Genomic DNA, 57,671 nt, shown 5'->3' with positions numbered 1-57,671 from the left:
ACGGTGGCGAGGATCAGCGTGCCGTGCAGGGCCACGGAGGCGCCGAGCCCCCGCTCCTCCCGGCCGCGCACCCTGCGGGTCCGGCGGACGACGGCGGGGGGCGGGACGGTGTCCTCGGGCGCGGTGGCGGTCTCGTGCGTTGCTGCGGTCATGACGATGGCTCCTTACGCCTGCTCGGACTTCAGGGTGCTGCGGCGGTAGAAGGTCGAGAAGGCGAGCAGGAGGGCGAGGATGATGATCCCGTAGGTCGCCGCTCCCGCGTAGTCCGAGACCCCGTTGAACGCCTTGTGGAAGGCGAAGGTGACGAGGATGTCCGTGTCGCCGGTGGTGTTGTTGCCCAGCAGCAGATAGATGACGTTGAACATGTTGAACGTCCAGATGCAGCCCAGCAGGATCACGGTGTTCGACACCGGGCGCAGTCCGGGCAGGGTGACGTTGACGAAGCGCTGCCAGGGCGAGGCGCCGTCCATCTCGGCCGCCTCGTACAGCTCCTTGGGGATCGACTGGAGCCCGCCCAGCACGGCGACCATGTTGAAGGGGATGCCGATCCAGACGTTGACCATGATGACGGCGATCTTCTGGGACAGCGGGGAGCCGAGCCAGTTCTGCGCGGGCAGGCCGAACGCCTGGATGATCTCGTTGAACACCCCGTACTGGGAGTTGAGCATCAGCCGCCAGGCGAAGACGCCGATGAACGACGGGACGGCCCACGGCAGGATCAGCATCGCGCGGTAGAAACCCCGCAGGCGCATCTTGCGGTTGAGCAGCACCGCGAGTCCCATGCCGAGACCGACTTGCAGGACGACGCAGGACACCGTCCACACGACCGTCCACGCCAGCCGCGGGTAGAAGTCGCCGTCCGCCCCCGACAGCACGTGCCAGTAGTTGTCGAGGCCCACGAAGTCGTACGTGGCGGGGCGGTGGAAGGCGCCGATGGTGGTGGCGACGTTGGACTCGTTCGCGTCGGTCAGCGACTGGTAGAAGCCGTACCCGAGCGGATACAGCACCAGCAGGGCGATGACGATGGCCACCGGGGCCACCATGGCCCAGGCGTACCAGTACCTCTCCCACGCGCGTCTGAGTGCCGTACCCCGTGCGCGGTGTGGTTTCCGGTGGTCGCGGGCTGTCTCGTCGGTCGTTCCGGTGCTCGGTGCGGTCGTCATACTCATCGGCTCTTTCGCGGGCGAAGTCGGGTGGTACCGCAGCCCCGGGGGAGCCCCGGTCGGGGCGGCAGCGGGGAAGTGGATTCCCCCGGGGCTGCGTGTCCTTCGGTTGCCGTCGGGCGGTGTGCGCCGCGGTTCAGCCGACGGAGAAGCCCTTCAGGAGCTTCTGGAACTCCTTGGCGGTGGTGTCGAGGCCGCCCTGGACCGACTCGTCGCCCTGGAGGATCTTCACGTAGTTCTGCGCCAGGGGCGTGAAGAGCGAACCGGCCTGCGGCAGGGCCACGCGGGCGCGCGCCGTCTTCTCCAGGAGCGGCTGGAAGCCGGCGATCTTGGCGTCCCCGGTGACCTCACCGGTGTAGGCCGACTTGCGGGTCGGCAGGGTGCCGGTTCCCTTGGCGATCTCGATCTGACTCGGTGTCGACGTCATGAACTGCGTGAACAGGTAGCTGGCGTCCAGATTGCCCGACCCCTGGTACACGGTGAGGTTGTGACCGCCGGTCGGGGCCTGGGCCTTGCCGCCGGCGCCGGCCGGGACGGGCGCGAAGCCGAGGTTCTTCTCGTCGTCCTTGAACGCCGTGCCGCTCAGGTCGTCGCCGACCGACCAGGGACCCTGGATCAGCATGGCGACCTTGCCGTTCTTGAAGGCGGCCTGCATGTTCTGGTAGGCGTTCGCGAAGTCGACCTTCATCGAAGCCTCGTCGTTGATCTTCTTCGCGGTGGTCAGGGCCTTGACGGCGGCCCCGTCGTTGATGGTGATCTTCTTCGCCGCGGGGTCGGCCAGGTCCGCGCCGTTGCTGTAGAGCAGCGGGAGCAGGAAGTAGGAGTCGGGGTTCAGGTAGGTGCCGTAGGCCCCCGTCTTCTCCTTGATGGTCTTGGCGTCGGCGATGAACTCGTCCCAGGTGCCCGGGGGTTCCGCGATGCCGGCCTGCTTCAGGAGCTTCTTGTTGTACAGCAGGCCCAGGGTGTCGGTGACCGACGGGACGCCGTAGGTCTTGCCCTTGTACTTGGCCGTGTTCAGCGGGACGGAGCTGAAGTCGTCGGTGTTCTTCAGCGCCGGGGTGCCGTCGAGGGGGGCGATGTAACCCAGCTCGGCGTACTCGGCCATCAGACCGACGTCGGTGCGGACGACGTCGGGGGCGCCCTTGCCGCTCTTGGCGGCCGACTTGAACTTCTGCTCGATGTCGGTGAAGGGGACGTTCTGGTAGTCCACCTTGATCTTCGGGTACTTGTTCTCGAACTGCTTGATGAGAGCCTTGTACGTCGGGGCCTCGGTCGCGGCGTCCGAGGTGTCCCAGTACGTGATCGTCCCGGAGATGTCCTCGGGGTTCTTCGGCTTGCCGGATGAGTCGCCACCCGAGCCACCGCAGGCGGAAGCGGTGAGGGCGACCACGGTGACCGCGGCGGCGATCGATATGCGACGTCGCATAGCAACTCCTTGATCTGGGTGCCCGGAACGTCCCTGGAGCGGGGCCGGGGTGCCGTGTGTCTCAACCAACGGCCGCCGGGCGCGAGTTGAACATACAAGGTTGCAATCTCTTGCGAAAGACGTTGCAGGCAGATTCCTTCACGGTTCCCGGGGCGTGACAACTTTGTTACACGCGGCCGCAGTTGCGCGAACCTTCCGCACAACGGGCACGTTCCCGCAGCTCAGTTGGTATGGCGACGCCTTCCGGACACCCCCTGCGCACCCGGGTGACCGGCGGCACGCCATCCGGCCGGAGGAGCCCCGCCGGCAACGTGTCCCTGGGCACGACGGGGCGGCTCGACCCTGCCTGATGAACCATCGACAGCAGTCGTGAAGAGTTTTGCTGATTGTTTCAAGTCTCTTGCTGTAACAGGTCGCTCGTGGTTACGGTCGCGCCCACCCTGTCCCTCGGCACACAAGGAGTCCGTGCTCGTGACACACAACCGGCCGGCGCCCGAGAAGCGCCCGCCCCACCAGGTCGTACGGGGAAGACGAGGCAAGCGGAGGGAGCGCGTGGCGGCGGTCACGGGCGCCCTGCTCGTCGCCGTCCTCCTCCAGCCGCTCGCCGCACTCCCCCGGGCCGCCGCCCACGCTCCCGTCGGAACAGCCTCCGGCACCCTCGACCTCACCACCTCCGAGGCGGTGTGGATCGACCGGGACACCGTCGCCTGGAACGGCGTCGCGGGTGCCGCCTCCACCCGGCTGCTGTACTCCCCGGACGGCTCCCTCACGGTCCGCGACGGAAGCCTGGCCGGTGACGACGAGCACGGGATCAGGCTCGCCAGGACGGCCCTGACCGACGCGCAGAAGGCGAGGTTCCCGCACCTGAAGGACTACGCCGCCTGGTCGGTGGACCCGCGGGACCGGGACCGGGTGCGCGAGGCGCTGAGGGGTCAGCTCGTCGCCTCGCAGCGGGCGGCGAACGGCGCCGTCGTGGCCGCGACCGGTGTGCAGACCGCCGGCGTGCTGGACGACCTCTACCCCGGCGCCACGCGGGCACGGCTCGGCCCGGTCTTCGCCCACGGCCGCCCCACCCTGTCGGTGTGGGCCCCGACGGCGCGCAGCGTGTCGCTGGAACTCGGCGGATCGCTGCGGCGCATGCACCGCGACGACTCCACCGGCGTGTGGTCCGTGACCGGACCGGCGTCCTGGAAGGGCAGGCCCTACCGGTACGTGGTCGAGGTGTGGGCGCCCAGCGTCCGCAAGATGGTCACCAACAAGGTCACCGACCCGTACTCGGTGGCGCTCACCGCGGACTCCGGGCGGAGTCTGGCCGTGGACCTGGACGACCGGTCCCTGGCCCCGGCCGGCTGGTCCGGCCTGCGCAAACCCAAGGCCGTGCCGCTGCGGGACGCGCAGATCCAGGAGCTGCACGTCCGGGACTTCTCCGTCGCCGACACGAGCGTGCCGGCGCGGGACCGGGGCACCTATCTGGCGTTCACCGACAAGGACGGCGACGGGTCCCGGCACCTGAGGAAGCTGGCGCGGGCGGGCACGTCGTTCGTGCACCTGCTGCCCGCCTTCGATGTCGCGGGGATTCCCGAGCGCAGGGCGGACCAGGCGGTCCCGGACTGTGATCCGGCCTCGTTCCCGGCGGATTCCGAGCGGCAGCAGGAGTGCGTGGGCAAGACGGCCGCGAAGGACGCCTACAACTGGGGCTACGACCCCTACCACTACACCGTTCCGGAGGGTTCGTACGCCTCCGATCCGGACGGCACGGCCCGGACGGTGGAGTTCCGCCGGATGGTGCAGGCGCTGAACGGCGACGGGCTGCGGGTGGTGATGGACGTGGTCTACAACCACACGGCGGCCGCCGGTCAGGCGGACACGTCGGTGCTGGACCGGATCGTGCCGGGCTACTACCAGCGGCTGCTGGCGGACGGGTCGGTGGCGAACAGCACCTGCTGTGCCAATACCGCGACCGAGAACGCGATGATGGGCAAGCTGGTGGTGGACTCCGTGGTCACCTGGGCGAAGCAGTACAAGGTCGACGGGTTCCGGTTCGACCTGATGGGCCACCATCCCAAGGCCAACATCCTGGCCGTCCGCAAGGCCCTGGACGCGCTGACCCTGGAGCGGGACGGCGTGGACGGCAAGCGGATCGTCCTGTACGGGGAGGGCTGGAACTTCGGCGAGGTCGCCGACGACGCCCGGTTCGTCCAGGCCACGCAGAAGAACATGGCCGGCACCGGCATCGCCACGTTCTCCGACCGGGCCCGGGACGCGGTGCGCGGCGGCAGTCCCTTCGACGCCGACCCCGGCGTCCAGGGCTTCGCCTCCGGCCTGTACACCGACCCCAACGCCTCCGCCGCCAACGGCACGAAGGAGGAGCAGAGGGCCCGGCTGCTGCACTACCAGGACCTGATCAAGGTGGGGCTGAGCGGCAGCCTCGCACGGTTCCGTTTCACGGACAGCGGCGGCAGGGAGACCACCGGCGCGCAGGTCGACTACAACGGCTCGCCCGCCGGCTACGCCGACGCCCCCGGTGACGCCCTCGCCTATGCCGACGCGCACGACAACGAGTCGCTGTTCGACGCGCTGGCCTACAAGCTCCCCGCGGCCACCCCCGCCGCCGGCCGGGCCCGGATGCAGGTGCTGGCCATGGCCACGGCCGTGCTCTCCCAGGGCCCGGCGCTGTCCCAGGCGGGAAGCGATCTGCTGCGGTCCAAGTCCCTGGACCGCAACTCCTTCGACAGCGGCGACTGGTTCAACGCCGTGCACTGGAACTGCGCCGACGGCAACGGCTTCGGCCGCGGCCTGCCCCCGGCGGCCGACAACCGGTCCAAATGGGACTACGCCCGGCCCCTGCTCACCACGGTCGGGGTCGGCTGCCCGGACATCACCGCGGCTTCCGCCGCCTACCGGGACCTGCTGAGGATCCGCACCACCGAGAAGGCGTTCTCCCTGGCCACCGCCTCCGAGGTCCAGCGGCGCCTGTCCTTCCCGCTGTCCGGCAAGGACGAGACACCGGGCGTGATCACCATGCGCCTCGGCGACCTCGTCGTCGTCTTCAACGCCACCCCCGAGCGGCAGGAACAGCGCGTCACCGCCCTCGCCGGCACCCGCTACCGCCTCCACCCCGTCCAGGCCGCCGGCCGCGACGACACCGTCAAGACCTCCTCCTACGACGCCGGTTCGGGCACGTTCACCGTGCCGGCCCGCACCGTCGCGGTCTTCACCGGCTGAGCCGGCCGTTCCCCGCGCACACGACGGGTGCCCCTCGCTCCGCGAGGGGCACCCGTCTGTCGTGGTGTGCCGGTGTCAGGGAAGGCGGACGCCGGTGGCGGCGAGCAGTGCGCCGTTGGGGGCCCGCTGGGTGGCGATGAGCTGGGCGCGCAGGGCGGCCGGGACACGGTCGCGGTCGCGGGGGTCGACCGTGAACGCCGGGTCGTCCGCCAGCTCGGGGTGTGCCGACTTCTGCGCGTCCGTGAGCTTCGACGGGAGCAGCCGCAGCCAGTGTCCCTCGTCGGACAGCGCGCCGTCCTTGACGGTGATGCCCCCGTCGGGGGCGTACACGAGCTGCTGGCTGGTGGAGTCGGTGGTCTTCACCTTCCACACGAGCGTGTCCGTGCCGATCCACCGGGCCTTGGCCGTGCCGAGGTCCAGGTCGGGTGCGCTGCCCACCGTCGGCAGCAGGTAGTCGCTGTCTCCGCCGATCAGCCAGGTCTCCTTGCCGTAGGTGGCGAAGTCCAGCGAGCGGTCGGCGGTGATGTCCTTCTCGTCGCCCTTGTGGACGATGTAGCTGAGCGAGGTCGCGCCGTCGGCGAGCGGCACCTCGAAGGTCACGCCGAAGGCGTCCCTGCCGGTCGGCGTCAGCGGCGCCGACCAGTCGGTGGGGTGCCGGGCGCCGGTCCAGGTGTGCAGGCCCCAGCCGTCGTAGTCGCCGTCGGCCCGGTGGTAGTGGATCACGGCCTTGGCCGGGTCGGGTGCCGGGTAGGCGCCGGGCGGTGCCGTGTCCGACTGGCCGTCGTCGCCCTGCCGGATCCACACCTCGCCCGTCTTGTCCAGGTCGATGGTGCGTCGCGGGCCGTCCGCGGTGCCGTCCCCGGTGACCGTGTACGTCAGGCTCCGGGCGCCGTCCTCCGGCTTGACCCAGGCGAAGGCGCCGTAGGCGTCCCGCCCGGTGAACTCGGCCGATCGGCCCGCGGATTCGAGGTGCCGGCCGGTGTAGTCGCCGTCCGGGCGCTGGTAGTGCACGACGGCGTAGGGACGGTTCAGGGCGCTCGGCGGCCTGGGCGCCGCCGCCTGGCCGGCCGTGCTCGTGGCGAGGTCGCTCGCGGTGCGGCCCGCGAGGTCGACGGCCACGGCCTTGTAGCGCAGGCGCGTGCCCTGTGCGACGGTGTCGGACAGGTGCTGGGTGACCTTGTACGGGGCGTGGTCGGCGGTGCCGAGCGTCCGCCACGGGCCGTCGCCGACCTGGGCGGCGAAGACGACGCGGTCGAGTCCGCCGCCGCTGACGTCGGCGGAGATGTCGACGTCTCCGGTGGCGCCCGCCGCGGGTGCGGTGAGTTCCAGGGCCGGCCGGGTGGCCGGCGTGCCGGGCCGCTGCGCCGCCTTCAGCACCACGGACGACAGCGGCGGGACGGTGATGGTCGCGCGGGTGTCGGCGCCGCTGGTCACCGTGCCGCCGGTGCCGTACAGCCCGTGGTAGGTCATCCGGGCGTAGCCCGTGGGGACGCGCACGGTCCGTGCCTGGGTGGCGTTGTTGAAGGCCACCAGGTAGTCGCGTCCCTCGCGGACGTCGGTGCGGGTGAAGGCGTAGACGGAACCCTGTGCGTAGCGTTCGGTCTGGACGCCGTCGCGCAGGGCGGGGTGGCGCTTGGTCAGCCGGGACAGGGCGGCTATCGCCCGGTACAGGGGGTGGGAGGTGTCGTACGCGTCCGAGGCGGCCGTGCGCCCGGTGCCGATCTCGTCGTCGTCCAGGTAGTCCGGCACCTTCGAGGCGAACATCGTCTGCCGGGCGTCCTTGTCGCCGCCGGCCCCGGTGAAGCCCTGCTCGTCACCGGAGTAGACGACCGGGTTGCCCCGGGAGAGGAACATCAGCTCGTGGGCGAAGCGGTCGCGGCCGAGGAGTTCGGCGTCGTCGGCCTTCGGGTTGTCCTTGAGCAGGAAGCCGCCGATGCGCCCCATGTCGTGGTTGCCGAGGAAGGTGACCTGCTCGTAGGCGTTCGCCTTGTCGGTGGTGTAGCGGTAGTCCTGCGCGAAGACGTCGGCGAGCCGGTCGGCCGCCCGCCCCTGCGAGGCGTACTGGCGGATGGCGTCCTGGAGCGGGAAGTCGAGTGTCGCGTCGAGGCGGCCCCGGCGCACATACGGCGAGGTGACGGCCGGGTCGGAGGACAGTGTCTCGCCGAAGACGAAGAAGTCCTTCCGGCCCTTCTTGGCCGCGTAGGCGTCCAGTGCCGTCGCCCACTGGGTCCAGAAGGCCATGTCGACGTTGCGGACGGTGTCGACGCGGAAGCCGTCGACCCGGAACTCGTCGACCCACTTCTCGTAGATCTCCTCCATGCCGCGCACGACCTCGGGGCGCTCGGTCCACAGGTCGTCCAGACCGGTGTGGTCGCCGTAGAGGGTGCTCTCGCCGGCGAAGGTGGAGTCACCCCGGTTGTGGTACATGGTGGGGTCGTTGAGCCAGGCGGGGACCTTGGCGTTGCGTTCGGACGGGGCGACCTGTGGTGTGTAGGGGAAGCTCCGGGCGTCGACCTCGCGCATGCCCTCGCTGTCGTCGAAGGGACGGCCCTCGGTGTCCAGGTAGGGGTAGGCGCCCTTGCCCCGGTACGCGAACGTCTTCTCGGCGTTGGTGACGGTGTCGGCCGTGTGGTTGGTGATGACGTCGAAGAAGACCTTCATCCCCTTGGCGTGGGCCTTGCGGATGAGTTCCGCGAGGTCGGCGTTGGTGCCGAAGTGCGGGTCGACCCGGGTGAAGTCGGTGATCCAGTAACCGTGGTAGCCGGCGCTCTCTCCGTTGCCCTGCACGGGCTTGTTCTTGAAGATCGGGGCCAGCCAGATCGCGGTGGTGCCGAGTCCCTTGACGTAGTCCAGTCTGCTGATCAGCCCCTTCAGGTCACCGCCCTGGTAGAAGCCCTTGTCGGTGGGGTCGTAGCCGGTGCTGGTGCGGTCGCCGGCCAGTCCGCCCCGGTCGTTGCGTGCGGAGCCGTTGGCGAACCGGTCGGGGAGGAGGAAGTAGAACTGCTCGCGGGTCAGGTCGTGGCGGGCCGTCACCGCGGCCAGCCGGGCGTCGGAGGGCGGGGCGGGCGGTCGGTCCGAGGCGACGGCCGGCTGGGCGGCGTGCAGGGCCGTCGCGAGCAGTGCGGCGGTGACGGCCACGGTGGCGGCGCGGGTGACGGCGGCCGGGAGTCTCCGGCCGCGCGGGCGTGCCGGTGGTCCGCCCGGGTTGCCGCGGGCGGTGGATGCTGGGGTCACGGTGCGGCTCTTTCCTTTCGTACGGTGTGCTGGGGAGGTCAGCCGGGTGGCAGGTGCACGGTCGTCGCGCCGAGCAGGGCCCCGTCCTGTCCTCGCTGGGTGGCGATCAGCTGGCGGCTCGCCCGGGCCTCGGCGATCCGGCCGCGGTCCCGGGGGTCGACGGTGAAGGCCTGCTGGTCCGCGAACCCGGGATGGGCGGACCGCTGCGCGTCGGTCAGCCGCGCGGGCAGCAGGCGCAGCCAGTGCCCCTCGTCCGACAGGGCACCGTTCACCAGGCGGATGCCGCCGTCGGGTGCGTACACGAGTTGCTGGCTGGCGACTCCGGCGCCGGTCCCCCGCCATACGACGGTGGTGTCGTCCAGCCAGGTCGCGGCCGACGTGCCGAGGTCGAGGCCGAAGGCGCCGCCGAGGGTGGGGGTGAGGTAGGTGCCGTCCCCGGCCACGCGCCACACCTCGTGGCCGTAGAGGGAGAAGTCGAGGGTCTCGTCGGAGGCGACGTCCTTGTCCTCCTTCTTGTGCAGGAGGTAGCTGAGCGAGTCCGCGTGTTCGGTCAGCGGGACCTCGAAGACCAGGCCGAAGGAGTCCCGGCCCACCGGCCGGATGGGGTCGTTCCACTCCGGCGGTCGGGCCGCGCCCGTCCAGGCGTGCAGGCCCCAGCCGTCGTAGTCGCCGTCGGGCCGGTGGTAGTGGACGACCGCCTTCGCCGGGTCCTGGGCCGGGTACGCGTCCGCGGGTCTGGTGCCCGTCACCGCGGCGCTGCCCTGCTCGGTCCACACCTCGGGGGTGGCGGCGAAGTCCAGGGTGCGCGGGGGACCGTCGGGGACGCCGTTCCTCTCCACGGTGAAGGAGATGTCGGTGGTGCCCTCGGCCGGGGCCAGCCAGGCGAACGCTCCGTAGGCGTCCCGGCCGGTGAAGGCGGCGGTCCGGCCGTCGGCCGTGCGCAGCACCAGGCCGTCGTAGTCGCCGTCGGGCCGCCGGTGGTGGACGACGGCCCAGTGGCGCGCCGCCGCGGGTGCGGGCACCGTCGCCGCCCGGCCCGCGGTCGTGCTCGCGAGGCCGCCGGCGCTGCGGCCGGTCCGGTCGACGACGACCGCCTTGTACCGCAGCGGCGTTCCCTCGGGGACGTCAGGGGCGATGGTCTGGGTGACCTTGTACGGCGCGTGGTCGGCGGTGCCGAGCGTCCGCCACGGGCCGTCGCCGGTCTGGGCGGCGAAGACGACCCGCCGGTATCCGCCGCCCGTGACGTCGGCGGAGATCTCCACGGTCCCGTGGGCGCCCGCGTCCGGGGCGGTGAGCCGGAGCGCCGGTCCGGCCGTCGAGGGGCGCGGTGCTCCGGCCGCCCGGTACACGACGGACGACAGGGCCGGGACGGTCACGGTGACCTTCCCGTCGGCGTCGGCGCGGGCGCTGCCGGTGGCGCCGTACAGGGCCCGGTACGAAAGGTCCGGCGAGCCGGTCGGCAGGGTGACGGTGCGGTCCTCGGTGGCGTTGTTGAAGGCCACCAGGTAGTCGCGTCCCTCGCGGACGTCGGTACGGGTGAAGGCGTAGACGGAACCCTGTGCGTAGCGTTCGGTCTGGACGCCGTCGCGCAGGGCGGGGTGGCGCTTGGTCAGCCGGGACAGGGCGGCTATCGCCCGGTACAGGGGGTGGGAGGTGTCGTACGCGTCCGAGGCGGCCGTGCGCCCGGTGCCGATCTCGTCGTCGTCCAGGTAGTCCGGCACCTTCGAGGCGAACATCGTCTGCCGGGCGTCCACGTCTGCGCCCGAGCCGGTGAAGCCCTGTTCGTCACCGGAGTAGACGACCGGGTTGCCCCGGGAGAGGAACATCAGCTCGTGGGCCAGGCGGTCGCGGCCGAGGAGTTCGGCGTCGTCCGCGCCGGGGTGGTCCTGGGCGATGAAGGCGCCGATGCGCCCCATGTCGTGGCTGCCGAGGAAGGTGACCTGGCTGTAGGCGTTGGTCTTGTCGGTGGTGTAGCGGTAGTCCTGCGCGAAGACGTGGGCGAGGTCGTCCGCGGGGCCGCCGCGCGAGGCGAAGTTGCGGGCGGCGGCCTGGAACGGGAAGTCGAGCGTGGCGTCGAGCCGGCCCTGGGTGACGTAGGGGGCGGTGATGGACGCGTCGGCGGAGAACGCCTCGGCGAAGAGGAAGAAGTCCCGGCGGCCGTGCCGGGCCGCGTGGCGGTCGAGGGCGGTGGCCCACTGGGTCCAGAAGGCCATGTCGACGTTCTTGGCGGTGTCGACCCGGAAGCCGTCCACGCCGAAGTCGTCGACCCACTTCTCGTAGATCTCCTCCATGCCCCGCACGACCTCCGGCCGTTCGGTCCACAGGTCGTCCATGCCCATGAAGTCGCCGTCCAGGGCGCTCTCCCCGGCGAAGGTGGAGTTGCCGCGGTTGTGGTACATGGACGGGTCGTTCAGCCAGTCGGGCACCTTGCGGTCCTGCGGATCGGCGGAGACGCGCGGGGTGTACGGCGCGCCGTCGGCGTCCGCCGGGCGCATGCCGGTGCTGTCGTCGAAGGGGCGGCCCTCGGTGTCGAGGTAGGGGTAGGCGCCCTTGCTGCGGTATCCGTAGCGTTTCTCGGCGTAGTCGATGGTGTCCGCGGTGTGGTTGGTGATGACGTCGAAGAAGACCTTCATCCCCTTGGCGTGGGCCTTGTCGATCAGCTCGGAGAGGTCGGCCTCGGTGCCGAAGTGCGGGTCGACCCGGGTGAAGTCGGTGATGGCGTAGCCGTGGTAGTTGGCGGTCGCCCTGCCGTCGCGCACCGTCACGGGCTTGTTCTTGAACACCGGTGCGAGCCAGATGGCGGTGGTGCCGAGGCCCTTGATGTAGTCGAGGTGGTCGATGGCGCCCCGGAGGTCGCCGCCCTGGAAGAAGTCCTTGTCGGTGGGGTCGTAGCCGGTGGTGGTGCGGTCGCCGGTCAGCCCGCCCCGGTCGTTGCGCGTGGAGCCGTTGGCGAACCGGTCGGGCAGCAGCAGGTAGAACTGCTCGCGGCTCACCGCCGGGCGGGCCGGCTGGTGCGCGAGCCACGCGTCCGTCGGCGGCCGGGGCGCGGTCCGTGCGCGAGCCGGCGGCGGGGGCGGTCCGGCGGCTGTCGCCGGGGGCGTCAGCGGTGGCAGTGCGGCTGTGCACAGCGCGAGGGCCAGGACGGTGGCGTGGTGTCTGGGTCTGCCGACCACGTGACGCATCTCCTCGGGGTGTCGGTCGCGGGCAAGGACGGGGCGCCGCCGTGCGGCGGTGCGCGGGACCGCCCGGCCCCGGTCGCGCGGGGCCGGGCGGTCGTCGCCGGTGGGCGCCGTTCGTCTGCGGTGAGCGGCGCCCGCTCGTCTCGGGGGCGGTGCGGTCAGGTGCGCCAGGTGTCGTTCAGCGTGACCACGCCGCTGGACGGCACGGTGGCCGTCCGGTTGGCGCCGCTCTCCCAGGTGACGTTGCCGCCGGCGTCCTTGCGGAGGTACTTGTACTCGAACGCGGTGCCCGCGGGCAGGGACTGGTCGAGCTTCCAGACGGGGTAGCTCGCCGGGTCCAGCTTGAGGGCGTTGGAGGGATTCCAGTTGCCGAGGGCGGAGGTGCCGCCGACGACGTAGATGTTCTGCCCCCACTGGGTGGTGGCGTTGACGCGGAACGAGGCTCCGGTGGTGGGGTCGGGATCGGGGTCGACGGTGGTGTCGCAGTTCTTCGCCCCGACGTGCAGGGCGAGGGCGGAGTTGGCGCCCAGGGTGGCCGTGAAGCGGCCGGACGAGTCGACGCTCACCCCCTTGCCGCTCTGCACGTCGCAGTAGCTTCCGGCGGGCAGGGAGGTCTGGAAGGTGCGGGTGAGGGCGGAGCCCTCGTGATTGATGGCGACGTAGGCCTTGTCGCCGCGGCCGAAGGCGATCTGGTTGTTGCCGTTGTCCCACCAGTCGGTCACGGCGGTGCCGGCGGCCGTGTTGCGGAACTTGACCATGCTCGCTATCTCGCGCCAGGCGTGCTGGCACTTCCAGCCGTCGGTGTAACAGGCGTTGACCTGGCCGTTGTTGGGTCCGCCGGCGTCCTTGTCGCTGAACTCGTAGCCGGAGTGCACGTCGGGCGAGCCGTACGGCCAGGCCAGCATGAAGACGTGGGCGAGGGTGTAGTTGGCGCCGTCCTTGTAGGTGAGGCTGCCGCCGTTGCGTTCGGTGTCGTGGTTGGTGACGAAGACGGACGCCTTGCCGCTGGAGACGTAGCCCCAGGCCTCGCCGAAGTTCTTCAGCTCGGCGAGCTTCTCGTTGTTGAAGACCCGCTTGAGGTCGTAGGCGTAGCGGAACTCCTGGACGTCGCCCGTGTTGTAGAACTCGGGCGGCTGGACCGCCTCCCCGGGCGCGCCGATCGTCTCCTGGTTCCAGTACACGCCGGGGTTGGACAGGCGGGACTTGATGTTGGCGAGGTCGTCCTCGGGGATGTGCTTGGCGGCGTCGATGCGGAAGCCGTCGACGCCGAGGGAGAGCAGGTCGTTCAGGTAGCCCGCGATGGTCTTGCGGACGTACTCCTCGCCGGTGTCGAGGTCGGGCAGGCCGCCCATCTCGCAGTGCTGGACGTTCCAGCGGTCGGCGTAGTTGCTGATGCTCGTGGTGCAGTCGTCCATGTCGGCCGCGGAGTAGGTGCCGGGGTAGTCGTACTTGCTGAAGGTCGACCCGGCGGAGCCCGTGCCGGAGGCGTTCGCCATGTGGTTGATCACCGTGTCGGCGACCACCTTGACGCCCGCCGTGTGACAGGTGTCCACCATGTTCTTGAAGTCCGAGCGGTTGCCCAGCTTCGTACCGATCTTGTAGCTGACGGGCTGGTAGGCCGTCCACCAGGAGGTGCCCTGGATGTGCTCGTTCGGCGGGGAGACCTGGACGTAGCCGTACCCGTCGGGGCCAAGCCGGTCCGTGCACGCCTTGGCGACGGACTTGAAGTTCCATTCGAACATCACCGCGGTGACGTCCTTGCCGCCGGGCGCGCTCGCCTGCGCCGGCGTCGGTGCCGTGACGGCCACAGCGGCTCCCGCCAGGGCGGCGAGTACAGCGGCCACGGTCTTTCTGGCCATGGTTGCTCCAGTGGTGAAGTGGGGTGGTACCGGAGTCAGCCTTGGTTGACAACGCGCCATGCCAGGTAAGGCCGTTCGATGGTTCTTTCTGCAAGAAATTGCGGTCGAGACCGTACGGCGCCGCTTACCGCAGGTCAACCCCTTGCGCAGAAATGACAGTTGAGCAGGAAATAGTTGAAGGAGCTAGGCGCAAAGTCTTTCGCAAAGGTTTTCAGAGTGTTACGTTCAACGAACTCCGGCCCCCCGGCCGCGGGGTGCGCACCCGGTGTGGCCCCGACGCGCCCGGCCGTGCGGGCCGGAGCAAGGAAAGACCCCGGCCGCCCTCGTCAGACCGACTCCAGCAGAGGCTCCCACCAGGCCCGATGGGCCCGGTACCAGTCCACGGTGGCGGCCAGCGCCGCCTCGAAACCGACCCGCGGCCGGTATCCCAGCTCCGCGGTGATCTTACCGTGGTCCACCGCGTACCGCCGGTCGTGGCCCTTGCGGTCCTCGACGTGTGTGATGCGCTCCGGGCCGGCGCCGCACCGGCCCAGCAGGCGGTGCGCGAGATCCAGATTGGTCAGCGAGGTGCCACCGCCGATGTTGTACGTCTGCCCCGGCCGTCCCGCCGTGCGCACCAGCTCCACCGCCCTGACGTGGTCGTCCACGTGCAGCCAGTCGCGCACCTGCCGCCCGTCGCCGTACACCGGCAGGTCGCCGCCGGTCAGCAGGGTGGCGACGAAGCGCGGGATGACCTTCTCCGGATGCTGGTAGGGCCCGAAGTTGTTGGAGCAGCGGGTCACCCGGACGTCCAGGCCGTGGGTGTGGTGGTGGGCCAGGGCCACGAGGTCGGCCGCCGCCTTCGACGCCGCGTACGGAGAGCTGGGTCTGAGCAGGTCCTCCTCCCGTGCGGCGCCCTCGGGTATCGAGCCGTAGACCTCGTCGGTGGAGATCTGCACGAAGGTGCGCACCCCGTGCCGCAGGGCGGCGTCCAGCAGGGTGTGGGTGCCCAGCACGTTGGTGTGGGTGAAGCCGGTGCCGTCCTCGATGGAGCGGTCGACGTGCGACTCCGCCGCGAAGTGCACGATCTCGTCGTGCCCGGCCGCCAGCCGCCGTACCGTCGCGGCGTCGCAGACGTCGCCGTGCACGAACGTCAGACCGGGGTGGCCGCGCACCGGGTCGAGGCGGGCGAGACTGCCCGCGTAGGTGAGTTTGTCCAGGACCGTGACCGCGACGCCGGACGGCCCCGCGGGGCCGAGCAGCGCGCGGACGTAGGCGGATCCGATGAAGCCGGCGCCGCCGGTGACGAGGATGCGTGAGGTCATGAGGTGAGCTGCACCTTGCTGTGGTCGCCGAGGACGAGACGGTGGGCCTGGGGCGGACGGGGCGCGGCGGTCACCACGGCCTCCCGGCCGATGAGCGACCGCTCGATGCGCGCGGCCCCTTCCACGCACGCGCCCCGCAGGAGCACCGAGAACTCGATCGCGCTGTCCTCGACCCGGCAGTCCTCGGCGATGGCGGTGTACGGGCCGACGCTGGAGTTGTTGATGACGGCACCCGCCCCGACGACCACGGGTCCGACGATCCGCGATCCTCGCACCACGGCCCCGTCCGCGATGCGGACCCGTCCCACCAGGACGCTGTGCGGATCGACCTTGCCGTCGACGCGCCCCTCCATCCGGTCCAGGACGTGCCGGTTGGCCTCCAGCAGGTCGTCGACGCTGCCGGTGTCGCGCCACGGCCGGGTGGTCGTCTCCGCGCGCACCGGCAGCCCGCGGTCGATCATCCACTGCACCGCGTGGGTGATCTCCAGTTCGCCGCGCCCGGAGGGGCGGATGGCGCGCACCGCCTCGTGCACGGCGGGGGTGAAGGCGTAGACACCGACCAGCGCGAGGTCGCTGCGGGGGTGTTCCGGCTTCTCCTCCAGCCTGCGCACCGTCCCGTCGGCGTCGACTTCCGCGACGCCGAAGGCGGTGGGGTCGGGGACGGGGGTGAGGAGCAGGCGGGCGGCGTCCCGGTGTTCGGCGGCGCGCCGGACGAATCCGGTGACGCCGTCCTCCAGGTGGTTGTCCCCGAGGTACAGCAGGAAGTCGTCGTCCGCGAGGAAGGAGCGGGCGACCGCCACCGCGTGGGCCAGGCCCAGGGGCCGGGGCTGGTCCAGGTAGGCCACGCTCAGCCCGAAGGCCGAGCCGTCGCCGACCGCTTGGCGGATGTCGTCGCCGTGGTGGCCGACCACCACGCCCACCTCCTCGATGCCTGCGTCGGCTATCGCCTGGAGGGCGTAGTGCACGACCGGCCTGTTGGCGATGGGGAGCAGCTGCTTGGCGCTCGTGTGGGTGAACGGCCGCAGCCGGCTGCCGGTGCCACCCGCCAGGACCAGGGCTTTCATGCCGGGCACCGGTGTCGCGGCGGGGACTGGATCTGTGGTCTCACGGATGTCTCCTTGAGCGAGAGTCGCGGTGTCACCGGTGGAACTGTTCTCGACTCAAGCAGAAGCCGCGCAGCGTGCGCAAGGTCGTTCAGCAACTTTCAGCAACTTCTTGCATACAGCGCCACGTTGGTGTTTGACTCGCTCCCGGCACCGCCCAACGGCGCTGCCCGGCAGAGCAGTTCGTATACAGGAGGGGGTGGCAGCGGTGACGGCTCGGCACCAGCGGGAACGGCTGGAGCGGGAGGCGAGACACCTGGCGCCGGGCGCCTCCGAGGAGGCGGCCGTCGGTCGCCGGGTCTTCGCCGAGGGGAGGGGCCCGGTCCTCACGGACCTGGACGGCAACCAGTACCTGGACTTCGCGGCGGGCACCCTGACCCAGTCCCTGGGACACGGCCATCCGGAGGTCGTGACGGCGCTGACCGAGCAGGCCCGGCGCCTGTGGAACGTGCACGACTCGGCGACGCCCGACCGGGCCGCCCTGCTGGAGCTGCTGGCCCGTCTGCTGCCGGAACGGCTGGACACCTACGCGCTGTTCTCCACCGGCGCGGAGGTGGTCGAGGCCGCGCTGCGCGTGGTGCAGGCCACCGCCGCACCGGGCCGCAACCGGATCGGCGCGCTGCGCGGTGGCTTCCACGGCAAGACGATGGGCGCCCGGATGCTCGTGCACTGGGACGTGGGCCATCAGGCCTTCGCCGGGAACTCCGTCCTCGGGTACTCGGCCTACTGCTACCGCTGCCCGCTGGAACTCACCTACCCCTCCTGCGGGTTGCGGTGCGCGTCCCTCGTGCGCAAGCACATCGCCGACAAGCCGAACGTCTCGGCGCTGGTCTTCGAACCCGTCCTCGGCGCCGCCGGCGTCGTCGTGCCGCCCCCGGGCTACTGGGAGCAGATCGCCGATGCCTGCCGGTCCAACGGCGTCCTGCTCGTGGCCGACGAGGTGCTCACCGGCGGCGGCCGAACGGGCACGTTCCTCGCGAGCGAGCAGTTCGGCGTCGAACCCGACCTGGTGGCCCTCTCCAAGGGGATGGCCAGCGGTTTCCCGTTCGCCGTGCTGGCGGGGCGGGCCGATCTGATGCATCATCCGGCGGCGTCCGGGGCCGGTGCCTACGCGTCGACGTACGCGGGCAATCCGCTCGGCATCGCGGCCGCCCGGGCGACGCTGGAGGTCATCGAACGCGACCGCCTGATCGAGCGCGTCCGGGTCCTGGGCGAGCTGCTGCACGAGCGGCTCCAGGCCCTTTCGGCCCGCTTCGAGAACCTGGGGGACGTGCGCGGCCTGGGACTGCTGTACGGGCTGGAGTTCGTCACCGACCGGCTGAGCCGCACCCCCGCGCCGCACCTGGCGCGGGCCGTGTACACCACCGCCCTCGACCTGGGTCTCCGCGTCGCCCTGGGCGGGCACATCCTGCGTCTGGCACCGCCCTTCACCGTTGACGAGCCCCTCCTCGACGAGGGTGTCGGGCTGCTCGAACAGGCCCTGGAGCGGGTGCTGTCGTGATCGTCGCGGAGAACCTCGTCAAGGAGTTCCGGCTCGCCGAGCGCAAGCCGGGCCTGGCCGGCAGCCTGGCCACCCTCTTCACCCGCGAGCACCGCCTCGTCCGCGCGGTCGACGGCGTGTCCTTCACCATCCCGGCCGGCGCGAAGACGGCGTACATCGGCGCCAACGGGGCGGGCAAGTCGACCACGATCAAGATGCTCACCGGCATCATGACGCCCACCAGCGGACGCTGCCTGGTCCGCGGCATCGAGCCCTACCGGCACCGGCAGGCCAACGCCCGCGGCATCGGGGTGGTCTTCGGGCAGCGCAGCCAGCTCTGGTGGGACCTGTCCGTACCGGACTCGTTCCGCATCCTGCGCCGGGTCTACGACATCCCCGATCCGGTGTACCACCGCAATCTCGCCCTCTACCGGGAGCTGCTGGACATCGACGCGCTGGGCACCACGCCCGTGCGCCAGCTGAGCCTGGGGCAGCGGATGCGGGCCGAGATCGCGGCGAGCCTGCTGCACGATCCGGCGGTCGTCTTCTGGGACGAGCCGACCATCGGCCTCGACATGGTGCTCAAGGACGCGGTACGGCAGCTGGTCAACCGCGTCCACGAGGAGCTGGGCACGACCGTCGTGCTCACCAGCCACGACATCGCGGACATCGCCGCCATCTGCGACAGCGCGCTGGTCGTGGACCGGGGGCGGGTGGTGCACCAGGGCAGCATCCGGGAGCTGCTGCGCACCGCCGACCGGCGTTCGGTCGTGTTCGACCACCGGGGCCGGCCGGATCCCGGGCCGGTCTGCGCGGAGATAGCGCGGGGGCTGCCCGGGGCGAGCGCCTCGGCCGCCGACGACGGACGAATCAGGGTCGACTACCCGGCGGACCGGTTCACCTCCCGGCAGGTGCTCGGCTTCCTGCTCGAACGCTTCGACCTGGCGGACTGCTACGCCCCGGAACCCGATCTGGAGGACGTCCTGCGGCGGATCTACGGCGGGCACCGCGAGGCCCCGCCCGCCGGGGTCCCGGGCGGGCGCCGGGAGGGTGCGGCATGAACGGCCGGCTCCACCGGGAGCGGGAGACCCCGGCGCCCCTCCCCCTGTCCGCGCGCGCCCGGCGCTATCTGCCGTTCGCGACCGGAGGGCTGCAGTCCCTGCTCCAGTACCGGTCGACGTTCGTCACCACCGGGATCACGGCCGCCGCCGGCGCCGCGATCACCGTCTTCCTGTGGCGGGCGGTGTACGCGGACACCCCGCCGGGCGGCGGCCCGGGCGGCTTCACCGCCCAGAGCATCACCACGTATCTGCTCGTGGCGCAGGTGCTGCAGATCCTGCACGCCAACCGGGTGGACGACGAGGTCGCCGCCGAGGTCTACCGCGGTGACGTCGCCGTCATGCTGGTGCGGCCGGTCAGCTATCCGGTGATGCGCTTCTTCGCCTGTCTGCCGGTGGTCGCGGCCAACGCCGTGCTGGTCGGCGTCCCCGTGCTCGTGCTGTTCGCGCTGCTCGTGCCGCTCACCGCGCCGCGGCCCGTGGACGTCCTGCTGTTCGCGGTGTCGACCGTGCTGTCCGTGCTGCTCGCCTTCCTCGTGAACCTGCTCACCGGGATGACGGGCTTCGTCACCACGAACACCTGGGGAGTGCGGATGGTGAAGCAGAGCGTGGTCGCCTTCTTCGCCGGCCAGCTGGTGCCCCTCCCGTTGATGCCGGGGTGGCTGGCGGCGCTGGCGTCCGCACTGCCCTTCCGGGGCATGGTCGACGGACCGCTCACCCTGCTCCTCGGCCGCTACGACGGTGCGGCCGGCGCGCTCGACGTGCTGGCCCGGCAGATCGGCTGGGTGGCGGGCCTGACGCTGCTCGCCGGCGTGCTGTGGCGGGCCTCGCTGAGTCGGCTGGAGGTGCTCGGCGGATGACCCGGACGGTGTGGCGCCATGTGCGGCTGGCCTTCTTCCTCGGCGGGGTCGGGCTGCACCGGCTCAGCATGTACCGCATGGACTTCGCCCTCGGCGCGGGCGCCTTCCTGGTCCGCGTGGGCCTGCAGACGGCCGTGGTGGGCCTGGTCTTCCGGCAGGTGCCCGCGGTGGACGGCTGGACCTATCACGAGGTGCTGTTCCTGCTCGGCTTCTCACTGCTGCCGCGCGGCCTGGACCACCTCTTCACGGACCAGCTGTGGGAACTGGGCCGCAAGCTGGTCCAGCGCGGCGAGTTCTACCGCTATCTGATCCGCCCCGTGAACCCGCTGTTCTCCCTGCTGTCGGAGCGCTTCTTCCATCCCGACGGTCTCGGTGAACTCGCCGTGGGCGCCGTGCTGGTGGGCTGGTCCGGCAGCGAGCTGGGGCTCCACCTCACCCCGGTGCAGTGGCTCGCGGTCCCGTTCCTCGTGCTGTGCGGCGCCCTGATCCACACCTCGGTGAAGCTGCTCTTCGCCTCGCTGTCCTTCTGGACCGTGACCAGCCTGCCGTCGATGTACGCGGCCAGCCAGGTGTCCGAGTTCGCCGCCTACCCGCTGGACATCTACCACCCCTCGCTGCGCGCCGTGCTGACCTGGGTGCTCCCCTTCGCCTTCACCTCCTACGTGCCGTGCGTCTATCTGCTGACCGGCACCACGACAGTGGTCCGCTGGCTGCCGGTGGTGACGGCCGGGGCCCTCGCCGTCGCCCTGACCGTCTGGCGGCGCGGCGTCAACGCCTACGAAATGACCGGGAGTTGAGCACGCACGTGATCCGCGACGACGACCTCGAACCCCTGCTGCGCACCGCGCCCTGGATGCCGCGCGACCTGCGTGCCGCCCACCGGTACGAAGCGGTCGACCACGCCGAGCTGGGCTCCGGCGAACTGCTGCTGGTGGTGGCCGCCGTCGGCGGACCCGCCTCGGGCGAGCGGATCTTCCTGACCGCCCGCCGGGAGCCGTCGGGCGGCCTCACCGCGGACCACGCCGACGGGCCGCACGGACTCGCGGCCGTGCGCCGTGTGCTCACCGGCGCACGGCTGCGCACCACCCGCGGCGGACACATCGAGGTCCGCCGGGCGCCCTCGGCACCCGCCGGCGAGGTGCGGCGGCTCCCCTTCGACCAGGGCTGGTCCTCCAACTCCCTGTCCCTGGTGGAGGTGGGCGGCGCCGCGTACCTCCACAAGACCTACCGTCGCCTGACCGAGGCGGTCCACGAACCCGAGCTGCTCCGGCTGATGAGCGGCACCGGACACACCCCCGAGTGGGCCGGGGACTACACCTACACGGACCCCGTCCACGGGACCCGGCATCCCGTGGGCGTCCTCTACCGCCATGCCCCGGGCCACGGGATCGACGCGCCACTGCGCGAGAACCTGCGCTCCCTGTGGCCCCGGCTCGCGGACGGCACCGCGCCGGAACGGCTCGTGCACGCCCATCTGCTGCCGCTGGAACCGGGACTGCGCAGCGCGGGACGTTTCCTGCGCGACTTCCACCGGGACCTGGCGGTGCGCCTGGGCGCCCCCGCCACCGGCTACCCCGTGGCCGGCGCCCTCGCGGGGGCGTCGGCACGGCTGGCCGAACTGGCCCGGGCCGACACGTCGCTCCCCGGGGACGGCGCACCCCTGCCCGAGGCCCCCCGGAAGGCCGCCTTCGACGCCCTCGCCACCGAACTCGGCCTGCTGGAGGCCGCGTTCGGCGGCCGGGCGACGGCCCCCGGCGCCGGTCCCTGCCACGGCGACCTGCACCTGTCGCACCTGCTGTGCTCCGACGCGGCCGACGGCACCTGGCACATGAGCGTCATCGACCTGTCCACGCCCACCCTGTCACCCGAGGACCCGGACTACGCCGCCCAGTCCCCCGTACAGGACCTCGTGGCCGTCCGGCGCGCGCTGGAGTACTTCGCCGCCGACGAGGCCGCCTTCGAGAGCTCCCGCAGGCTCGGCATCGACTCCACGCGGACCATGTACGGCTCCCTGGACGGCGCGCCCGGCCTGCCGCCCGCGGACCGGGCCGCGCTGCACGCCGTCTTCCGCACCGCCGACACCTGGCGCGAGCGGGTACTGCGCCTGCTGCTCGGCCCCGCCACCGACGATCCGCTGCGGCGGCTGCTGTACCTGCGCCGGCTCCTGCACGAGCTGGGCTACAACCACGACCACGCCCGCCCCTACCACGCCGCGATCGACCTGCGCCACGCGCTCGCGCTGGCCTCCCCCGCCCCGACGACCCACGCGAGGACATGACCGTCGTGAACGCGCCCAGGATGCACATCATCGAGACGTACTTCGAGTGCTGCGGATTCGACCACACCTTCCTGCAGGGCGGCACGTCCGTGTACCTGTGGAACCTGTCCAGGGCCTTCGCCGCCCGGGGGCACCGGGTCTCCATCGTCACCCCCGCCCACGGCCGGCTCGACGACCTGCGGCAGCGCTACGAGGTGGAGGACCTGCCCTACGAGGACACCTACACCCTGCCGGTGGCCCTCGACCCCCGCGTCTGGCAGGGCTTCCCCGCGCAGGCCGACCTGGCGCTGCGCACCACCGCCCACCGCATCCGGCTGGAGGGCGTGGACCTGTACTTCCTGGCCAACGAGTACCTGAACCGGCTGCCCGACACCTTCTACCCGCCGTACTCCGCCAAGGGCCGGGACCTGGTGTTCTTCAAGCCCCTGGTGTTCCAGGCGGACAGCGTGCGCTTCCTGCGCGGCTGGTTCGGCGGCGAGAAGGCCATCGTCCACGCGCACGAGCCGTACTACCACTACCTGCTGCCGGCCGCCCTGCGCGACGACCCCGCCAAGCTGGTCGTCAGCAACGTGCAGAGCAACATGCCGATCACCAAGAAGGTGTACGCGCCGGAGGTCCGGGGCTTGTTCGAACTGCTCGGCGTGGACGTCGAGTTGCCCGGCCCCGAACCCGAGACCGACGCGCCCGCGGCGATCGTGCAGTACCAGCAGCTCACCCACCTGCACTACACCTACCCACCGGACCATGTGGCGATCTACGAACTGACCGCCGAGCACGCCGACCTGATCGACTTCCTGTCACCCGGCCAGCTCGACTTCTACGCCGGCTTCCGGGACACCCCGTTCGAGGCGCTCTTCGGGCGGCTGCCCATCGCCGACGTGGTGCGCCGCAACGCGCACAAGATGTTCGTCGGCGGCTGCGCCATCTCCGACCAGTGGCTGGCCTGGGACCCGGCCGGCGTGGACCGCGAGAAGGTGCTCGGCGGACTCGGCCTCGATCCCGCCCTGCCCGCGTTCTTCCACAACGCCCGCTACGCGGTCCACCACAAGGGCCAGATCGAGCTGATGCGGGCCGTGGACCGGGTGCTGGGCGAGGGCCTGGCGGCCAGCTTCGTCATCCGCTGCATCTCCGGCAACGGCATCGACGACCCGTTCTTCCACGAGGTGGCCGCCCGCCATCCGGGCCGGCTGCACTTCGAGTGGGAGCGCGTCGAGGAGGCGCAGGTGTTCTCCTACGCCGCCGCCTGCGACTTCGCCCTGTTCCCCTCCAAGTTCGAGATGGACACCTTCCTGATCGCCCAGGGCGAGGCCATGGCCGTGGGCGCGGTGCCGATCGCCACCGACCAGCGCGGCATGGAGCACTTCCGGCACGCCGACGGGCCCGGGACCACCACCGGCTTCGCGGTGAACCGCTCCTTCGCCGAGGACGACGACCTGCTCACCGACGCGCTCGCGGAGCGCATCCGGCAGGCGGCGGCCCTGTGGTCGCGGGATCCCGGCCGCTACCGGGAGCTGTCCGCGCGCGCCTCGGCCGTCGCCCGGGTCTTCACCTGGGACCACTGCGCCGATCTGCACGAGGCGGCGTTCACCGCCCTGTGGGAGGGCCGGCCCGCCACCCTGTCCACCGAACTGGCCCTGCGGCACGGCTGGTTCGACCTGCTCCCCGACGCGTCGGTCACCACCGCCGCCGCGCTCGCGCACGGTGACATCGCGGCGTACGAACGCCGTGCCCCGCTCGACGCGGACGCCGCGCTGACGATGTTCCGCGCCGCCTGGGAGCGGGCCGACTTCGCCGTCTGCGAGCAGGTCCTCGACCGGCTCCCCGAAGCGGTGCCCGCGGCGGAGACCGCCCGGCTGCGCGAACGCTCCCGGTTCCTCGGTGACGGACGGCTGGAGTACCGGCTCCCGCACGCCGAACGAGTGGAAGTCGTCGAGCCCCGGCGGGGCCCCGACCGGGCCCTGCCCGACGTGCGCACCCTGGAACGCACGGCACCGGGTGTCTTCGTGGGCGAGGCCCCGGGCGCCGCCGGCCGGCTGCTGCTCACCCTGTCCTCCGGCCGGGTGACCTGGGACGAGGTGCGTCATGGCTGATCTCGGCACGGTACGCGCGGTGCTGCTGGCGGGCGGCGAGGGACGCCGGATGGGCCCGCTCGGCACGGGACGGCTCAAGCCGCTGGTCCCCTACGGGGGCACCTGCCGGCTCATCGACTTCAGCCTGGCCAACGCCCGCGCCTCGGGCCTGCCGGAGGTGCTGCTGCTCTCCCAGTACGAGGAGCGGCTGCTGATGGACGACCTGCACCGGACGTGGAACACCGAACCCGGCTTCCGGGTGCGCTTCGGCCCCTACGACACCGCCTACACGGGCCGGGAACTGCCCGCCGCGCTGCCGCCGCGCACCTGGCCGCTCGAGCGGGGCACGGCCGACGCGCTGATCCGCAAGGCGGAGTACGTCTTCACCGAGGCCACCGAGGACGTCCTCGTCCTGCACGCGGACCACGTCTACCGCTACGACTACGGCCCGCTGGTCGAGGCGCACCGGGCCTCCGGCGCGGCGCTGACCGTCGCCTACCAGCGGATCGACATGCGCTGGGTGCACCTGTTCGGCATGGTCCGCTTCGACGGCGGCGGCCGGCTGACCGAGTTCACGGAGAAACCCGAGAACCCCACCTCCGACCTGGTCTTCGCCGCGTTCTGCGTCTTCGACGCCGCCGTGCTGCGCCGCTACCTGACCCTGCTGGACGGCACCGACTGGCAGCACGACATCAGCCGGGACGTGATTCCCGCGATGCTCGCCGCGGGAGAGCACATCCGCGGCCACGAGGTGCGCGGCCACTGGGAGGACATCGGCACCGTCGAGCGCTACCACCGCGCCCACCTGGCCCTCGCCACCGGGCCGCGGGCGCCCCTGCCCCTCGGCCGGATGCCGCGGACGGTGCGGCCCCGGGTCGGGCGGCACTGGGTCGCCGACGCGCCGGGAGTACGTACGTCGGTGATCCCGTCGGACCTCGTCAACGCCGGGCTCGTGCACGACAGCGTGCTGTTCCCCGGTGTGCGGGTCGGCGCGGGGGCCCGGGTGCGCCGCAGCGTGGTGCTGCCCGGCGCGGTGATACCACCGGGCGCCGACATCGACGGTGCGGTCGTCCTGGAGGACGGACGCGTTCAGCACGTTGCCGAAGGAGTGAGCGCATGACCCTGCCCGAACACCACACCCGCGCCGGGCGTCCGGCCGACTACGACGTCCTGGTGGTCGGCGGGGTCGGGGTGGACACCATCGTGCGCGTGGACGAGCTGCGCGTGCCGCCGGGCGACTCGGTCTTCGTGGAGCCGCTGAAGGACTACGTCGGGCACACCGGCAACGGCGTCGCGCTGGGCTGGCACGCGCTCGGACTGCGCACCAAGTTCATCGACTTCCTCGGCGACGACCCGCAGGGCCGCATGGTGCTGGAGCACTACGCGCGCCAGGGCCTCGACTTCAGCCACCTGGTCTCGCCGCACGGGACCCCGCGTTCGGCCAACCTCGTGGACCCGCGGGGCCGCCGCTTCTCCTTCTACGACGGCCGCCATCCCGCCGACCTCAGGCTGCCCCGCGACTTCTACCTGCCCTTCCTGGAGCGGTCGGCGCACGTCCACCTGTCGATCATCGGCCACAACCAGGACATGTACGAGGACGTCCACCGGCTCGGCGTGACCAGCTCCACCGACCTGCACGACTGGGACGGGCACAACCCGCACCACCGCCACTACGCCCTCAACTCCGACTACGTCTTCCTGAGCGCGGCGGCGATCCACGACCGGCTGGAGGGCGTGCTGCGGATGATCCTCGACGAGGGCCGGGCCCGGTTCGTGGTCGCCACCGACGGCGCCGACGGCTGCCACGTGCTGGAGCGCGGCGGCACGGAGGTCCGCCACTTCCCCGCCGTGCGCCCCGAGCGTCCGGTGGTGGACAGCAACGGTGCCGGGGACGCCTTCGTCACCGCGTTCCTGCACTCCTGGTTCGAGGGCCGCCCGCTGGAGGAGTGCGTGCTCAGCGGTTCGGTGGCCGGCGCCTTCGTGTGCGGGAGCGTCGGCACCCACACCGAGTTCATCGACCTGCCGGGGCTGCGCGCGGCCGGCGCGCGCGCCGCGGCGGACCGGTGAGGGACGCGCCCATGCATGTCATCCACTTCGCCTTCGAGTGCGGCGGGTTCGACAACCGTCTGATGCGCGGCGGGCTGTCCCCGCTGGTGTGGAACCTGTCGCGGGAGTACGCGGCGCGCGGTCACCGCGTCTCGCTGGTCACTCCCGCCCACGGGCTCCTGGAGACGCTGCGGCGCGACCACCCGATCGAGGAACTCCCCTACGTCCACGAGCACCGGGTGCCGCTGGTGCCGGATCCCAAGGTGTGGCCGGACCACCCGGCCGAGATCGGCCTGGACCTCACCACCCGGGCGCACCGGCTGCGCAGGGACGGCGTGGACGTGTACTTCCTCTCCGACGCCTTCCTGGATCTGCTCCCCGACCGGCTGTATCCGCCGCCCGGCACCGAGGGCAGGGACCTCGCGTACTTCAAGCCGCTGGTGTTCCAGGTCGCGGGCGCGCACTTCGTCCAGCGGTACCTGAGGGGCGAGGAGGCGGTGGTCCACGGCTTCGAGCCCTACTACCACTATCTGCTGCCCACGCTGTTCGCCGGTGATCCGACCCTGCGGACGGTGAGCACGGTCGCGGCCAACGCGCCCGTCACCCAGGCGGTGTACCGCCCGCAGGTGGAACGGCTGCTGGACGTGTTCGGCGTCGACGCGGACCTGGACGCGTTCGCGGAGCCGCCACCCGCCGAGGACGGCCCGGAGGCGACCATGGCGCGGGTCCTGGCCGGCACCCGGATGCACGTCGAGGCCGGCCCGGACCACCTCGCCTTCCTGCCGATGATCCTGGCCCACGCCGATCTGGTCGACTTCGTCTCGCCGGGCCAGCGCGACCACTACAGCACCTTCCGGGACACGCCGTTCGAGTCGCTGTTCCGGACCCTGCCGGTGTCCCGGATGCTGCGCGAGGGGGCCGCGAAGCTCTTCACGGGGGGCTGCGGGATATCCGACAGCTGGCTGGCCCGGGATCCGGGGGCCGTCGACCGTGACGCCGTCCTGCGCGGCCTGGGCCTCGACGCGTCGCTGCCGGTCTTCTACCACGCGGCCCGCTACGCGGTGCACCACAAGGGCCAGCTGGAGCTGGTCCGCGCCGTCGAGGAGGTCCTCGCGAGCGGTACCGAAGCCGTGTTCGTGCTGCGTTTCGCCACCAACGGCGGCGGCGGGCGGACGGCACCGGCCGCCAACGCCTACTTCCGGAGCGTCGCCGACCGGTTCCCGGGCCGCGTGTACCTGGACTGGCGCCTGGCCGACGAGGACACCCTGTTCGAGCAGGCCGCGTGCGCCGACTTCTGCGTGTTCCCCTCCAAGTTCGAACTCGACGGCTTCCTCATCGCCCAGGCCGAGGCGATGGCGTGCGGCGCGGTGCCGATCGCGACCGCGCAGAGCGTCACCGCGCACTTCGGGCACGCGCTGCCCGTGGACGACCCGCGGGCGACCGGCCTCTCGCTGCCCGTCTCGTTCCGCGACGACGATCCGGCACTGGCCTCGGCGCTCGCCGAACGCATACGCCAGGCCGTGGCGCTGCGGCGCACGGCCCCCGACGAGTACGCCCGGCTGTCGGCCAACTCCCGGGCCACCGCGCGCCGGTTCACCTGGGCGCGCAGCGCGGACCGCCGCCTCGCGGCCTTCGCGGACCTGCTGAGCGGCCGGCCCCGGCCCTTCCCCGCCGAGGACGCCGTCCGCTATGGCTGGTTCGACAGCCTGCCCGCCGACGCCTGGTCCCGGCACCGGCAGAATCTCGCCCGGTCCGCCGCGGACCTGGGCGACACCCCGGCCTACGCACGCTGCGCCCCCCTGGACGAGCGGGCGTACGAGCGGCTCTTCGAAGCCGCGTACGCCCGCGCCGACTTCGCCCGATGCGCCGAGACGGCCCGCGCGGCCGGGCGGGACGACTGGGCGGCCCGCGTGCGCGGACGGTACCGGGTGCTCCGGGACGCCACGGGCGGCCGGCTGCTGGAGTACCGCCACCCGCACGCCCGGCACGTGGAGATCGCGGTGCCCGGCGCCGTCGCCCCCGCCACCGGTCTGGAGTCGCGCGCGGAGGCCGTCGCCTCCGACGAGGCCGTGCCCGCGGACAGCGGCATGGTGCTGACGGCCCTGGCGCCGGCCGGGGACGGCGTGTTCCGGGGCGCCCTGCCCGGCTCGCCCGCCGGCCGGCATCTGCTCGTCATGCTGACCCTGGCCTCCGGGCGGGTCACCTGGGACGCCCTGCCGGCCGGCGATCTCGCCGGCCGCCCGCCCTTCCGGCTGGTGGCGACGGATCTCGACGGCACCCTGCTGCGCAGCGACCAGACCGTCTCCGCCCGCACCCGCGACGCCCTCGCCCGGGCGGCCGAGGCCGGGGCCCGGCATCTCGTGGTGACCGGGAGACCCGCCGCGGCCTGCAAGCAGTACCTGGCCGAACTCGGCTACCGGGGGCTCGCCGTGTGCGGGCAGGGCGCCCAGCTCTACGACGCCGGGGCGGACCGGCTGCTCAGCTCGGCCTCGCTCGACCTCGGTCTCGCCCGGGAGGTGGTGGAACGCGTCGAGGCGGCGCTCGGGCCCCTGGAGCTGGGCGTCGTGACGGCGCCGCCGGAGAGCCGCTTCAAGGTCACCCCCCGGTTCGGCGAACGCGTCCGCCACGGCTGGGACGTCACGACCGACCGCGCCCTGCTGTGGACGGACCCCATCGACAAGCTCGTCCTGCACCACCCGAGCGTGCCCGAGGACGAGGTGGAGACCGTGGCGCGGAGGCTGTGCGGGGACCTGGTCACCGTGGTGCACTCGGTGCGCGGCATGGTGGAGGTGCTGCCGGCGGGCACCACGAAGGCCGCCGGGGTGGAACGCGCCGCGAGGCTCCTCGGCTGCGACGCGGCCGAGACCGTGGCCTTCGGCGACATGCCCAACGACATCCCGCTCCTGGCCTGGGCCGGGCACGGCGTGGCCGTGGCCAACGCCCATCCGGCGCTGCGGGCCATGGCCGACGAGATCGCGCCCGGCAACGACGAGGACGGTGTCGCCGTCGTCCTGGAGCGGCTCTTCGGCACCCGGGAGGAGTCGTCGTGACCGACGCCCTGCGCGAGTTGGCCGAGGCCCACCGCATCGCCACCGCCTACACCACCGACCGGGGGCGGCGGGTGGACGTGTCCCCCGACACGCTCGTGGCCGTGCTCGCCGCGTGCGGTGTGGACGCGGCCACCGGTGCGGCGGCGCGGGCCGCCCTCGCGGCCCACCGCGAGCGCACGGCGTCCCGGTTGCTGCCCGAGTGCGTCGTCGTACGCCAGGGCGCCGCGCCCCCGCTCGGACTGCCCGGGAACGCCACGGCCGAGGTGGCGCTCGAAGGAGGGGGCACAGCCGCCCTCTCCGGTCTCCTGCCCGTCGGCCGGCACACCCTGCACGTCGGCGCGGCGGGGCGGAGCCAGTCGGCGCCGCTGCTCGTCGTACCGGAGCGGCTGCCCGTGCCGGCGGCACGGCACTGGGGGTTCCTCGTCCAGCTGTACTCGGTGCTCTCGCGCCGCTCGTGGGGCATGGGCGACCTCGGTGACCTGGCGGAGCTGGCGTCCTGGTCGGGCCGGGCGCTCGGGGCGGACTTCGTGCAGCTCGGTCCGCTGCACGCGATGGAGCCCGGTCCGCTGCCGGACCCGTCGCCCTACCGGCCCAGTTCCCGGCGGTACCCCGACCCCATGCATCTGAGGGTGGAGGCGATCCCGGAGTACGCGTACCTGACGGGCGGGGAACGCCGTACCGCCGACCGGTGCGCCGCCCGGGCGCGGGCCCTCAACGAGGGTGTGCTGCGCGGTGATCTGCTCATCGACCGGGAGGCGGTGCGGCTGCTCAAGCACGAGGCGCTGCGGGCCGTGCACCGGGTGCCGCTCTCCCCCGGGCGGGCCGCCGCGTTCGCCGCGTTCACCGCGCGGGAGGGCGAGGACCTGACGGACTTCGCCACCTGGTGCGCGCTGGCGGACGTGCACGGCCGGGCCTGGCGCTCCTGGCCGCCCGCTCTGCGCGACCCGCACTCGCCCGCCGTGGCCCGCGCCCGCGAGGAACTCGCCGCCGAGGTGGACTTCCACCGCTGGCTCGCCTGGGTCACCGACGAACAGCTGGCCGCGGCGCAGACGGCGGCCACCGGCGCCGGCATGGCACTCGGCCTGATCCACGACCTGGCCGTCGGGGTGGCCCCGGAGGGCGCCGACGCCTGGGCCCTCAAGGACTGCCTGGCCGCGGGGATGAGCGTCGGCGCTCCCCCGGACGACTTCAACCCGCACGGCCAGGACTGGGCGCAGCCGCCCTGGCGTCCGGGCGCCCTCGCCGCGGCCGGGTACCGGCCCCTCGCCGGGCTGCTGCGGGCCGGGCTGCGGCACGCGGGCGCGCTGCGCGTCGACCACGTGATGGGCCTGTTCCGGCTGTGGTGGGTGCCGGAGGGCCGGCCGCCGTCCGAGGGCACGTACGTCCGCTACGACGGCGAGGCCATGCTGGGCGTGCTGATGCTGGAGGCGCACCGCGCGGGGGCCGCCGTGATCGGCGAGGACCTCGGCACGGTCGAGGCCGGCGTGCGCGAGTCCCTCGCCGCGCGGGGCGTCCTCGGCACGTCCGTGCAGCGTTTCGAGTACCTCGGGGGCTCGGCGGGCCGGCACGGTCCGCTGCCGCCCGAGCGGTGGCGGCGCGACTGCCTCGCCACGCTGACCACGCACGACCTGCCGCCGACCGCGGCCTGGCTCAGCGCCGAGCACGTCGCCCTGCGCGCCCGGCTCGGCCTGCTCACCCGTCCCGAGGCGGAGGAGGAGGCCGAGGCCGCCGCCGAGCGCGACGGCTGGCTTGCGGAGCTGGAACGGCTGGGTCTGTGGCCCGACCCGGAGGGCGACGTGGTCGCGCTGCACCGTTTCCTGTGCCGGACACCGGCGCGTCTGCTCGGTGTCTGGCTGCCCGACGCGACCGGCGACCGCCGGTCCCAGAACATCCCCGGCACGTCCGCGGTGTACCCCAACTGGCGGCTGCCCGTGAGCGATGCCCAGGACCGTCCCGTACCGCTGGAGGACCTGCCCGCACAGCCCCTCGTGGCCGCGGTGTCCCGGGTCTTCGCGCAGCTCGCGCGGCACGGTGAGAACACGTGAGGAGAGAGATGACAAGCCAGGTTCTCGATCGGGCCGGGCATCCGCCGGCAGGAGTCCGCGAGGATTCCGGCGGTTTCGACCTGAGCGCACCGGACGGCATCCGGTACCGGGTCGACCTCGGCACCGGGGTGCTCGACCCGGACGACACCCTGCTCGCCGGCTACCTGGAGGACCGCCGGGTCGTGGCCTTCGTCAGCCCGACCGTCGACCGGCTCTACGGCGACCGGCTGCGCGCCTGCCTGGAGGCCCATGTCCGGCCCGGTCAGTGGTCCCTGCACGTGATACCCACCGGCGAGCACCACAAGACCCTCGCCGCGGCGGAGCACGTGTGCGCCCTCGCCAAGGCCGACGGGCTGGACCGCCACGGGGTGATGCTCGCCGTCGGCGGCGGCATCGTGGCCGACGTCGTCGGCTTCGCCGCGTCCATCTACGCCCGGGGCATCCGCTACGTCAAGGTCAACACCACCCTCGTCGGCCAGGTGGACGTCGGCGTCGGGGTCAAGACCGGTGTCAACGCCCTGCGGACGAAGAACATGTTCGGCGCCTACCATCCGGCGCACGCCTCCCTGAACGACGCCGCCTTCCTCGCGACGCTGCCGCACCGGGAGATCCGCTGCGGGCTCGCCGAGATCGTGAAGATGGCCGTGATCCTGGACGGGGACCTGTTCGAGGCGCTGGAGCGGCACCCGGACGCCTTCCGGCGTCCGGAGGGTGACGCCCACCATTCCCACGGGGAACTGGAGACCTACATCCTGCGCACGTCGATGCGGCTGATGATGGAGGAGCTCTGCCCCAACCTCCGGGAACACGAACTGGCCCGGCTCGTCGACTTCGGTCACACCTTCAGCCCGGTGGTGGAGACGGCCGGCGACCACCGTCTGGAACACGGCGAGGCGGTCGCCGTCGACATGGCGCTCTCCGCCCACCTGGCACGTCTGCTCGGCCTCGCGGACGACGAGACCTGCGACCGCGTCGTCCGGCTGCTGCGGCGGATCGGGCTGCCGGTGTTCGATCCCGGCACCTGCACCCCGGAGCTGATGACACAGGCGCTGCTCGCCTCCTGGCAGCGCCGGGGCCGCAAACTGCACCTCGTGGTGCCGACGGGCATCGGCAAGGCGGCCTTCGTGGAGGAGCTGGAGGACGTTCCCGGGGACGTCCTGGTCTCCGCGCTGAAGGCGCTCGCGGCGGACGGGGAGCGGCGCGATGCCTGAGGCCGTGGCCAACCTGCGGGAACTACTGGCCGGCAAGGAACGGGACCACGGCGGCCTCGGCACGATCCTCGCCCACCGCCTGTTCGCCCGCCGGCCCGGCTCCCCGGGCGCGGAATTCGTCGACCTGGCCGTCCTGCCGCCGGGCACCTCGATCGGCCGGCACCGGCACGGCGCCGACCGCGAGACCTACGTCGTGCTGGACGGCGACGGCCTGATGTACCTCGACGGCGAGGAGTTCCGGGTCGGTCCCGGTGACGTCGTGGTCAACGGCCCCTACGGCGAGCACGGCCTGCTGAACGACGGCGAACGGGATCTGCGGCTGCTCGTCTTCGAGGAGGGGAACGGATGAGCGGCGGGCCGGCCGACGAGATGTTCACCGTGGTCGACGTGGGCGGCACCACGCTGCGGGTGGGCGACTACGATCCCGCGACCGGAGCCGTGCACCGGGTGCGCCGGGTGCCCGTGGACGGCCTGCACCGCGACCCGGGCGCCCCGGTGCCGGTGCTCCAGCGGCGGGTGGTGGCGCAGATCGTGCGCGAGGTCGCCGCGCACACGGGCGGACGGCCGCCGCGGGCGCTGGGCGTGGCCTTCGCCGGGCCGATCACGGCCGCCGGCCTCGTGCTCGCCGCGCCCACCGTCTGGGGACGGCGCGGAGACCCGCTGCCGCTGGGCGAGTTGCTGACGGAACGGACCGGTACCCCGGCCGTCGTCGTCAACGACCTGACCGCGGCGGCCTGGCGGTACGCCGCCACCGAGCCCGGGGACTTCTGCCTGCTCACCATCAGTTCCGGGATCGGCAACAAGGTGTTCCGCGGCGGTGAGGTCCTGCTGGACGCCGACGGTCACGGCGGCGAGCTGGGCCACTGGGTCTGCGACCCGTCCCCCGACGCGCCGCTGTGCGACTGCGGGGGCCGCGGCCACCTCGGCGCCGTCGCCTCCGGGCGGGGCGTGCTGGCCGCGATGCGCCGCGCCGCGCACACCCGGGAGTCCGCCTTCCGCGACTCGCTGCTGGCGGCGGCGTGCGACGGCCGGGCGGACCGCATCGGCAACCGGGCGATCGCCGAGGCGGTCCGCGCCGGCGACCCCTTCAGCACCGAGGTGCTGCGCGGCACCCTGACCCCGCTGGCCCAGGCGGTCTCGGGGGTGTTCGCCTCGGTCGGGGTGTGCCGCTACATCCTGATGGGCGGCTTCGCCCTGGCGGTCGGTGAGCCGTACCGGCGCCTGCTGGTCGCCGAGTTGGTGCGGCTGGGCTGCTTCGGCCTCGATCCCGGGCAGATCGACGCCATGGTGTCGCTCGGGGCCGCCGACGACGACCACGGACTGATCGGCGCGGGCCGGCTGCTGGCGGACCGGATGCCGGCGCCGTTCTCCCAGGGGGCGTCGTGAGCGAGCGGATCCTCGTCGTGGGCAGCGGCCTGGTGGGCACCGGGATCGCCCGGCGACTGGCGGCGGAGCAGCCCGTGACGCTCGCCTCGCGCCGGCCGCCCTTGGTGCCGCCCGAGGAGTACGGGGCCCGCTGGGCCGCGCTCGACGCCACCGACGCCACCGCCTGCCGGCGGGCACTGGACCGACTGCGCCCCCAGGGCATCGTCCTGGTGCACGGCCCGTCCGACGTCACCTGGTGCGAGGCCCACCCGGAGGAGGCCCGGGCCGCGCACGTCGGCGTGGCGGAGACCTTCGCCACGCTGGCGCCGGACGCGCGGATCGTGATGATCTCCACCGACAACGTCTTCGACGGCGGCTCGGCGGACAACACCGAGAGCAGCGCCGTCTCGCCGGCGAACGCCTACGGCCGGGCGAAGGCGGAGGCGGAGCGGGCGCTGCTCGCCACGGCGGCCCGGGCGGTGGCCCTGCGGGTCAGCCTCGTCTACGGCCACGAGCCGGCCGACGCGGGCAAGTGGCTGAACTTCTTCGCCGCGTGCGCCCACCGGCTGCGGCAGGGGCAGCGGATCGAGGCCCCGGACGACCACTGGACGACCCCGGTGCTCCTGGACGACGTGGCGGAGGTGACGGCGGCCCTGCTGCGCGCCGGGCACCCGCTGCCCCCGGTGCTGCACCTGGGCGGGCCCGACCGGCTCACCCGTGCCGCGTGGGCCACCGTCATCGCCGGGGAGCTGGGAGCGCCCGCCGGCTTGGTGACACCGGTACCGCGGGCCCTGACCCGCTATGCCTCCCGTCCGGTGAACGCCTGCCTCACCAGCGAGCTGCTGGCGGCCCTGCCCGCCACCGGGCGGATCGCGGTCCGCGGGGTGCGCGAGGGAGCGCGCCTGCTGGCCCCCGCGTTCACCGGAACCACGGCCGTCTGACCCCCGGCCGTCCCGCACCCCGGCCGTTTCGAATCCCGTACTCGCGAGGAGCCCCGTGGCCACAGCACCCACCCGTTTCCGGCATGCCCGGCTGTACCTCACCTTCCGCTGCAACTCCCGCTGCGGGTACTGCAATGTCTGGCAGGACCCCGTCTTCGACGGACACCGGGAGCTGACCTCCGACGGGCTGCGGCGCTGCCTCGACGAACTCGCGGAACTGGGCGTGACCTACCTCGACATCACCGGTGGCGAACCGTCCCTGCACCGGGAGCTGGTCACGGCGGTGCGGCACGCGCGCGACCTGGGCATGACCGTGGAACTGACCACCAACGCCATCCGGTTCGCCCCGCTGGCGGCCGGGATCGTCCCGCTCGTCGACACGCTGAACATCTCGCTGGACACGCTCAGCGCCGAGCGCTACCACCGCATCCGGGGCACGGACACCCTCGACCGCACCCTCGCCCTGGTGGAGGGCCTGCGGGCCGAGGGAGCGGACAACCTCAAGCTGATCTGCGTGGTGACCGACCGGAACGCCGGGGAGGTGGAGGACGTGGTCGCCTACGCACAGCGGCACCGGGTCGCCGTCTATCTCGCGCCCATGTTCACCTACTTCGCGGCACAGAGCGAGGTGCGCCCGGCCGGCCCGGTACGGATGCTCAAGCTGGCCGCCGTCAACGGGCGGGCGAGTACGGCCACTTCCGCCGAGGCGCCTGCCCGGGTGCCGTCGTCGGCGCTGCTGCGCCGGGTGGCGGAACAGCGGTACGCCCCGTACACCACGGTGAACCTGGCCTTCCTGCACCATCTGCGGACGCTCTCCCCGGCGACCGCGACCGCCTGCGGGGCCAACTCCCGGATCCTGACCGTCGGTCCGGACGGCCGGGTCATGCTGCCCTGCTACCACGAGTGGGACGCCTCGCTCCCATGGGAACGGCCGTACCGGGAACTGGTGCGGGATCCGGAGCTGGTCCGGGTGCGGGACGAGGAGGTGGGGCACCGCCCCGGCTGCCGCACCTGCGCGGTGTTTCCCTATCTGGGGCTGCCGATGAGTCACCGGCTCACCACGCCGTTCCTGCTCCAGGCGTTCTCCCGGGAGCTGGACCGGCTCAAGCCGTACGCGGCGGCCCTGACGCCCGAGCGCCGCGCGGCGCTGCTCGAACGCGGCGACGCGCTGCTCGCGGAGGCGGAGCGGGTGTCCGCGCCGCTGCGGCCCGGGGAACACCTGGACGAGCTGTACCACTTCGAGGCGGCGGAGGCGGGCGTGCGCACCGGTCTCGCACGGGAGCCGGTCGCGGTGGAGGAGCTGCTCGCGGACCACGCCCACGACGACTGCTGGCAGGCGCAGCGCACCCCGCACCGCGTCGTCCGGCTGCTGTACACCGAGATCCTGCCCGCCCTGGCCGCCGAGGCGCACCACGACCCGGCGCGGGTGTCCGCGCTCACCGCGGACGTACTGGACGTCCACCTCGACTGCTGGCGGATCCTGCTGGCGCTGCTGCCCGGTGGCGCGGCGCCGGACATCGCCGTACGGCAGCGGCTCGCGCGCTGGTGCGCGCGGGCCGGACAGGTCCTCGGCGGCCGTTCCGCGGCGCCGGCACTGGCCCTGCTGGCGTGCCTGAGCACGCTGCCGGCCACGGAGATCGCCTCCTGGGGCTCGCCCCGGGGCCACACGGAGGAGCCCCTCGTCGTCAAGCTGCTGCGGTCGCTGGCCGGCCCGGAGCGCCGCGCGGAACTGGCCTCCCTGTTCGCACCGGAGTTCACGCCCGCGCTGACGGGCGGACCGGTGCCGGGCGACGACCTCCCGGCGGCGTCCGAGCGGGTGCCGACACCCGAGGAGGCGCGCGGCGGCCACGGCCTGGAGCGGTTCGCGGCCTCCCTGCGCGGGGCGGACACCGGTGCGCTGCGCGACGCCCTGCGGCGCTGGAAGGCGGCGGCGGACCCGGTGACGGCTCCGGACATCGCACGACGGCTGCTCCTCGCCGAACTCGGCGCCGGCCCCCGGTGACGCCGCCCCTGCACGCACGGCGGGTCCACGCGCCCGTCCCTCCCCCACACCACCTCTCAGCGGAGCGACCATGAAGATCCCGTCCCTTGCGTCCGGCTACGACGTCGTCATCCTCGGCGGCGGGGTCGCCGGGTGCGTCCTGGCGGCACGTCTGAGCGAGGACCCCGGCCGCACCGTGTGCCTCGTGGAGGCGGGCCCCGACTACGGGCCCCGGCGGGAGGACTGGCCCGAGAAGATCCGCAACGCCCGTGCCCTGCCGCGCGAGGACGTGTGGGAACGGCACACCGAGTTCTACCGCGTCCGGGCCCGCGTCCTGGGCGGCTCGTCGTGCATCAACGGCGCCTGGAACACCTGGGGATCGCACGCCGACCACGCGGAGTGGACCCGCGCCGGCGGTGAAGCCTGGTCGGCCGGCGCGCTGGAGCCGTACCGGCTGCGGGCCGTGGAACGCATGGGGCTGCGCACCGTACCCGACCCGGAACTGTCCGCCTGGGCCTCGGCCGCGCTGGTGGCGGCGCGCGAACTCGGCTATCCGGAGGTGGACATGGGCACTCCGGGGCCGCCCGGCCACGGCCGGCCGCTGCTCAACTCCGTCGACGGGCTGCGCTGGAACGCCGCCTTCGCCTACCTTGACCCGGCGACCCGGGCGCGGCCGAACCTGACCGTCCTCGGCGACGCCCTGGTGGACCGCCTGGCCCTGCGCGCGGGCCGGGTGACCGGCGTGCACATCGTCCTGGACGGGCAGCCGGTGACCCTGGCGGCCGGCACCTGCGTCCTGGCGTCCGGCACCTTCGGCTCCCCCGCCGTGCTCCTGCGCAGCGGCATCGGCCCCGCCGGGCACCTGGCGGAGACCGGCATCCGCTGCGCGGCGGACCTCCCCGGTGTCGGCGCCAACCTGTCCGACCAGCCGGGTGTCTTCGTGCCCCTGTCCCCCACGGACGGCCTGAACAAGGCGCTGGCCGCCAAGGAGGCGGCCGGGGAACTGTACGTCAGCCGCATGCTGATCCGCGCGGCCAGCGAGCTGTGCCCGGACGGGGCGTGGGACCTGCACCTTCTGCCCACGGCCGGCCCGCCGCTGTTCGGCTCGCTTCCGCCCGGGCGGTACGAGGCCGGCATCTCCGCGTTCCTGATGAAGCCGGTCTCGCGCGGGCACGTCCGGCTGCGCTCCGCCGATCCCCTGGAGCCCCCCGCCATCGACCCCGCCTTCCTGACCGACCCGGCGGGCCGGGACGTCGCCGTCGTCCGGTCGGGCCTGCGGAAGGTGGAGGAGCTCGCCACGGCCATGAAGGCGCTCGCGGGCCCCGCCGAGGCGGCACCGGCCCACACGCTGCCCGACGACCGCCTGCGGGCCCGGGTGGGCACCTACTGGCATCCCGTGGGGACCTGCGCCATGGGCCCGGCGGACGATCCGCGGTCCGTGGTCGACGGCCGTGGCGCCGTGCACGGTGTCGCGGGGCTGCGCGTCGCAGACGCCTCCATCCTGCCGACCGTGCCGGCCGCCAACACCCAGCTGCCGGTCCTGGCCGTCGCCGAGATGCTCGCCGACACCTTCCGCGCCTGACCTCCCGCACCCCGACACGTCCACCACGGAGACCGACATGGCGGCAGAGACCGACATACGCACGCACAAGCTGCTGTACGGCTGCATGGGACTCGGCGGCGGCTGGGACACCGAGCCGTACACGGCCGAGGACATCCGGCACGCGGAGACCGCGATCGAGGCGGCGCTGGCCGCCGGCATCACGGCCTTCGACCACGCGGACATCTACCGGTACGGCAAGTCGGAGGCCGTCTTCGGGGAGGTGCTCGCCCGCAGCCGCGGCCTGCGGGAACGCATCGTGCTGCAGACCAAGTGCGGCATCCGGCTGCCCGACGGCGACCGGCCCGGACACTACGACCTGCGGGGCGCCGGCATCGTACGGCGGGTCGAGGAGAGCCTGCTCCGGCTGCGCACGGACGTCCTCGACGTGCTCCTCCTGCACCGGCCCGACCCGCTGACCGACCCCCGGGAGACCGCCGAGGCACTGACCTCCCTGCACGCCCAGGGGCTGGTCCGGCAGTTCGGCGTGTCCAACATGAGCGGCCCGCAGATCGCCGCGCTGCAAGCCCACACCCACCTCCCGCTGGTCGTCAACCAGCTGGAGATGAGCCTGGCCCGGCGGGACTGGGTGGAGGCGGGCGTCCTGTTCAACACGCCCGACGCCACCCGCAACGGCTTCGCGCCCGGCACGCTGGAGTGGTGCGCGGCGAACGGGGTGCGGCTCCAGGCGTGGGGCCCGCTCGCCCGGGGCCGGTTCACCTCGGGCGCGGACACCCGGGTGAACCGGCTCGTCGCGGAACTCGCCCGGCGCAAGGACACCACACCGGAGACCATCCTCCTGTGGTGGCTGCGCCGCCACCCGGCGGGCATCGCCCCCGTCGTCGGCACCACCCGCCCCGGACGCATCACCGCCTGCCGGGACGCGGCCCTCCGCGAACCGGACCTCACCCACGAGGAGTGGTACGGCCTGTGGACGGCCGCGCGGGAGGCCCCCCTGCCCTGACCGGTGGCCGGCCGGTGCCTAGCCTCGCGTCCTCTTCCACGGCCCGACCCCGAGCCTGCCGGTGGTTCCGAGGTCCAGGTGCGGGGTCACCGTCACCGGTTCGGCCCCCTCCTTCGCCCGGACCCGCACGTAGGGCGCGTTCACCGGTGTGCCGGACCCGGTGGTGTTGCGCCAGACCAGGCCGGCGGTCGCCGACTCGCCGGGTTCCAGCGTGACGGGGCGGGGCGGTTCGTCGAGCCCGGTGCCGGTGGTGATCCCGCCGCTGCCGTGGAGGATCCGCACGCCGTCGACGGGCCGGCGGTCGCCGTCCAGGAGTTCCAGCAGCGGGTAGCCGTCGACGGCGTAGGCGCGCGTGCCGCAGTTCTCCAGGTGCAGGCCCACGACGCGCAGTCCCATGGCCGCGTCGCCCTCGTCGGCGCTGACCCGGATCCCGGAGGGCGGGCAGGTGCCCGGCCCGGCCGGTGCCTCGCGCGCGGGCACCTTGGTCACCTGGAGCACCTCGGCCCCCGTCACCCGTGGTGCGCCGGGCGGCAGTTCCCCGGCCCGGACCGCGCCCCGCGCGGTCTTCCCCGGGCCGACGTCGCGCACGGTCACGGTCCGGTCGGTCACGGCCCCGCCGTCCGCGCTCACGAAGGTGAGGACGACCGAGTAGGTCAGCGCTTCGGTGCCCTCGTTGGTGACCTCGTAGGAGGCGAAGACGCCCGAGTCCGCGCCCGTCGCGAGTCCGCCGGCGGAGACGGAGTGGTCGCGGGTGGGCGAGGGGGAGGCCGGGGGGAGGGTCAGCGACGTGATCCGCACGCCGTCCTTGCCCGGGTCGTCGACCCGCGTGGTGTTCTGCGACGCGGCCGGGCGGGCGTCGGTGCTCCCGGCTCCCGCGCGCTGCGCCCCGCAGGCCGTGAGCAGCAGGGCGGTCGCGGCCAGGGCCGGCAGGAAGAGGGGCGCGGCACGAGCCGGCCCGCGGTCAGGGGATCTGCGCATCCCGACATCCCATCAGGGCGCGCACCCGGCGCATGCGACGGGGGTCACAGTTCAGGGTGCCCGGGCAGTGACCGGCGTCCAGGCCGGGCGCCTCCCGTGCCAGGGCCGCGTAGTCGACCACGACGCGGCTCCAGGTGCTGCTCGAAGCCGGCGGGTGAACCGCTGCACAGGAACATCGCGCCCGGTTCGCCGTCGTGGTACCGCTCCCGGCGCGTGCGGCCGTTCAAGTGCGGAGGGGAGCGGTTGAACGGCGGGGTGCCGTACGGGGGTTCACCTGCGTCCGTATGATTTGACTAGACCAATTATCGGGTCTACTGTCCTGCGGGTGTTGTGATCACCCGGTGACGGCGTACGGGGAGGGGGAGCCGAGGGCCGGGTGGATGCCGGCGCTGTGGGCCCCGTTCTTGACGGCTTGTCCTTTCCGGTTCTCCAGCGCGACCGGTGCCGTTCCAGCGAGCCGCCCCTCATCGTGTGTGCCCGCGGAGGTGCATGACACAGTGACCGGAACCATCAGGAGCATCGCGCCCATCACCGACGACGTCGATTCCCCTGACGGGATCGACCTCTCCGCCCTTCCGGTCCACCTGCTGTCCACCACCGGCCTGAAGACGGACACCCCTTCCTTCCTGCGGTCGGCGGGCCTCGATCCGGAACACGTGCGCACGCTGTACGAGGCGGGAGCGGAGGCACCCCCGATCGTGGTGCACCGGCGCACCATGCGGGTCGTGGACGGCAGGCACCGGCTGTGCGCCGCCCGGCTGCGGGGCGAGGAGTACATACCGGCCCGGCTCGTCGACGGCGAGGACGACGAGATCTTCCTCCTGGCCGTGAGGCTCAACATGAGGCACGGTCTCCCGCTGTCCCGGGACGACCGGATGGCCGCGGCCCGGCGCATCATGCGCGGTCACCCGGACTGGTCGGACCGGCGCATCGCGCGGGCCAGCGGCCTGTCGGACAAGACGGTGGCCGCCGTCCGGCGCTCGGCCGGCGACCTGGCGGAGCCGGACACCCGCGTGGGGCGGGACGGGCGGGCGCGCCCCCGGCAGACCGCCGAGGCCCGCATCCGCGCGGCGGAACTGCTGCGGGACAATCCCCGCATCTCCCTGCGGGCGCTCGCGAGCGCGGCCGGGATCTCGCTGGGCACGGCCCGGGACGTCAAGGTGCGGGTGCTGCGCGGCGACGACCCGGTCCCGGACGGGCAGCGCCGGCCGAGGGCCTCGCAGGGTCCGCCCGCACCGCCGGCGGAGCACCGTACCGCGCCGCTGGCCCCCGAGGAGCGGCAGCGTGCCATCGCCCGGCTGGCTCGTGACCCGTCGCTGCGGCAGACCGAGACGGGCCGTACCGTCCTGCGGATCCTCGCCGTCCACTCGCTGGGGGCCTCCGAGTTGGAGCGTCTGGCCCGTGCCGTCCCGCCGCACGGGGTCGACGCGGTGCTCACCCTGGCCCGCGCGTGCGCCGACGACTGGTCCCGGTTCGTCCGGCGGCTGGAGTCGGGGGCACTGGTCGGGCCGGGGGCGGAGGGCCGGAGCCGGCCCTGACCGGCGATGCGCGCAGGCCGTCTCCGGGGGACGTGAACGGTGTCAGAGCGGCCTCTCCCCCGCGAGGTTCCCCCCGCGGCGCAACTTCCCGGTCCGCGCGTCCCCGGGCCGTGGGCGCTCCGTGGCCAGCAGGGCGGCCGCGTACGCGCGCAGTACCGGCTGGTCCCACTGGTCGACGACCTGGCGGACCCGGCAGCCGCCCGCCCGTACCGGCAGGGCGACCGCCGCGGCGTACCGGTACATCCGGTAGTCGCCGGACGCGGTCACGTGGAAGGCGCGGGGGCTCTGGCCGGCCAGTTCGGCCCACTCCCGCTGGCCGAGACCCAGCGCCGTACGGGACAGCTCCAGCAGGACCGGTGCGCACAGTCCCGGCCGCAGTGCCGTCACCGCCATGCCGTTCCGTGTGGTGGCGAGGTCGGCGCAGAGCGGTCCGTCGTCGCAGGCGTGCCGTTCGTCCAGCGCGCCGAACACGGTGTCGACGGCCCAGTCCTGCTCCGGGCCCCGGCGGGGCAGCAGATACGCGGCGTGGAACGCGCACGGATGGGAGGCACCCGCGGCCCCGGCCACCCTCCAGATGGCGCAGATCCGGCGGGTGCGCCCCAGCACCAGGGCGTTGACGTGAAGTCCTGGTCCGGTGGCTGGCATCGCGTGTCTCCTGGAGGGCACCGCGTGGTGCGGTCGGGGTGGTGGGCGCCGGCCGGGTCCGGGGCTGCCGGACCCGGCGGGTACTGCCCTCAGTGGCTCAGAACGTAGCCGTCGCCGGGCCGGTGAGCACGGGAGCGCCGCAGATCGGCGACGGCGAAGGTACGCAGCAGCCAGCGGTCGGCACCGTCGTAGCGGGGCCGGAACGCCGTCCGCCCGTGCGTGGTCACCCGGTTGTCCACGACGACGAGGTCCCCCGGGGCCAGCCGGACGGTGTGGGCCGCGGCGTCCACGGCGGCCTCCAGCTCGGCGAGCGCCAGGCGTGCCCGGGGCGTGGTCCCGGTGGTGGCGGCGAAGTCCACCCTCAGGTCGGGGTCGTCCGGGTCGCCGCGCAGGACGGGCCCGGGCGGGGTGGCCCCGCCCGCCGCCCCGAAGGAGGGCGGTGGCTGGGTGCTGAACTCCGGGAGGCGCAGGATCTCGCGGGTCCGGTCCGGCAGGGCGGGCAGCGCCTGCCGGACCGACCCGGTGCGCAGGCCCGCCGTGCCGTCGTGGTCGGCGCGCAGGCACAGCAGCATCACGAAGTCCGGCCGGTGTTCGTGGAAGGCGTTCTCCGTGTGGAAGGACAGCGGGGTGGAGCCCGCGTTCCCCTGGAAGTCCTCCTGGCCGGGGACCGGCACCACGTCCTGCACCAGCGCGCCGGATTTCTCCGGGGCGTAGGCGGCCGGGTCCCCCAGGCCGCCGGCCGCGGTCATCAGCAGGGCCGTGGCCGGCACCGTCGCGCGGCGGCGGGCGGAGCCGGCCACGGTCGGGGTGGGGGGCAGCAGGGCCTCGTCCAGGGGGATGCCCCTGATCAGCAGGGCGCCGCTGTCGCCGGAGTGCCTGCGGAAGGCGCGGACGGTCTGCCGCAGCCGGACGGGCAGCAGCTCCCAGGCCGCGCGCGCGGCCGCGGTGAACTCCGGGTCGTCCAGCATGCCGTCCGCGGTGTGCGCCACGCTCCGGGCGGCCCGCCGTACGGCCTCGGACTCGTCGGCGGACAGTGCCAGCGCGGGGGGAGCGGCCGTTTCGAGGCCGACGGTGCTCATCGGGGGTCCCTCCGGTCCTGCCAGTCCGTGGCCAGCTCGGTGGGGGCGGGTGCCCGGCCGGGCTCGGCCTCCGCCGACCAGAGCAGCACCCTGCTGTCCCAGGAGGCGGTGACCGGGTGGTCGCCCAGCCAGGTCACCGCGCTGACGGCGCTGCCGTGCCCGTCCAGCACATGGCTGTGCAGCGGGGCCAGGGTGTCGGGGTCGAGGACCCACAGCCGCGCGGTGTAGTCGTAGGAGCCCGTGACCAGCAGCGGCCGGCCGCCGGGGTGCCACGCCGCGCACTTGGCGGACTCGTCGTGGCCGACCAGGACCTGGAGCAGTTCCCCGGTCTCGAGGTCGTACAGGCGGCAGGTGCGGTCCCGGGAGACGGTGGCGAGCAGCGCCCGGCCGGCCACCTCCGTCACCGATCCGCCGTTGATCAGCTCGCCGTGCCCGCCGAAGGAGCGGATGAGGGTTCCGTCCGTGTCGATCAGGTGGGCCTGGCGGTCGGTGGAGTAGGTGACGAGGCGTCCGGAGTCCACCCAGGACACGTCCTTGATGGCCCCGTCGTGGCCGTCGTAGTGGACGCCGGGCACCAGCTCGCCGCCCGTCCAGGTGTACAGGTCGAGCCCGCCCTCGTAGTCGGCGACCGCGAGCCGCCGGCCGTCCGGCGACCAGGCGACCCGGTTCACCGGGTGCTCGCGCTCGACGAACGCGACATCGCGGCCGGTGCGCGCGTCGGCCACCCCGACCCGGCCGGAGAAGGAGCCGTAGGCGACGAGTCCGGGCAGCCCGGCGGACAGCGCCACCGTGTTGACGAGGCTGCCGTTGCCCACCGGGACCTCGGGTGCCGTCGCGCCCGGCTCGCCCCAGAAGCGGACGGTGCCGTTGTCGCAGCCCGCCGCGAGCGCCTCGCCGGCGGCGGAGACGTGGTTGACGCCGTGCGTGGCGACCGGCGCTTCGAGGGTGATCTCCCGGACCTCGTCGGGCAGGGCGTCGGCGGGGATCTCGGGTACCTCGATGACCGCCGGCCGCGCCGAGAAGGTGCCCGCGACCAGCGTCCGCCCGTCCGCCGACCAGTCCACCGAGCGGGGCCACAGGTGCGGGCCGTACCAGCGCACCAGGGGACGGCAGTCGGCGATGTGCCAGAGGGTGACCGTGCTGTCGTAGGCACCGATGACGAGCCGCGAACCGTCCTGAGACCAGGCGACCGACTTCACGGCGGCGGTGTACGGGCCGACCTTGGTGACCAGTTCGCCGTCGGACCGCACGATGTGCACGAAGCCGTCGTCGCAGCTGGCCGCGAGCAGGGTGCCGTCCGGGGACCACCGGCACATCTCCGCGTGACCGGCCTGCGGGAGGTCGCGCAGCAGGGAGCCGTCGGTGTCCCACAGCCGGATGGTCGCGTCCTCCCCGCAGCTCGCGAGGACGCCCGTGGCGGACGCGTCGACCGACATGCAGTGGTCGGCGTGGAAGATGACACCCTCCTCCAGGGTGCCGGTGCGGATGTCCCAGATCCGGCCCGTGCCGTCCTGGGAGACGGTGACCAGGCGGTTCTCGTCCAGCCACGCCAGCGCGTTGAGGTCGTCGGGCTGCCGGGCGAGCAACTGGACCTGACGGCCGGTGGCCACGTCCCAGATCCGGCAGGTCTTGTCGGCCGAGCCGCTGGCCAGCAGCCGGCCGGAGGGGGAGAACCGCACACCGTTGACCAGGCGGGAGTGGCGGCCGACCCAGAGCGGGGCGGTGCCGGACCGCTCCCACAGGGCCACCCGGCCGTCGTACCCGGCACTGGCGAAGTGGACGCCGTCCGGGCTGAACGCCACGGACGTCTGGGGGGAGGCGTGCACCGCGGTGCCGCTGTCGGGGGACTCGGGCTGGAAGACGTCGACGGTTCGCATGCTCTTCTCGCACTCCTTGAACGCGTTTCGGTTTCGGCGGCGGAAGGGTCAGGGTCCGGTGGTGCGGTGGGGTTGTGGCGGGCGGGCCGGGGGCGCCGGTTCGCGGGCCAGTTCCGTGCCGGCGGTCAGGCCCTCCTCGACCAGCGCGCGCAGGGGGTCCATGACCCGGCGCAGCAGCGGGAGCCCGGCCACCTGTGCCAGGCCGCCCAGGGGGATGGTCTCGGCCGCGCGCGCCCGTACGGCCGGATCGGGGCGCGGCTCGCCGGTCAGCGCGGGGCCGGGGCCGGCGGGCAGGCGGGCCAGGACGAAGCCGTAGAGGACCGCGGCGGTCCAGGCCGCGGTGGCGTGGTGGACGTGCAGTCCGCCGGCCGTGAGCCGGCGCAGCAGCGCGGCGGGCCGGGGCTCGCTGCGGGCCAGGTGCCGGATCCGGTCGGGGTCCAGGCCCAGGTCCGGTACGCACTCGTCCCAGTAGGTCTTCACGTAGGTGCCGTCGGGGCCGGTGGGGGTGATGCCGTAGACGTGGCCCTTGAAGAAGTGGGGGTAGAAGCCCAGTGGTCCGAGGGTGGCGGTGCCCGTCCGGCCGCCGCCCGCGTCGTCGGCGAAGCAGGGGGAACGCCGGGGCCCCTGGTTGTCGTTGCCCACCAGGCTGTCGCCCGCGCCGTGTTCGACCAGGTTGGGCACGGAGATGAACAGGGCCCGGCCCCGCCGGCGCAGGAAGGCGGCCAGCGCCTCGTCGTCCGGGGGCGCGTCGGCCGCGAGCAGTGTCTTCGCGTGGGCGGCGAACTCGGCGGCCAGCGCGCGGGGCAGCACGACGGCGAGGGAGGGCACGTACTCGTCCGGGACGGCCTGGGCCCAGCCGGCGCCCGCGAGGGCGGCGAGCCGGACGGGCGAGCCGTTCCAGTGGTTCCAGTTGCTGTAGAAGGCGATCGGGTCGTCCGGGCGGCTCCGTACGGCCTCGGCCACGAGGTCCGTGAAGCCCGCGGCGGGCAGGGCGTCGTCCTGGAGGACCAGCCGGTGGCTCGCCTCGCCGTACGGGCCGTCCCAGGCGGCCGCCGCGGTGCGCAGGGCGCTCGGGGGGCCGTCGGGCTCCGGGTCGAGCACGACGCGCCGGTCGTCGCCGTGGAGCCGGGCCAGGACGGCCTCCGCCTGCGGCCGTCGACGCGGGTGGGCCATGATCCGGATGCCGATGCGCGGCGCGGGGCCGGAACGGCCGGCGTCGGTGGCCGGGCGCTGTGCCATGTCACTTCCTCGGAGGGCCGCAGGGAGCTGTGTCATGTCACTTCCTCGCAGGGCGTGGGGAACGGAGGCGCGGCGGGCGCGGGGAACCGGGTCATGTCGCTTCCTTGGCCGTCGCGGGCGGCGGGTCCCGGTCCGGCCCGGTGTCCCGGGCCGCCCGCGCCGGGTCCGGGCGGTTGGGGGACGGACCGGCCGTCTTCGCCGCTTCCTCCGGGCCGGCGGCGGCACGGGCCGCCACCCGGTGGGCCGTGGCCCGCAGCCCGGCGGCCGCGAGGAGGGCGATCCCGCCGAACGCGGCGCACACCCAGGGGGCGCCCCGGTCCAGGACGAACCCGGCGAGCGCGGGGGTCAGGAGCCCGGACACCGCCCAGGAGAGCTGGAACAGCGACATGTACCGGCCGCGGATCGCCGCCGGGGCACTGCTGGCCACCAGGGCGTTGGCGGCGGGGAGGCTGATCATCTCCCCCACGGTGAAGGCCAGCAGCACCGGCACGAGCAGGACGATCGCGGTGGTGGCGGGCAGTCCGGTCACCAGGTACAGGCCGGTGAAGACGGCCGTGAAGACCAGTGCCGCCCGCACCAGCAGCCTCTCCCGGGGTACATCGGAGACCTTTGCGGTGACCGGCAGCTGCGCCAGCGTGATGACGACGCTGTTGATGCCGAGGAAGAAGGCCGGGACCCAGCCCGGCAGTCCCATGATCTCCACGGTGTAGGCGGGCAGCAGTGTCGCCGGCAGCGCCCAGGCGAAGGTGAGCAGCATGAAGGAGACGCAGAACGCGGTGAACGCGTGGTCCTTCACCGCTCCCCGCCAGCCGGTCTCCGTTCCGGTACCGGGTCCCTCGGTGCCGGCCGTGTCGTCGGCGGCCCCGGTGCGCGACCGGGTCGCGGGAGCGCGCACCCCGGCCAGCAGCACCGCGGCGACCAGTGACGTCGCCACGTTCACGGCGAGTACCAGGTCCGCGGCCCCGTGGCCGAAGGCGACGGTCAGCGCGGAGCTGGCCAGCGCGCCGGTCGCGACGGTGAAGTTCTTGATGGTGCCCACCGCCGCGTAGGTGGCGTCCAGCGCCCGCCCGGAGGCCAGGTCGACGACGAGCACCGGCCAGCTCGCCCAGTACAGCCGGTCGCCGGCCATGACCAGGAACGTCGCCACCGCGATGAGGGTCCAGTCGGAGGCGAACGGATAGAGGCCGTAGCCGAGGGCGGTGACCAGGTTCGAGCCGACCAGCACGCCCTTGGCGGCGAACCGGTCGACCAGCCAGCCCGCCACCAGCGCCATCGGCAGGGAGGCCAGGGTGCCGGCGCTGACCGCCGAGCCGATCGCCGAGAAGGACAGGCCGGTGCCGAAGGAGAAGTACAGGAACGCGAGGGGGGCGAACAGGCCCCAGCCGAACGTGTCGATGAAGACGGAGGCGAAGATCCGGCCCCGCTGCCGGACCCGGGGCAGCACCGGGCCGATCACGCCGGCCCCTGCCCGGACTCGGGCCGCACCTTGTGCCAGGTGTCGCGGCCGGTGGCCAGTTCCCACACGGCCCGCCAGGCGGAGGTCGACTCCAGGACCTCGAAGGGCAGCAGGAAGAACCAGCCCGAGCCCACGCGCAGGACCTCCCACACCGGGTCGCGGGCGACCGCGCGGATGCGCAGCGCCTCGCCGGCCAGCAGGGCGGCGGCGGGGAGGCGCAGCCCGCGGCGGCGCACCGCCGCGGCGGCCACCGGTACCACGGCGAGCTGTGCCAGGAGGCTGAGCGTCATCAGCGCCACGGCCCGGCGCGGCCGGGGCGGCAGCGGCGGACCGGCCAGCAGCCTGAAGCCGATGTCGAGTTGGCCGCGGATCCAGCGGGTGCGCTGCCGGAGCGCGGGGCCGACCACCGAGGTGCGCGTCCCGTACGAGAAGGAGACGATCCGGCCCATGCGCACCCCGCGGGCGGCGGCCCTCACGGCCCACTCGTACAGCTCCTCCACGCCGTCCTCGCGCAGCGGTCCGACCGCGTCCAGCGCCGTGCGGCGGAAGTAGACCGAGCTGCCGAGCAGCATGTGCATGCCGGTGCGGCGGTTCACGTACTCCATCGCGCCGAAGAAGGCGGCCGATTGGGCCAGCGTGGTGCGGTTGACCACGTCACCGCCGGGTTCGGGGAGTTCTATGGCGTCCACCACGTCCAGGCCCCTGGCTTCGAGCGCCGCGACCGCCTGCCGCAACTGGCCCGGGTCCGGCACCGTGTCGGCGTCGTAGACGGCGACGAACGGATCGCCGCTCTCGCGCAGCGCGTGGTTGAGGGCCTTGGCCTTGGGGGTCATCGAGGGGACCGCCACCACCCGCAGGTCACCGGCGAAGTCCGTCCTGGCCGACTCGGCGACGGCCTGCGCCACCGCCACGTCGTCCGGCGTCCGGGCGTCCAGCAGCCAGCGCACGGACAGCTTCTCGTGCGGGTAGTCCAGCGACCGCAGCATGCCGGCCGAGCGCCGCAGGATGTCGGCGGGCTCCCGGTAGAAGGGGATGAGGACGGTGACCGGGGGCAGGTCCGGGCCGTCGGCCCCGGGCGGCTCCCGGTGTGCGTCGAGGCGGGCGGAGGGGAGAAGGAATCCAGTCACTGTGATCCTCTGCTGGGGGTCCTCTGCTTGCGGATCCTCTGTCAGGGGGCCTCCGCCGGGGGGAGGCGGAGGGACGGAGCCCGGGCGGCCGTGGGTCGCGTCCGGCAGGGCGGACACCGGCGCGGTGCGAGCGGTACGGGGCGTCGGCCGGACGGACCGGGCCGCACGAGGGTGCCGGCCGCACCGAAGCGGACCGTACGAGGGCGTCGGCGCCCGGCGCGGCCCTTCCGATGCGGGTCCCGCCGCCGCGCCCGCGCCGCCCATGGTGGTGGCGGACTCCCGGGGGCTCACCGCCGTTCGGCGGGTACGGCGGTGAGCCTCCTCCCGGGCACGCCCCGGCCTTGCCCCGCACGGCCCTCGCCCGCCGGTTCGGCACGAAGGCTCCTGCCTCGGTCAGGTCCCGGGGGCAAGGGCCGGCACGGCCCCGGTGGGCGCGCGGTCAGATGTCCAGCGCATGGCCGGCTCGCTCGCGCTTGGCCTTCAGGTAGGCCCGGTTGTTCTCGTTGAGGAACGTTCCCGTGGTGAGGACGTCGGTGATGTCAATTCCGTGCGAGCGCAACTGGGCGCCCTTCTCCGGGTTGTTGCTGAGGAGGCGGATGGTGGTGACATCCAACGCCCCCAGCATGTCCGCGGCCACTCGGTAGTCGCGCAGATCGTGCCCGAAGTTCAGTACCGCATTGGCCTCGAAGGTGTCGAGTCCCTGGTCCTGCAGGAGATACGCGTCGAACTTGTTGTAGAGGCCGATCCCGCGGCCTTCCTGCCGCAGGTAGAGAATGATGCCGCCTTCCCGGGAGCAGACGGCCAGGGCCTCGTGCAACTGCGGTCCGCAGTCGCAGCGCTGCGAGCCGAAGACGTCCCCGGTGAGGCATTCGGAATGCACCCGCACCAACGGTTCGGGGGTCCGGTCCCAGCCGGGCAGGAGGAGCGCGATGTGCTCGCGACCGTCCCGAAGGCCGTGGAAGCTCACCATCGTGCTCGGCCGGCGCCCCAGTCCGGGCACATCGACCGGCACGTCCACCCGCGACCTCACCCGTACCGTCTGCGCCGGCGCGTCAACTACGGCCGAATTCTCCTCCGTACGCATGTCCCACCCTCCAGGCACTCGTTTTCCTGCGGAATTCGATGAACGGTGCGGTGGTCATCCCCACTGCGAATCCCCGGCGTTTCCGTCGGCCACGCTGATCTCGTGGTGAGGTGCGTGGTGCATTCCTCCGAGGGCCGGTGAACCGAGCACCAAGGCGGCCGCCACGACAAGTGCGGCAATGATTCCGTGAAGGTTCTTGGACGCGTCCATGGATACACCTCTCCGTCCTTTCCGGCGCATCCGTCCGGATCAGGTCCGGGTGTTTCCCGGTGCACCCATGCTGCGCAGGAGTTCACTCTTGCGACAGGGGAAAGCTGTGGCAAGATCCTGCATCGCGTGAACATGAAGGTGGGACATATGTGCATGAACGCGCACACCGCGCCCGGAATTCAGGATTCCGATATCTGCGAGGCAGGACTGAGCTTCTACGCGGACGTACTGAAGGGCCGCACGCCGGCCGGGGAGTGTCCCGAATGCCTGATCCGCCTGGGGCTGCTCCGGCGGGGGGCCGACGGCTGCCTGGTCGCCATACCTCCGGGGCTCGCCGCCATCGGCCTGGTACGCCCCCTCGAAGCCGCCATCGACGTCCGGCAGCACGCCCTCGACTCGGTGCGCAGATCGATCAACCGCGCCGAGCTGGTCTACCGGGAGACCTACCGCAGCGACGGCGTCCAGGCCGCCCGCGTGATCACCGGGGAGGAGATCATCAGCACCACCCTCTCCCTGGCCGTGGAGTCCTGCCAGGAGGAGCTGCTCACCGCCCAGCCCGGCGGCGGCCGGCCGCGGGAGCTGCTGGAGAAGGCCCTCGCCTCCGACGTGGCCGCGCTCCGCCGCGGTGTCCGGCAGCGCACCATCTACCAGCACACCGTCCGCACCCACAGCCCGACCCTCTCCTACGTGGAGAGGATCTCCGAGGCCGGGGCCGAAGTGCGCACCCTGGACACGGTGTTCGACCGTCTCATCGTGTGCGACCGGCGGATCGCCTTCGTGCCCGACCCGGGCGCACGGCGGAGCCAGACCGCCCTGGCCGTCGAACACCCCGGCCTGATCCGGTACCTGGTCTCGGTCTTCGAGGACGCCTGGGAACGCGCCACCCCGCTCGACTGCCCTCCCGGCACCCACCGGCCGCCCCTGCTCGCCGACGAGACCCGCCGGGCGGTGTTGCAGCTCATGGTGAACGGCTACACCGACGAGGCCATCGCCGGCCGGCTCGGCATGAGCGTCCGGACCGTCGCCAACCACGTGCGCAAGGCGTCGGAGGTCTTCAACAGCCGCAGCCGCGCCCAACTCGCGTACCTCATCGCCAAGGCGGGCGCCCTCGACGAGGGGCTCGACGCCTCCGCCCGCGCGCCGGAGGAATCGGATTCGCGCGTGGTACGGACCTGTTGACCCCCCGCTCAAGGTCACTTTAGGGTTGCGTCCGGATCACCGAACAATGGACTTTCGGCCACAGATGGGGATTCCATGGACCAGAACGGCACATCTCCGCGCAGTTCGGTAGGAACCTCGGATTCCGTAGCCACGCTGCCGCCGGTCAGTCTCGATCAGGCCCACTCCCCGCAGAAGGTGCTGGCGCACGGTGACCTGCTGCGGAGGTTCGTCGCCGGCGAGGAGTTCAAACCGGTCCACATGAGGATCGGGATCATGGGCGCCTGCAACATGCGCTGCAACTTCTGCAACTTCCACTCCCCCAACGAGGAACAGTTCTACGACCTGTTCTCCTTCAAGGACTCGATCCCCACCGACAAGGCCGTCACGCTGATGCGGGAGTTCGCGGCCAACGACGGCCGGGCGGTGACCTTCTGCGGCAGCGGCGAGTGCACCATCCACCCCGGGTACACGGAGATCAGCCGGGCCGCCCACGCGGCCGGACTGCGCATCGGCCTGATCACCAACGGTTCGCGGCTCGGCCGCCCGGCCGTCGCCGAGACCGTCGCGGCCACCCACACCTGGGTGCGCATCGGCCTCAACGCCGGGACCGAGGCCACGTTCAACGAGATCACCCGGGACCGGGAGCAGACCTTCGCCTCCTTCGTCGGAGCGGTCGGACGGCTGCGGGAGACGGCGGTGGCACCGGACTTCCGGATCGGCTTCAACTTCGTGATCACCCGGCAGAACCACCGGGAGATCCTGGCCGCGGCCCGGATCGGACGCGAGTCCGGGGCCCACTACGTGCGTTTCGAGCCGGAGTTCTACAGCGCGCTCGGTCACGAGACCATCGAGACGGTGATGCCGGACATCGCCGAATCCCTGCGCCGGGCGGCCGAGTTGTCCACCGACTCCTTCGAGGTCTCGGTCCCCAAGCTCGACCGCGGCCCGATGGACCAGGTCGAACAGGTCGAGGGCGACTTCGAGCGGTGCCACTACAGCCGCTTCGTCACCGCGGTGGGCGCCGACGGCAACCTGTACCCGTGCCCGCAGGTCCACCTCAACAGCCGTTACCTGATCGGCAACGTGCTCGACCAGGGTTACGCCCAGGTGCTGGAGGGCGGCCCGCGCGCCGAGTGGGAGGCCGCCAACCCGCGCCGTACCGACCTGTGCAAGTCGTGCTTCTACCGCCCGCAGAACGAACTCCTGGAGCACCTCCACCGCGGGCAGATCCAGCTCGACCAGGCGCTGGACGCCTACGCCGTGGAAGTCCCGAGCACCCTGCACGCCGACTTCGTCTGACGGCCGCGCCGCCGGCCCGGCGGCCGCAAACACCCACCCCCTCTCACGGAATCGGTCCGGCACACACCATGCAGATCCGCCACTTGCAACGGGTTCTGACGCCCGAGCCGGCCCCGCGTGACACCCCCGGCGGCCGCCCGCTGCGCTCCCTCGTACGGCGGCTGGCGCGCGTCGAGCCCGGGTCCCCGGACGTCACGGTCACCGCCTCCGCCACCACCGTGCGGGACGGCCTGCGGTACGAGGAGCTGACGCTCGGCTCCCCGGCACGCGGGGAGTTCCGCGCGGTGCTGCTCTCCCCCGAGCACGCCCGGCCGGGGCCCGGCGTGCTGGTGCTCGGCGGCAAGAACGCCCGGCTGGAACAGCTGACCGGCGAGGTGGCGCCCGACCACCCGGACCGCAACACCGCCGAGCGGCTGGCCCGCGCGGGCCTCACCACCCTGGCGTTCGACCACGGCGTGCTCGGCGGCGTCGCGCCCGAGCGGCTCGCCGGGCGGGACGAGGGTGCCGTCCTGGCCCACGCGTTCGCCCTCACCGGCCGTTGTCTGCTCGGCGCCCTCGTCGGGGACGCGCTCGGCGCCCTGGCGGTGCTGCGCGCCCATCCGCTGGTCGACGGCGAGCGCGTCGGGCTGCTCGGGCACAGCCTGGGCGCGGCCGTGGCGCTGCACACCGCGCTGCTCGCCGAACGTCCGCTCCCGGTGTGCGCCGCCAGTCATCTGGGCACCTATCCGGCCCTGTTCGGGCGGCTGTTCACGGGGTTCGAGGGCGCGGTGCTGCCGGGCATCCTCGAATACGCCGATCTGCCCGACCTCTACGCCGCCCTGGCCCCCGCGCCGCTCCAGCTCCAGTACGGCACCGACGACCCCTTCCTGGACCCGGCCGACGCGCGTGCCGCCGCCGAGACGGTCCGCCGGGGCTACCGGGCGGCCGGCGCGCCGGAGCCCCAGGTGCTCGAACTCCCCATGGGCCACGGCACCCACGTGGCGCACGCGGTGGAGTTCCTCACCCGCGCGCTGGCCGCGCCCCCGGCGGACCCGGCCCCCGTGCCGGCCCAGCGCATCCGCTTCGACGTCACCGAGCGCCGTGCCGTCCTCGACCGTGTGGACGCGGCCCTGGCCTCCGGCGTTCTCACCCAGGGGCCGCTGGTCGCCCGGTTCGAGGAGCTGGCCGGGGACTGGACCGGCACGGCGGGCGTCGCCGTCTCGTCCGGTTCCGCCGCCCTGGAGATCGCCCTGCGGATCCTGGACGTGGCGGGCGGGACCGTGCTGATGCCCGTCAACACGTTCTTCGCGACGGCCGCCGCGGCCGTCCGCGCGGGCGCCCGGGTCCGGTTCGTCGACATCGAACCCGAGGGGCTGGGCATGGACCCGGCCGCGCTGCGCGCCGCCCTGGACCGCGAACCCGGCGCCCGGGCCGTCGTGCCCGTCCACATCGGGGGCATCGTGCCGCCGTCGCTCGACGAGGTCCTCGCCCTGTGCGCGGAGCACGGCGTCGCGGTGCTGGAGGATGCCGCGCACGCCTTCGGCAGCACGCTGCGCGGGCGTCCGGCGGGCAGCCTCGGCCGGTTCGGGGCGTTCTCCTTCTTCCCGACGAAGGTCGCCCTCAGCGGCGAGGGCGGACTGGTCACCGGCGCGGCGCCGGAGGACCTGGAAGCCGTACGGCGGTGGCGCGACCACGGCAAGAGCGCCGCGGGCTCCACCCTGCACGACCGGCCGGGCGGCAACTGGCGGCTCAGCGAACTGCACGCCGCCGTCGGCACGGTGGACCTCGAACGCTTCGCCGCCACCCTCGCCGCCCGGCGGGCCCTCGCCCGGCGCTACGACGCGCTGCTCGACGGGGTCCCCGGACTGCGGCCGCACCCGGTCCCCGGGGAATCCGGGAGCAACTACTACAAGTACCTGGCCCACCTGGACGAGTCCGTGGACCGGGAGGTCCTGAAGAAGCGGCTGCGGGACCGGCACGGCGTGCACCTCGCGGGCGAGGTGTACGACCACCTCCTGTGCGACCAGCCGTACTTCGGCGCCGCCGCGGGGACGGACGGCGACTTCCCGCGGGCCCGGCGGTTCGCCCGGCACCACATCGCCCTGCCCCTGTTCCCCTCGCTCACCGGGGAGGAGCAGGAGCGGGTGGTCTCGGCGCTCCGCGGCGAGCTGTCATGACGCCCGTCGTGCACGCGTTCCGCCGCGGGGCGTGGCAGTCCTCCCTCGACACGGCGGCGCTGCCGGGGCGGGCCGGGACCCGGCTCGCCCTGGTGCCGGAGATCGTGGCCGCGGACGACCGCCGCTGGTGGGACCGTACGGCGCCCGGCCTGCCCCCCGTGCCGGACGGGCGGCGCGGGCTGCTGCTGCGCGCCCTGGACCTGTTCGAGCACGGGACCCTCACGGTGGGCGGGCTGGGGCGGCAGAGCGGTGAGGACTTCCGCGCGGCGCTGTGGGAGACGGCCGGGCTCCCCCGGTCCCTGGTCGACCGCTGGTGCGGGATGCTCAGGGCCGCGTCGGCGGAGCGGCCGGTGCCGCGGGCCGACGCGGCGGTGGCGCTGGTGGCGTTGCCGGGCAACACCTTCACCTGCCTGGACGCGGTCCTCGAACAGGCGGAACGTTCCGCCGCGGTGTGGATCCGGCCCAGCAGGCGCGAGCCGCTCTCCGCGGCCCGGCTGACCGCCGCCCTGCTGGAGGCGGGCTGGCCGCCGGAGCGGATCGTGTTCTGCCCGACCGGCCGGCGGGAACTCGACGGCCTGGTGCGGCTCACCGACCGCCAGGTGGTCTTCGGCGGTTCCTCGCTGGCCGCGTCGGTGCGCTCCGCGGCCGGGCTGAGCCTGCGCGGGCCCGGCCGGGGCTGTGCGCTGGTGCCACGGGACATGGGGGTCGCCGAGGCGGTCGAATGGCTGCTGCCCCTGGTCGCGGCCGACTCCGGGCGGTTCTGCAGCAACGTGCGCACCGTGGTCCGCCCCGGACCGGCCGAGCCGCTGGCCACCGCCCTCGCCGACGCCCTGGACGCGGCCACCGGCGGGTCCGGCGGCGACTGGCCGCTGACGGCCTTCCGGGAACCGGGCGCGGCCGAGCGCGCGGCCCGCTCCGTGACGGACCTGATGGGGCCGGCGGACCGGCTGCTCACCCGCCGGCCCCCGGTCCTCACGACGCCCGGCGGCGACCGGTACGTCACCCCGCACCTGGTGCTGATCGGGGAACCGGACCCGGATCCGCGACGGCACCCGCTGATCGGCCACGAGGTCCCGTTCCCGTTCGCGGCCGTGGTGAGCGCCACCGGCGCGGCCGCCGAGGCGATCGCCGGCCGGTCCCTGTTCGTGTACCGCCCCCGGGCGCGGGCGACGGCATGAGGAGAAGTCGATGACCAGCGTAGAAAGCGCTCCGCCGACCCCCACGACGGTCTGGGCCGCCATGCGCGAGAGCGTCCCGGAACTCGCCGTCGACCTGGACGCCTGGACCCGCCGCATGATGCGGTGGCACTTCTCGCCGGAGACCGGCTCGCCCTTCTGGGTCTCCCGCCGTGACTCCCTCGGCTTCGACCCGCTGAAGGACGTCGACGGCTTCGCGGCCCTGGACCTCTTCGGCCTCTTCGACAAGGAGGAGCTGCGCGCCGCGCCCGCCCGCGACCTTCGTCCGCGCGGCTACCGGGGGCGCCCCTTCCGGATCTTCGAGACCGGCGGGACGACCGGCGCGCCCTGCCGGATCGTCAACGTCACCCGCCTCGGACTCGACGTGCGGATCTACTCCGTCATGCTGCGGGCGCGCGGGCTGGCGGGCGGCGACATCCTGGCGATGACCCCGATGGGACCGCACGCCTACGGGCACTTCGTGGAGGCCCTCGCGGACTCCTGGAACGGGGCGGTGCACGCCATCGACCTCGACCCGCGCTGGGTCAAGGCGACACTGCGCACCGGCGGCGACCCCCGCGCGTACACCGACCACCTGATCGCCCAGACGGTGCCGCTGCTGGCCCGCGAGCGGCCCGAGCTGCTGTTCACCACCCCGCGTCTGCTCGTCGAACTCGCCCTGCGGCTGCCGGAACCCCTGCACACGTACGGGGTCCGCGCGGTCTGCACCGGCGGCACCTCCTGCACCCCCGCCGAGGCGCAGCACCTGCGCGAGACGCACCTGAGGGGCGTGCAGTGGATCGACACCTACGGCAACACCCTGGTCGGCCACGCCCTGCAGGCCGACGCGGTGCCGGACGGCCCCGCCCTGCCGGAGGGCGCCACCCACTCGTACCATCTGCCGCCGCCGTTCGCGGTGCTGACCGTGGTCGACCCGGACGACCCGTGGCGTCGGGTCGCGGTCGGCGAACGGGGCCGGGTACGGGCCACCACGCTGCTGGAGGACCTGTTCATCCCCAACCTCCTCGAACGCGACAGCGCGGTCCGGACGGGTCCCCACCCCTGGTTCCCCTGGGAGGGAGTGGCCGCCGTGCGGCCGGTCGAGACGGCCGGCGACGAGGAGGAAGCCGTGGAGGGCGTGTACTGACCCGCTCGTCGCGAGCCGCCCCCACCCCGCACCGGAGGAAACCCATGCCGCACCCCACC

General features: G+C 73.2%; 39 protein-coding genes and 2 pseudogenes (2 of these 41 cut by a window edge). 25 read left to right on the top strand and 16 right to left on the bottom strand.

Translation table 11 applies throughout. The features are described from left to right. From ACZ63H_RS06630 to ACZ63H_RS06620, 3 genes are all read right to left on the bottom strand, one after another. Positions 1-152, bottom strand: partial view of a sugar ABC transporter permease gene (locus ACZ63H_RS06630; protein ID WP_469862737.1) — the 5' portion only. The gene continues 763 nt to the left of window position 1, outside the view; 152 of the gene's 915 nt are visible here — the first part of the coding sequence; the start codon lies at positions 150-152; its stop codon lies off the left edge, out of view. A 12-nt stretch (positions 153-164) separates the two neighbouring features. Further along, positions 165-1,169: a carbohydrate ABC transporter permease gene (locus tag ACZ63H_RS06625; RefSeq protein ID WP_469862736.1), complete on the bottom strand. Its 1,005-nt coding sequence runs from the start codon at positions 1,167-1,169 to the stop codon at positions 165-167. A gap of 130 nt (positions 1,170-1,299) precedes the next feature. Further along, positions 1,300-2,589, bottom strand: coding sequence for an extracellular solute-binding protein (locus ACZ63H_RS06620; RefSeq protein WP_469862735.1), 1,290 nt, complete (start codon positions 2,587-2,589; stop codon positions 1,300-1,302). A gap of 471 nt (positions 2,590-3,060) precedes the next feature. Between ACZ63H_RS06620 and pulA the strand changes: the two genes are divergently transcribed. Then, positions 3,061-5,814 (top strand): pullulanase-type alpha-1,6-glucosidase, encoded by a 2,754-nt coding sequence (gene pulA, locus ACZ63H_RS06615; protein WP_469862734.1) that lies wholly within the window; start codon positions 3,061-3,063, stop codon positions 5,812-5,814. An 84-nt stretch (positions 5,815-5,898) separates the two neighbouring features. Here the strand turns inward: pulA and ACZ63H_RS06610 are convergent. The 5 genes and pseudogenes from ACZ63H_RS06610 to ACZ63H_RS06590 form a co-directional block, all read right to left on the bottom strand. Continuing rightward, positions 5,899-8,952: pseudogene (locus tag ACZ63H_RS06610) on the bottom strand (alpha-amylase family glycosyl hydrolase); the annotation flags it as partial. Between the two features lie 152 nt (positions 8,953-9,104). Next, positions 9,105-12,230 (bottom strand): annotated as a pseudogene (locus ACZ63H_RS06605) (alpha-amylase family glycosyl hydrolase); the annotation flags it as partial. Positions 12,231-12,385: 155 nt separating this feature from the next. Continuing rightward, entirely contained in the window at positions 12,386-14,086 is a 1,701-nt protein-coding gene (locus ACZ63H_RS06600; protein WP_469862733.1) for a carbohydrate-binding module family 20 domain-containing protein, read from the bottom strand. A 326-nt stretch (positions 14,087-14,412) separates the two neighbouring features. Next, complete coding sequence (gene rfbB, locus ACZ63H_RS06595; RefSeq protein ID WP_469862732.1) at positions 14,413-15,390, bottom strand: dTDP-glucose 4,6-dehydratase; 978 nt, start codon at positions 15,388-15,390, stop codon at positions 14,413-14,415. Next, the gene (locus ACZ63H_RS06590; protein WP_469862731.1) at positions 15,387-16,454 is read right to left on the bottom strand and encodes a glucose-1-phosphate thymidylyltransferase; all 1,068 of its coding nucleotides are present in this window, start codon (positions 16,452-16,454) and stop codon (positions 15,387-15,389) included. The genes rfbB and ACZ63H_RS06590 overlap by 4 nt, the downstream gene beginning before the upstream one ends. A gap of 238 nt (positions 16,455-16,692) precedes the next feature. Here ACZ63H_RS06590 and ACZ63H_RS06585 point away from each other — a divergent pair, with 238 nt between their 5' ends. The 17 genes from ACZ63H_RS06585 (at position 16,693) to ACZ63H_RS06505 (ending at position 39,441) form a co-directional block, all read left to right on the top strand. Beyond that, positions 16,693-17,994 carry an aspartate aminotransferase family protein gene (locus ACZ63H_RS06585; RefSeq protein ID WP_469862730.1) on the top strand — a complete coding sequence of 434 codons (1,302 nt, stop codon included), beginning with the start codon at positions 16,693-16,695 and terminating at the stop codon, positions 17,992-17,994. Continuing rightward, positions 17,991-19,034, top strand: a complete 1,044-nt coding sequence (locus ACZ63H_RS06580; RefSeq protein ID WP_469862729.1) for an ABC transporter ATP-binding protein — start codon at positions 17,991-17,993, stop codon at positions 19,032-19,034. The genes ACZ63H_RS06585 and ACZ63H_RS06580 overlap by 4 nt, the downstream gene beginning before the upstream one ends. After that, positions 19,031-19,891, top strand: coding sequence for an ABC transporter permease (locus ACZ63H_RS06575; RefSeq protein ID WP_469862728.1), 861 nt, complete (start codon positions 19,031-19,033; stop codon positions 19,889-19,891). The genes ACZ63H_RS06580 and ACZ63H_RS06575 overlap by 4 nt, the downstream gene beginning before the upstream one ends. Further along, positions 19,888-20,688, top strand: coding sequence for an ABC transporter permease (locus tag ACZ63H_RS06570; RefSeq protein ID WP_469862727.1), 801 nt, complete (start codon positions 19,888-19,890; stop codon positions 20,686-20,688). The genes ACZ63H_RS06575 and ACZ63H_RS06570 overlap by 4 nt, the downstream gene beginning before the upstream one ends. Then, positions 20,685-22,169, top strand: a complete 1,485-nt coding sequence (locus tag ACZ63H_RS06565) for a hypothetical protein (RefSeq protein WP_469862726.1) — start codon at positions 20,685-20,687, stop codon at positions 22,167-22,169. The genes ACZ63H_RS06570 and ACZ63H_RS06565 overlap by 4 nt, the downstream gene beginning before the upstream one ends. Further along, the gene (locus ACZ63H_RS06560) at positions 22,166-24,259 is read left to right on the top strand and encodes a glycogen/starch synthase (RefSeq protein ID WP_469862725.1); all 2,094 of its coding nucleotides are present in this window, start codon (positions 22,166-22,168) and stop codon (positions 24,257-24,259) included. Before ACZ63H_RS06565 ends, ACZ63H_RS06560 begins: the two co-directional genes overlap by 4 nt. Then, positions 24,252-25,358 carry a sugar phosphate nucleotidyltransferase gene (locus ACZ63H_RS06555; protein WP_469862724.1) on the top strand — a complete coding sequence of 369 codons (1,107 nt, stop codon included), beginning with the start codon at positions 24,252-24,254 and terminating at the stop codon, positions 25,356-25,358. Before ACZ63H_RS06560 ends, ACZ63H_RS06555 begins: the two co-directional genes overlap by 8 nt. Then, positions 25,355-26,305, top strand: coding sequence for a carbohydrate kinase family protein (locus ACZ63H_RS06550; protein WP_469862723.1), 951 nt, complete (start codon positions 25,355-25,357; stop codon positions 26,303-26,305). The genes ACZ63H_RS06555 and ACZ63H_RS06550 overlap by 4 nt, the downstream gene beginning before the upstream one ends. Positions 26,306-26,316: 11 nt before the next feature. Then, positions 26,317-29,334: a Cof-type HAD-IIB family hydrolase gene (locus ACZ63H_RS06545; RefSeq protein ID WP_469862722.1), complete on the top strand. Its 3,018-nt coding sequence runs from the start codon at positions 26,317-26,319 to the stop codon at positions 29,332-29,334. Then, positions 29,331-31,379, top strand: coding sequence for a 4-alpha-glucanotransferase (gene malQ / locus ACZ63H_RS06540; protein ID WP_469862721.1), 2,049 nt, complete (start codon positions 29,331-29,333; stop codon positions 31,377-31,379). The genes ACZ63H_RS06545 and malQ overlap by 4 nt, the downstream gene beginning before the upstream one ends. 8 nt (positions 31,380-31,387) lie before the next feature. After that, entirely contained in the window at positions 31,388-32,590 is a 1,203-nt protein-coding gene (locus tag ACZ63H_RS06535; protein ID WP_469862720.1) for a sedoheptulose 7-phosphate cyclase, read from the top strand. Further along, positions 32,583-32,939, top strand: coding sequence for a cupin domain-containing protein (locus ACZ63H_RS06530; RefSeq protein WP_469862719.1), 357 nt, complete (start codon positions 32,583-32,585; stop codon positions 32,937-32,939). The genes ACZ63H_RS06535 and ACZ63H_RS06530 overlap by 8 nt, the downstream gene beginning before the upstream one ends. Then, positions 32,936-33,976 carry an ROK family protein gene (locus tag ACZ63H_RS06525; protein WP_469862718.1) on the top strand — a complete coding sequence of 347 codons (1,041 nt, stop codon included), beginning with the start codon at positions 32,936-32,938 and terminating at the stop codon, positions 33,974-33,976. Before ACZ63H_RS06530 ends, ACZ63H_RS06525 begins: the two co-directional genes overlap by 4 nt. Then, positions 33,973-34,896 carry a sugar nucleotide-binding protein gene (locus tag ACZ63H_RS06520; protein ID WP_469862717.1) on the top strand — a complete coding sequence of 308 codons (924 nt, stop codon included), beginning with the start codon at positions 33,973-33,975 and terminating at the stop codon, positions 34,894-34,896. The genes ACZ63H_RS06525 and ACZ63H_RS06520 overlap by 4 nt, the downstream gene beginning before the upstream one ends. 55 nt (positions 34,897-34,951) lie before the next feature. After that, positions 34,952-36,898, top strand: coding sequence for a radical SAM protein (locus ACZ63H_RS06515; RefSeq protein WP_469862716.1), 1,947 nt, complete (start codon positions 34,952-34,954; stop codon positions 36,896-36,898). 70 nt (positions 36,899-36,968) lie between these two features. After that, positions 36,969-38,459 carry a GMC family oxidoreductase gene (locus tag ACZ63H_RS06510; RefSeq protein WP_469862715.1) on the top strand — a complete coding sequence of 497 codons (1,491 nt, stop codon included), beginning with the start codon at positions 36,969-36,971 and terminating at the stop codon, positions 38,457-38,459. A gap of 37 nt (positions 38,460-38,496) precedes the next feature. Continuing rightward, the gene (locus tag ACZ63H_RS06505; protein ID WP_469862714.1) at positions 38,497-39,441 is read left to right on the top strand and encodes an aldo/keto reductase; all 945 of its coding nucleotides are present in this window, start codon (positions 38,497-38,499) and stop codon (positions 39,439-39,441) included. Between the two features lie 18 nt (positions 39,442-39,459). On the opposite strand, the gene ACZ63H_RS06500 is transcribed toward ACZ63H_RS06505, so the two are convergent. Beyond that, positions 39,460-40,419 carry a DUF4232 domain-containing protein gene (locus ACZ63H_RS06500; protein ID WP_469862713.1) on the bottom strand — a complete coding sequence of 320 codons (960 nt, stop codon included), beginning with the start codon at positions 40,417-40,419 and terminating at the stop codon, positions 39,460-39,462. Between the two features lie 497 nt (positions 40,420-40,916). Between ACZ63H_RS06500 and ACZ63H_RS06495 the strand changes: the two genes are divergently transcribed. Further along, a complete protein-coding gene (locus ACZ63H_RS06495) occupies positions 40,917-41,957 on the top strand; it encodes a hypothetical protein (protein ID WP_469862712.1) in 1,041 nt (346 codons plus the stop codon). 42 nt (positions 41,958-41,999) lie between these two features. Here the strand turns inward: ACZ63H_RS06495 and ACZ63H_RS06490 are convergent, their stop codons facing one another. The 7 genes from ACZ63H_RS06490 to ACZ63H_RS06460 form a co-directional block, all read right to left on the bottom strand. Continuing rightward, positions 42,000-42,602 (bottom strand): hypothetical protein, encoded by a 603-nt coding sequence (locus ACZ63H_RS06490; protein ID WP_469862711.1) that lies wholly within the window; start codon positions 42,600-42,602, stop codon positions 42,000-42,002. 89 nt (positions 42,603-42,691) lie between these two features. Beyond that, positions 42,692-43,681, bottom strand: a complete 990-nt coding sequence (locus tag ACZ63H_RS06485) for a TauD/TfdA family dioxygenase (RefSeq protein WP_469862710.1) — start codon at positions 43,679-43,681, stop codon at positions 42,692-42,694. Beyond that, positions 43,678-45,558, bottom strand: coding sequence for a WD40 repeat domain-containing protein (locus ACZ63H_RS06480; protein WP_469862709.1), 1,881 nt, complete (start codon positions 45,556-45,558; stop codon positions 43,678-43,680). The genes ACZ63H_RS06485 and ACZ63H_RS06480 overlap by 4 nt, the downstream gene beginning before the upstream one ends. A gap of 48 nt (positions 45,559-45,606) precedes the next feature. Further along, complete coding sequence (locus ACZ63H_RS06475; protein WP_469862708.1) at positions 45,607-46,797, bottom strand: hypothetical protein; 1,191 nt, start codon at positions 46,795-46,797, stop codon at positions 45,607-45,609. 91 nt (positions 46,798-46,888) lie between these two features. Further along, the gene (locus ACZ63H_RS06470; protein WP_469862707.1) at positions 46,889-48,253 is read right to left on the bottom strand and encodes an MFS transporter; all 1,365 of its coding nucleotides are present in this window, start codon (positions 48,251-48,253) and stop codon (positions 46,889-46,891) included. After that, positions 48,250-49,380, bottom strand: a complete 1,131-nt coding sequence (locus ACZ63H_RS06465; RefSeq protein WP_469862706.1) for a glycosyltransferase family 2 protein — start codon at positions 49,378-49,380, stop codon at positions 48,250-48,252. Before ACZ63H_RS06465 ends, ACZ63H_RS06470 begins: the two co-directional genes overlap by 4 nt. A 439-nt stretch (positions 49,381-49,819) precedes the next feature. Further along, complete coding sequence (locus ACZ63H_RS06460; protein ID WP_469862705.1) at positions 49,820-50,464, bottom strand: GTP cyclohydrolase II; 645 nt, start codon at positions 50,462-50,464, stop codon at positions 49,820-49,822. Positions 50,465-50,827: 363 nt separating this feature from the next. Between ACZ63H_RS06460 and ACZ63H_RS06455 the strand changes: the two genes are divergently transcribed. The 6 genes from ACZ63H_RS06455 to ACZ63H_RS06430 all read left to right on the top strand — a co-directional run. Beyond that, positions 50,828-51,853, top strand: coding sequence for a helix-turn-helix transcriptional regulator (locus tag ACZ63H_RS06455; protein WP_469862704.1), 1,026 nt, complete (start codon positions 50,828-50,830; stop codon positions 51,851-51,853). A 75-nt stretch (positions 51,854-51,928) separates the two neighbouring features. Next, positions 51,929-53,134, top strand: a complete 1,206-nt coding sequence (locus ACZ63H_RS06450) for a radical SAM protein (protein ID WP_469862703.1) — start codon at positions 51,929-51,931, stop codon at positions 53,132-53,134. Positions 53,135-53,217: 83 nt separating this feature from the next. Then, complete coding sequence (locus tag ACZ63H_RS06445; RefSeq protein WP_469862702.1) at positions 53,218-55,290, top strand: DegT/DnrJ/EryC1/StrS family aminotransferase; 2,073 nt, start codon at positions 53,218-53,220, stop codon at positions 55,288-55,290. Next, positions 55,287-56,468 carry an aldehyde dehydrogenase family protein gene (locus ACZ63H_RS06440; RefSeq protein WP_469862701.1) on the top strand — a complete coding sequence of 394 codons (1,182 nt, stop codon included), beginning with the start codon at positions 55,287-55,289 and terminating at the stop codon, positions 56,466-56,468. The genes ACZ63H_RS06445 and ACZ63H_RS06440 overlap by 4 nt, the downstream gene beginning before the upstream one ends. Before the next feature lie 10 nt (positions 56,469-56,478). Next, positions 56,479-57,612 carry an acyl-CoA synthetase family protein gene (locus ACZ63H_RS06435; protein ID WP_469862700.1) on the top strand — a complete coding sequence of 378 codons (1,134 nt, stop codon included), beginning with the start codon at positions 56,479-56,481 and terminating at the stop codon, positions 57,610-57,612. Positions 57,613-57,656: 44 nt separating this feature from the next. Beyond that, positions 57,657-57,671 carry the 5' end (the start) of a phytanoyl-CoA dioxygenase family protein gene (locus tag ACZ63H_RS06430; protein WP_469862699.1) on the top strand. It continues 870 nt past the right edge of the window, so only the first 15 of its 885 coding nucleotides appear in the window; it begins with the start codon at positions 57,657-57,659; its stop codon lies off the right edge, out of view.

The organism is Streptomyces sp. NPDC104831 (assembly GCF_055583025.1).
This window is presented reverse-complemented; position numbering and strand designations above follow the sequence as displayed.

Excerpts from the sequence above, each read along its gene's own strand:
- ACZ63H_RS06600 (WP_469862733.1), bottom strand. The coding sequence starts at position 14,086 with ATGGCCAGAAAGACCGTGGCCGCTGTACTCGCCGCCCTGGCGGGAGCC.
- ACZ63H_RS06555 (WP_469862724.1), top strand. The coding sequence starts at position 24,252 with ATGGCTGATCTCGGCACGGTACGCGCGGTGCTGCTGGCGGGCGGCGAG.
- ACZ63H_RS06455 (WP_469862704.1), top strand. The coding sequence starts at position 50,828 with ATGAACGCGCACACCGCGCCCGGAATTCAGGATTCCGATATCTGCGAG.
- ACZ63H_RS06620 (WP_469862735.1), bottom strand. The coding sequence starts at position 2,589 with ATGCGACGTCGCATATCGATCGCCGCCGCGGTCACCGTGGTCGCCCTC.
- ACZ63H_RS06530 (WP_469862719.1), top strand. The coding sequence starts at position 32,583 with ATGCCTGAGGCCGTGGCCAACCTGCGGGAACTACTGGCCGGCAAGGAA.
- ACZ63H_RS06625 (WP_469862736.1), bottom strand. The coding sequence starts at position 1,169 with ATGAGTATGACGACCGCACCGAGCACCGGAACGACCGACGAGACAGCC.
- ACZ63H_RS06480 (WP_469862709.1), bottom strand. The coding sequence starts at position 45,558 with ATGCGAACCGTCGACGTCTTCCAGCCCGAGTCCCCCGACAGCGGCACC.
- ACZ63H_RS06460 (WP_469862705.1), bottom strand. The coding sequence starts at position 50,464 with ATGCGTACGGAGGAGAATTCGGCCGTAGTTGACGCGCCGGCGCAGACG.
- ACZ63H_RS06500 (WP_469862713.1), bottom strand. The coding sequence starts at position 40,419 with ATGCGCAGATCCCCTGACCGCGGGCCGGCTCGTGCCGCGCCCCTCTTC.
- ACZ63H_RS06545 (WP_469862722.1), top strand. The coding sequence starts at position 26,317 with ATGCATGTCATCCACTTCGCCTTCGAGTGCGGCGGGTTCGACAACCGT.
- ACZ63H_RS06575 (WP_469862728.1), top strand. The coding sequence starts at position 19,031 with ATGAACGGCCGGCTCCACCGGGAGCGGGAGACCCCGGCGCCCCTCCCC.
- rfbB (WP_469862732.1), bottom strand. The coding sequence starts at position 15,390 with ATGACCTCACGCATCCTCGTCACCGGCGGCGCCGGCTTCATCGGATCC.
- ACZ63H_RS06485 (WP_469862710.1), bottom strand. The coding sequence starts at position 43,681 with ATGAGCACCGTCGGCCTCGAAACGGCCGCTCCCCCCGCGCTGGCACTG.
- ACZ63H_RS06570 (WP_469862727.1), top strand. The coding sequence starts at position 19,888 with ATGACCCGGACGGTGTGGCGCCATGTGCGGCTGGCCTTCTTCCTCGGC.
- ACZ63H_RS06440 (WP_469862701.1), top strand. The coding sequence starts at position 55,287 with ATGACGCCCGTCGTGCACGCGTTCCGCCGCGGGGCGTGGCAGTCCTCC.
- ACZ63H_RS06535 (WP_469862720.1), top strand. The coding sequence starts at position 31,388 with ATGACAAGCCAGGTTCTCGATCGGGCCGGGCATCCGCCGGCAGGAGTC.
- ACZ63H_RS06450 (WP_469862703.1), top strand. The coding sequence starts at position 51,929 with ATGGACCAGAACGGCACATCTCCGCGCAGTTCGGTAGGAACCTCGGAT.
- ACZ63H_RS06525 (WP_469862718.1), top strand. The coding sequence starts at position 32,936 with ATGAGCGGCGGGCCGGCCGACGAGATGTTCACCGTGGTCGACGTGGGC.
- ACZ63H_RS06475 (WP_469862708.1), bottom strand. The coding sequence starts at position 46,797 with ATGGCACAGCGCCCGGCCACCGACGCCGGCCGTTCCGGCCCCGCGCCG.
- ACZ63H_RS06490 (WP_469862711.1), bottom strand. The coding sequence starts at position 42,602 with ATGCCAGCCACCGGACCAGGACTTCACGTCAACGCCCTGGTGCTGGGG.
- ACZ63H_RS06435 (WP_469862700.1), top strand. The coding sequence starts at position 56,479 with ATGACCAGCGTAGAAAGCGCTCCGCCGACCCCCACGACGGTCTGGGCC.
- ACZ63H_RS06550 (WP_469862723.1), top strand. The coding sequence starts at position 25,355 with ATGACCCTGCCCGAACACCACACCCGCGCCGGGCGTCCGGCCGACTAC.
- ACZ63H_RS06510 (WP_469862715.1), top strand. The coding sequence starts at position 36,969 with ATGAAGATCCCGTCCCTTGCGTCCGGCTACGACGTCGTCATCCTCGGC.
- ACZ63H_RS06505 (WP_469862714.1), top strand. The coding sequence starts at position 38,497 with ATGGCGGCAGAGACCGACATACGCACGCACAAGCTGCTGTACGGCTGC.
- ACZ63H_RS06590 (WP_469862731.1), bottom strand. The coding sequence starts at position 16,454 with ATGAAAGCCCTGGTCCTGGCGGGTGGCACCGGCAGCCGGCTGCGGCCG.
- ACZ63H_RS06560 (WP_469862725.1), top strand. The coding sequence starts at position 22,166 with ATGACCGTCGTGAACGCGCCCAGGATGCACATCATCGAGACGTACTTC.